This window comes from Paenibacillus sp. J23TS9 (genome assembly GCF_018403225.1).
Classification (GTDB): domain Bacteria; phylum Bacillota; class Bacilli; order Paenibacillales; family Paenibacillaceae; genus Paenibacillus_AQ.
Genome location: NZ_BOSG01000001.1, coordinates 1,956,427 through 2,014,097, shown reverse-complemented (window position 1 = coordinate 2,014,097; position 57,671 = coordinate 1,956,427). Strand labels below are relative to the sequence as shown.

55 protein-coding genes, 1 pseudogene and 1 other annotated feature (2 of these 57 only partly in view) are annotated in these 57,671 nt (G+C 44.1%); of the genes and pseudogenes, 43 read left to right on the top strand and 13 right to left on the bottom strand.

Going from position 1 to position 57,671, the window contains the following annotated elements; all coding sequences use genetic code 11:
• Positions 1-420 carry the 3' portion of a ThuA domain-containing protein gene (locus tag KJS65_RS09495; protein ID WP_213649606.1) on the top strand. It extends 300 nt beyond the left edge of the window, so 420 of the gene's 720 nt are visible here — the last part of the coding sequence; its start codon lies beyond the left edge, outside the window; it ends in the stop codon at positions 418-420.
• Positions 421-447: 27 nt separating this feature from the next.
• Positions 448-1,551: a Gfo/Idh/MocA family protein gene (locus KJS65_RS09490; protein ID WP_213649605.1), complete on the top strand. Its 1,104-nt coding sequence runs from the start codon at positions 448-450 to the stop codon at positions 1,549-1,551.
• Between the two features lie 33 nt (positions 1,552-1,584).
• On the opposite strand, the gene KJS65_RS09485 is transcribed toward KJS65_RS09490, so the two are convergent.
• Entirely contained in the window at positions 1,585-2,475 is an 891-nt protein-coding gene (locus tag KJS65_RS09485; protein WP_213649604.1) for a helix-turn-helix domain-containing protein, read from the bottom strand.
• 190 nt (positions 2,476-2,665) lie between these two features.
• Between KJS65_RS09485 and KJS65_RS09480 the strand changes: the two genes are divergently transcribed.
• On the top strand, positions 2,666-4,609 hold the full coding sequence (locus KJS65_RS09480) for a glycoside hydrolase family 127 protein (protein WP_213649603.1): 1,944 nt from the start codon (positions 2,666-2,668) through the stop codon (positions 4,607-4,609).
• 151 nt (positions 4,610-4,760) lie between these two features.
• On the opposite strand, the gene KJS65_RS09475 is transcribed toward KJS65_RS09480, so the two are convergent.
• A complete protein-coding gene (locus tag KJS65_RS09475) occupies positions 4,761-5,600 on the bottom strand; it encodes a DegV family protein (RefSeq protein ID WP_213649602.1) in 840 nt (279 codons plus the stop codon).
• Between the two features lie 274 nt (positions 5,601-5,874).
• Between KJS65_RS09475 and KJS65_RS09470 the strand changes: the two genes are divergently transcribed.
• From KJS65_RS09470 to KJS65_RS09435, 8 genes are all read left to right on the top strand, one after another.
• Positions 5,875-6,270: an LSm family protein gene (locus KJS65_RS09470; RefSeq protein ID WP_213649601.1), complete on the top strand. Its 396-nt coding sequence runs from the start codon at positions 5,875-5,877 to the stop codon at positions 6,268-6,270.
• Positions 6,271-6,385: 115 nt separating this feature from the next.
• Entirely contained in the window at positions 6,386-6,850 is a 465-nt protein-coding gene (locus KJS65_RS09465) for a DUF5301 domain-containing protein (RefSeq protein ID WP_213649600.1), read from the top strand.
• A gap of 194 nt (positions 6,851-7,044) precedes the next feature.
• Positions 7,045-7,311 (top strand): hypothetical protein, encoded by a 267-nt coding sequence (locus KJS65_RS09460; protein ID WP_213649599.1) that lies wholly within the window; start codon positions 7,045-7,047, stop codon positions 7,309-7,311.
• 154 nt (positions 7,312-7,465) lie between these two features.
• Positions 7,466-8,218: a metallophosphoesterase family protein gene (locus KJS65_RS09455; RefSeq protein ID WP_244864571.1), complete on the top strand. Its 753-nt coding sequence runs from the start codon at positions 7,466-7,468 to the stop codon at positions 8,216-8,218.
• A 175-nt stretch (positions 8,219-8,393) separates the two neighbouring features.
• Positions 8,394-10,397 carry a Na+/H+ antiporter gene (locus tag KJS65_RS09450; RefSeq protein ID WP_213649598.1) on the top strand — a complete coding sequence of 668 codons (2,004 nt, stop codon included), beginning with the start codon at positions 8,394-8,396 and terminating at the stop codon, positions 10,395-10,397.
• The gene (locus KJS65_RS09445) at positions 10,398-11,102 is read left to right on the top strand and encodes a DUF7002 family protein (RefSeq protein WP_213649597.1); all 705 of its coding nucleotides are present in this window, start codon (positions 10,398-10,400) and stop codon (positions 11,100-11,102) included.
• Positions 11,103-11,264: 162 nt separating this feature from the next.
• Entirely contained in the window at positions 11,265-13,010 is a 1,746-nt protein-coding gene (locus tag KJS65_RS09440; RefSeq protein ID WP_213649596.1) for an outer membrane protein assembly factor BamB family protein, read from the top strand.
• A gap of 285 nt (positions 13,011-13,295) precedes the next feature.
• Positions 13,296-14,234 (top strand): carboxypeptidase-like regulatory domain-containing protein, encoded by a 939-nt coding sequence (locus tag KJS65_RS09435; RefSeq protein ID WP_213649595.1) that lies wholly within the window; start codon positions 13,296-13,298, stop codon positions 14,232-14,234.
• Between the two features lie 98 nt (positions 14,235-14,332).
• Here the strand turns inward: KJS65_RS09435 and KJS65_RS09430 are convergent, their stop codons facing one another.
• Positions 14,333-14,776 (bottom strand): WGxxGxxG family protein, encoded by a 444-nt coding sequence (locus tag KJS65_RS09430; RefSeq protein WP_213649594.1) that lies wholly within the window; start codon positions 14,774-14,776, stop codon positions 14,333-14,335.
• Between the two features lie 214 nt (positions 14,777-14,990).
• Here KJS65_RS09430 and pqqA point away from each other — a divergent pair, with 214 nt between their 5' ends.
• From pqqA to KJS65_RS09400, 6 genes are read left to right on the top strand one after another with little or no spacing between them, the layout of a single operon-like run.
• Complete coding sequence (gene pqqA / locus KJS65_RS30255) at positions 14,991-15,062, top strand: pyrroloquinoline quinone precursor peptide PqqA (RefSeq protein WP_136606915.1); 72 nt, start codon at positions 14,991-14,993, stop codon at positions 15,060-15,062.
• Positions 15,063-15,117: 55 nt separating this feature from the next.
• Positions 15,118-16,035 carry a pyrroloquinoline quinone biosynthesis protein PqqB gene (gene pqqB, locus KJS65_RS09420; protein ID WP_213649593.1) on the top strand — a complete coding sequence of 306 codons (918 nt, stop codon included), beginning with the start codon at positions 15,118-15,120 and terminating at the stop codon, positions 16,033-16,035.
• Positions 16,036-16,037: 2 nt separating this feature from the next.
• Positions 16,038-16,748: a pyrroloquinoline-quinone synthase PqqC gene (pqqC, locus tag KJS65_RS09415; RefSeq protein ID WP_306432968.1), complete on the top strand. Its 711-nt coding sequence runs from the start codon at positions 16,038-16,040 to the stop codon at positions 16,746-16,748.
• The gene (gene pqqD, locus KJS65_RS09410; protein WP_213649592.1) at positions 16,745-17,023 is read left to right on the top strand and encodes a pyrroloquinoline quinone biosynthesis peptide chaperone PqqD; all 279 of its coding nucleotides are present in this window, start codon (positions 16,745-16,747) and stop codon (positions 17,021-17,023) included. Before pqqC ends, pqqD begins: the two co-directional genes overlap by 4 nt.
• Positions 17,014-18,123 carry a pyrroloquinoline quinone biosynthesis protein PqqE gene (gene pqqE, locus KJS65_RS09405; protein ID WP_244864454.1) on the top strand — a complete coding sequence of 370 codons (1,110 nt, stop codon included), beginning with the start codon at positions 17,014-17,016 and terminating at the stop codon, positions 18,121-18,123. The genes pqqD and pqqE overlap by 10 nt, the downstream gene beginning before the upstream one ends.
• Positions 18,124-18,152: 29 nt before the next feature.
• Positions 18,153-19,103 (top strand): dipeptidase, encoded by a 951-nt coding sequence (locus KJS65_RS09400; RefSeq protein ID WP_213649591.1) that lies wholly within the window; start codon positions 18,153-18,155, stop codon positions 19,101-19,103.
• A 90-nt stretch (positions 19,104-19,193) separates the two neighbouring features.
• Here KJS65_RS09400 and KJS65_RS09395 read toward each other — a convergent pair whose 3' ends face one another.
• Complete coding sequence (locus KJS65_RS09395) at positions 19,194-19,400, bottom strand: hypothetical protein (RefSeq protein WP_213649590.1); 207 nt, start codon at positions 19,398-19,400, stop codon at positions 19,194-19,196.
• A gap of 257 nt (positions 19,401-19,657) precedes the next feature.
• Positions 19,658-19,918, top strand: a binding site (T-box leader).
• Between the two features lie 69 nt (positions 19,919-19,987).
• On the opposite strand from KJS65_RS09395, the gene KJS65_RS09390 reads away from it, so the two are divergent.
• Positions 19,988-21,670 (top strand): glutamine--tRNA ligase/YqeY domain fusion protein, encoded by a 1,683-nt coding sequence (locus KJS65_RS09390; protein WP_213649589.1) that lies wholly within the window; start codon positions 19,988-19,990, stop codon positions 21,668-21,670.
• Between the two features lie 50 nt (positions 21,671-21,720).
• Here the strand turns inward: KJS65_RS09390 and KJS65_RS09385 are convergent, their stop codons facing one another.
• Both KJS65_RS09385 and KJS65_RS09380 read right to left on the bottom strand, forming a co-directional pair.
• On the bottom strand, positions 21,721-21,948 hold the full coding sequence (locus tag KJS65_RS09385; protein WP_136605211.1) for a sulfurtransferase TusA family protein: 228 nt from the start codon (positions 21,946-21,948) through the stop codon (positions 21,721-21,723).
• Positions 21,949-21,961: 13 nt separating this feature from the next.
• Complete coding sequence (locus KJS65_RS09380) at positions 21,962-23,029, bottom strand: YeeE/YedE family protein (protein ID WP_213649588.1); 1,068 nt, start codon at positions 23,027-23,029, stop codon at positions 21,962-21,964.
• A 256-nt stretch (positions 23,030-23,285) separates the two neighbouring features.
• Here KJS65_RS09380 and KJS65_RS09375 point away from each other — a divergent pair, with 256 nt between their 5' ends.
• Positions 23,286-25,238: an elongation factor G gene (locus KJS65_RS09375; protein ID WP_213649587.1), complete on the top strand. Its 1,953-nt coding sequence runs from the start codon at positions 23,286-23,288 to the stop codon at positions 25,236-25,238.
• A 122-nt stretch (positions 25,239-25,360) separates the two neighbouring features.
• Here KJS65_RS09375 and KJS65_RS09370 read toward each other — a convergent pair whose 3' ends face one another.
• Positions 25,361-26,233 (bottom strand): pentapeptide repeat-containing protein, encoded by an 873-nt coding sequence (locus tag KJS65_RS09370; RefSeq protein ID WP_213649586.1) that lies wholly within the window; start codon positions 26,231-26,233, stop codon positions 25,361-25,363.
• Between the two features lie 416 nt (positions 26,234-26,649).
• On the opposite strand from KJS65_RS09370, the gene KJS65_RS09365 reads away from it, so the two are divergent.
• The 11 genes from KJS65_RS09365 to KJS65_RS09315 all read left to right on the top strand — a co-directional run bounded on the left by KJS65_RS09365 (position 26,650) and on the right by KJS65_RS09315 (position 36,929).
• Positions 26,650-27,741, top strand: a complete 1,092-nt coding sequence (locus tag KJS65_RS09365) for a glycosyltransferase family 2 protein (protein WP_244864570.1) — start codon at positions 26,650-26,652, stop codon at positions 27,739-27,741.
• A gap of 184 nt (positions 27,742-27,925) precedes the next feature.
• Complete coding sequence (locus KJS65_RS09360) at positions 27,926-28,987, top strand: phosphotransferase (protein WP_306432967.1); 1,062 nt, start codon at positions 27,926-27,928, stop codon at positions 28,985-28,987.
• A 219-nt stretch (positions 28,988-29,206) separates the two neighbouring features.
• Positions 29,207-29,650 (top strand): MarR family winged helix-turn-helix transcriptional regulator, encoded by a 444-nt coding sequence (locus KJS65_RS09355; RefSeq protein WP_213649583.1) that lies wholly within the window; start codon positions 29,207-29,209, stop codon positions 29,648-29,650.
• 16 nt (positions 29,651-29,666) lie between these two features.
• Positions 29,667-31,295, top strand: coding sequence for an MDR family MFS transporter (locus KJS65_RS09350; RefSeq protein WP_213649582.1), 1,629 nt, complete (start codon positions 29,667-29,669; stop codon positions 31,293-31,295).
• A 196-nt stretch (positions 31,296-31,491) separates the two neighbouring features.
• Positions 31,492-32,268 (top strand): NUDIX hydrolase, encoded by a 777-nt coding sequence (locus KJS65_RS09345; protein WP_213649581.1) that lies wholly within the window; start codon positions 31,492-31,494, stop codon positions 32,266-32,268.
• A gap of 58 nt (positions 32,269-32,326) precedes the next feature.
• On the top strand, positions 32,327-32,887 hold the full coding sequence (locus KJS65_RS09340; protein WP_213649580.1) for a cysteine hydrolase family protein: 561 nt from the start codon (positions 32,327-32,329) through the stop codon (positions 32,885-32,887).
• Positions 32,888-32,903: 16 nt separating this feature from the next.
• Positions 32,904-34,394, top strand: coding sequence for a nicotinate phosphoribosyltransferase (locus tag KJS65_RS09335; RefSeq protein WP_213649579.1), 1,491 nt, complete (start codon positions 32,904-32,906; stop codon positions 34,392-34,394).
• 10 nt (positions 34,395-34,404) lie between these two features.
• The gene (gene nadD, locus KJS65_RS09330; RefSeq protein ID WP_213649578.1) at positions 34,405-35,019 is read left to right on the top strand and encodes a nicotinate (nicotinamide) nucleotide adenylyltransferase; all 615 of its coding nucleotides are present in this window, start codon (positions 34,405-34,407) and stop codon (positions 35,017-35,019) included.
• Positions 35,020-35,037: 18 nt separating this feature from the next.
• A complete protein-coding gene (gene nadE / locus KJS65_RS09325) occupies positions 35,038-35,856 on the top strand; it encodes an ammonia-dependent NAD(+) synthetase (RefSeq protein WP_213649577.1) in 819 nt (272 codons plus the stop codon).
• A gap of 165 nt (positions 35,857-36,021) precedes the next feature.
• Positions 36,022-36,357 carry a PadR family transcriptional regulator gene (locus KJS65_RS09320; protein WP_244864569.1) on the top strand — a complete coding sequence of 112 codons (336 nt, stop codon included), beginning with the start codon at positions 36,022-36,024 and terminating at the stop codon, positions 36,355-36,357.
• Positions 36,357-36,929 (top strand): DUF1700 domain-containing protein, encoded by a 573-nt coding sequence (locus KJS65_RS09315; protein WP_213649575.1) that lies wholly within the window; start codon positions 36,357-36,359, stop codon positions 36,927-36,929. Before KJS65_RS09320 ends, KJS65_RS09315 begins: the two co-directional genes overlap by 1 nt.
• 105 nt (positions 36,930-37,034) lie before the next feature.
• On the opposite strand, the gene pdxK is transcribed toward KJS65_RS09315, so the two are convergent.
• On the bottom strand, positions 37,035-37,847 hold the full coding sequence (gene pdxK / locus KJS65_RS09310; RefSeq protein ID WP_213649574.1) for a pyridoxine/pyridoxal/pyridoxamine kinase: 813 nt from the start codon (positions 37,845-37,847) through the stop codon (positions 37,035-37,037).
• A 119-nt stretch (positions 37,848-37,966) separates the two neighbouring features.
• Positions 37,967-39,994: a penicillin-binding protein PBP4(5) gene (gene pbp4, locus KJS65_RS09305; protein ID WP_213649573.1), complete on the bottom strand. Its 2,028-nt coding sequence runs from the start codon at positions 39,992-39,994 to the stop codon at positions 37,967-37,969.
• Positions 39,995-40,183: 189 nt separating this feature from the next.
• Here pbp4 and KJS65_RS09300 point away from each other — a divergent pair, with 189 nt between their 5' ends.
• The 9 genes and pseudogenes from KJS65_RS09300 to KJS65_RS09260 all read left to right on the top strand — a co-directional run bounded on the left by KJS65_RS09300 (position 40,184) and on the right by KJS65_RS09260 (position 47,328).
• A complete protein-coding gene (locus tag KJS65_RS09300) occupies positions 40,184-40,855 on the top strand; it encodes an FHA domain-containing protein (RefSeq protein WP_213649572.1) in 672 nt (223 codons plus the stop codon).
• 134 nt (positions 40,856-40,989) lie between these two features.
• Positions 40,990-41,211 carry a glycoside hydrolase N-terminal domain-containing protein gene (locus KJS65_RS09295; protein WP_213649571.1) on the top strand — a complete coding sequence of 74 codons (222 nt, stop codon included), beginning with the start codon at positions 40,990-40,992 and terminating at the stop codon, positions 41,209-41,211.
• Positions 41,174-41,497: pseudogene (locus KJS65_RS09290) on the top strand (transposase); the annotation flags it as partial. The gene KJS65_RS09295 and the pseudogene KJS65_RS09290, both read left to right, overlap by 38 nt.
• A gap of 877 nt (positions 41,498-42,374) precedes the next feature.
• A complete protein-coding gene (locus KJS65_RS09285) occupies positions 42,375-43,379 on the top strand; it encodes a hypothetical protein (protein WP_213649570.1) in 1,005 nt (334 codons plus the stop codon).
• 69 nt (positions 43,380-43,448) lie between these two features.
• Positions 43,449-44,000: a hypothetical protein gene (locus KJS65_RS09280; RefSeq protein WP_213649569.1), complete on the top strand. Its 552-nt coding sequence runs from the start codon at positions 43,449-43,451 to the stop codon at positions 43,998-44,000.
• Positions 44,001-44,477: 477 nt separating this feature from the next.
• Complete coding sequence (locus KJS65_RS09275) at positions 44,478-45,572, top strand: glycosyl hydrolase family 95 catalytic domain-containing protein (protein ID WP_213649568.1); 1,095 nt, start codon at positions 44,478-44,480, stop codon at positions 45,570-45,572.
• 150 nt (positions 45,573-45,722) lie between these two features.
• Positions 45,723-46,346, top strand: a complete 624-nt coding sequence (locus KJS65_RS09270; RefSeq protein ID WP_213649567.1) for a deoxynucleoside kinase — start codon at positions 45,723-45,725, stop codon at positions 46,344-46,346.
• Positions 46,343-46,996, top strand: coding sequence for a deoxynucleoside kinase (locus KJS65_RS09265; RefSeq protein ID WP_213649566.1), 654 nt, complete (start codon positions 46,343-46,345; stop codon positions 46,994-46,996). The genes KJS65_RS09270 and KJS65_RS09265 overlap by 4 nt, the downstream gene beginning before the upstream one ends.
• Before the next feature lie 47 nt (positions 46,997-47,043).
• Positions 47,044-47,328 carry a hypothetical protein gene (locus KJS65_RS09260; RefSeq protein ID WP_213649565.1) on the top strand — a complete coding sequence of 95 codons (285 nt, stop codon included), beginning with the start codon at positions 47,044-47,046 and terminating at the stop codon, positions 47,326-47,328.
• 83 nt (positions 47,329-47,411) lie between these two features.
• On the opposite strand, the gene KJS65_RS09255 is transcribed toward KJS65_RS09260, so the two are convergent.
• Positions 47,412-48,968, bottom strand: coding sequence for a sensor histidine kinase (locus KJS65_RS09255; protein ID WP_213649564.1), 1,557 nt, complete (start codon positions 48,966-48,968; stop codon positions 47,412-47,414).
• Between the two features lie 342 nt (positions 48,969-49,310).
• On the opposite strand from KJS65_RS09255, the gene KJS65_RS09250 reads away from it, so the two are divergent.
• Positions 49,311-50,726, top strand: a complete 1,416-nt coding sequence (locus KJS65_RS09250; RefSeq protein WP_244864453.1) for an LTA synthase family protein — start codon at positions 49,311-49,313, stop codon at positions 50,724-50,726.
• Between the two features lie 91 nt (positions 50,727-50,817).
• Entirely contained in the window at positions 50,818-52,182 is a 1,365-nt protein-coding gene (locus KJS65_RS09245; protein WP_244864568.1) for a ribonuclease J, read from the top strand.
• Positions 52,183-52,231: 49 nt separating this feature from the next.
• Here KJS65_RS09245 and KJS65_RS09240 read toward each other — a convergent pair whose 3' ends face one another.
• Positions 52,232-53,170, bottom strand: coding sequence for an aldo/keto reductase (locus KJS65_RS09240; RefSeq protein WP_213649562.1), 939 nt, complete (start codon positions 53,168-53,170; stop codon positions 52,232-52,234).
• A 26-nt stretch (positions 53,171-53,196) separates the two neighbouring features.
• A complete protein-coding gene (locus KJS65_RS09235; protein WP_213649561.1) occupies positions 53,197-54,192 on the bottom strand; it encodes a Gfo/Idh/MocA family protein in 996 nt (331 codons plus the stop codon).
• Between the two features lie 124 nt (positions 54,193-54,316).
• Here KJS65_RS09235 and KJS65_RS09230 point away from each other — a divergent pair, with 124 nt between their 5' ends.
• A complete protein-coding gene (locus tag KJS65_RS09230; protein WP_213650719.1) occupies positions 54,317-55,162 on the top strand; it encodes a helix-turn-helix transcriptional regulator in 846 nt (281 codons plus the stop codon).
• A gap of 55 nt (positions 55,163-55,217) precedes the next feature.
• Here KJS65_RS09230 and KJS65_RS09225 read toward each other — a convergent pair whose 3' ends face one another.
• Positions 55,218-56,954, bottom strand: coding sequence for an ABC transporter ATP-binding protein (locus KJS65_RS09225; RefSeq protein WP_213649560.1), 1,737 nt, complete (start codon positions 56,952-56,954; stop codon positions 55,218-55,220).
• Positions 56,955-57,325: 371 nt separating this feature from the next.
• Here KJS65_RS09225 and KJS65_RS09220 point away from each other — a divergent pair, with 371 nt between their 5' ends.
• On the top strand, positions 57,326-57,671 hold the 5' portion of the coding sequence (locus KJS65_RS09220; RefSeq protein WP_213649559.1) for a GNAT family N-acetyltransferase. 212 nt of this gene lie beyond the right edge of the window; 346 of the gene's 558 nt are visible here — the first part of the coding sequence; it begins with the start codon at positions 57,326-57,328; its stop codon lies beyond the right edge, outside the window.

The window sequence follows — 57,671 nt, the reverse complement described above, 5'->3', positions numbered from 1 at the left end:
TTTATGACGGGTGGAAATTGGGTGGCTCATCCCGGGAATGACGGAACACCGCATCGCATTAATGTCGTTAATACATCGAGCCCACTAATGGAAGGCATTCAGGATTTTGATGTGTCCACTGAGCAATATTATCTTCATATTGATCCAGCAGTCGAAGTGCTGGCTACGACCCGTTTTCCGGTTGCTGATGGTCCTCATATACTCAATAAAGCCGTTGATATGCCGGTCGTCTGGACGAAGAGGTGGGGCGTTGGTCGGGTGTTCTATTGCTCACTCGGGCATCAGGCGGACGTTATCGAGCTCTCTCCGGTGAAGGAGATCATGCGCAGAGGTCTGCTGTGGGCTGCCGAAGGCAAATCAAAGTCTGTGAATCAGAACTCGGAAGGCGTTTATACCGGAATGCAGGATAGTCAGGTCTAGACTACATAGATTGGAGAGTCCGTGTACATGAGAAAAGTAAATATAGGCATTATCGGTTGTGGGAATATCAGCGGAATTTATTTTGAAAATCTGAGGATGTTTAGTGCAGTCCATGTTACCGCTTGTGCCGACCTGGATCTTAATCGGGCACAGGCAAGAGCTGAAGAGTTCGGGATTCCCAAAGGCTGCACGGTAGCCGAACTGCTCGCGGATCCGCAAATTGAGCTGGTCGTGAATCTTACCATTCCCGCTGCGCATAGTCAGGTTTGCCTTGAAGTATTAGAGGCAGGAAAACATGTCTACGTTGAAAAGCCGCTTGCGGTTACGCGGGAAGAAGGTCAAGCAATCCTTGCCAAAGCGAAGGAGAAGGGTCTGCTTGTGGGCAGCGCTCCGGACACATTTCTCGGCGGTGGAATCCAGACCTGCATCAAACTGATCGAGGACGGGTGGATTGGCACGCCAGTCGCTGCAACCGCCTTTATGATGTCCCGGGGACATGAGCACTGGCATCCGGATCCAGAGTTTTATTATGCCAAGGGCGGGGGACCGCTGTTTGATATGGGGCCGTATTATCTGACTGCTTTAATTGCCATGCTAGGCCCTATTAAGCGCGTGGCGGGTATGGCGAAAATATCCTATCCGGAACGGACGATTACAAGCAAGAAAAAGTTCGGCCAGATCATACCTGTGGATACACCAACCCATGTGGCAGGGGTTCTTGATTTTCACAGCGGCGTCGTGGGAACCATGATCACCTCCTTTGATGTATTTGGTGACAGTCATCTGCCGTGGATTGAGATATATGGAAGCCAGGGAACGATTAATGTTCCGGATCCGAATACCTTTGGAGGCCCTGTGCTGCTTAAGCGTCATGACTCTCCGGACTGGAAGGAGATACCTCTTTCTCACGGGTATACGGCAAACTCTCGGGGGATTGGCGTTCTCGACATGGTTTATGCGCTGAATGGCAGCAGGATCAACCGCGTAAATGGTGAGCTTGGTTATCACGTACTTGAAGCGATGCATGCTTTCCATGACTCTTCCGAGCAAGACCGATATTATATGATGAAGAGCACATGCGAACGGCCGATGCCGATGCCGCAACATTTACCGTTTGGCGTTTTGGATTAAAGTCAAAAACCCATTACCTATGTAATGGGTTTTTTATTGTGATCCATTATGATCTGATGGCATCCGGTACTGCTTCCGGTAATTCTGAGGCGATAAACCGAATTTATGCTTGAAGCATCTCGAAAAATAGCTGACCTTAGAAAAGCCGATGTCTTCCGTAATCCGCTGGACGGAAGCATCCGTTCGGATTAAGAGGCTTCGTCCCTGAACTAGCCGATACTGCAATAAATACTCCAGCGGCGTGCAGTTAAAGGTGGCTTTCATGCATCTCGCCAAATAATTCTCATGCACATGAAAATGAGTGGCCAGATCATGGTTGGTAATCGAGCTGCTAAAATTTTGCCTCAGATAGATTTCAACCTGTTCTGCCAATTGGGTGGGGCTGTCCTTCTGGTTCTGGCCCCATTCAAGACTTTGGATAACCTGCATAAATGTCTGCTGCGTATCCCATAATGCAAGCTTACTAGGCTTTAGTGTGGACGCCATTAATAAGTCTAGGATCCTGAATAACTCATTCGGGTAAGCAACCCGCTGAAATTTGGGCAAATGAACAGTTGTGTTCTCGATATGAAAATGAAGCTTTGGAATAGATGAGTTTCCCGTCATTGAAGTAGGTTCCAACTGAGCCTTCCAACGATTATGTGTTTGAAAATGAAACCAATAAAAGGATGTTTCTTCTGTGCAAGCTTCAATCGAAAAATGATGCTTGTCCGGTTCAAGAATCAACGCATGATTCTCTGATATTTCCCACTGCTGATCCTCTTCGCCTAAAAACAATATCCCCTTTTTAACGATGATTACATCAAAATATCCCAGTTTGAACCGATCCGGGTGAAAGTCGCCATTTTGATATGTTGTGATGTTTCCTTCAATGAAATATGGGAAGGGAGGAACAAGAAATGAAAGATAACCGGATGTTTTCATATTGCATCCCCTTTTGTGTGAAATTGTACAACTATTGGTTTGATAAAGTGATTTCTACTAAAAAAATGATCTGCTAAAATGATCACCATAACAAGGATAATGACCGTCACAGCAAGATTATATTTTACTTTACCGTTAATGGCGAGGAAATGAAAGCGTTATACAAAATTTGAAAGGGATGGTTGCTTTAATGAAAATAATTAAGCCAGTCAAGCATACAATCGTAGAAGATCATTTTTGGAAGAAATATAAGGATATCGTCGCAGAAGAGGTTATTCCATATCAATGGAAGGCATTAAATGATGAATTGCCGTATACCGAACCAAGTCATGCGATTGAAAATTTCAGGATTGCCGCCGGCGAGTCCAGCGGGGGATACTATGGTACCGTGTTTCAGGACAGTGATGTAGCAAAATGGCTGGAAACCGTATCTTACAGCTTAAGGGATCACCCAGATCCATTATTGGAAAAGCAGGCAGATGAGCTGATCGCATTAATCGGCCGTGCCCAAGCGGAGGACGGATACTTAAACACCTATTATTTGTTACAAGAACCGGATAACCGGTGGACGAACCTTCGGGATAACCACGAGCTATACTGCGCAGGTCATTTCATTGAAGCGGCTGTGGCGTATTATGAAACGACCGGCAAATCAGAATTACTGGACATCGTTGAGAAGTATGCAGCTTTAATTGACAGCGTATTTGGCCCAGAAGAGGAAAAGTTAAAAGGATATCCCGGACATGAAGAGATTGAACTTGCTCTCGCTAAATTGTATGAAGTAACCGGAAAAGAACCGTATTTGAAATTGGCCCGGTACTTTATTGATCAACGCGGGCAGCATCCGGTCTATTTTGTGGAAGAAAACGAAAATAGGAAGCAGAGGGTCTCCGCACCAACATGGAATGACGAGAATCATGTGAATTTTGGACTGGGTTTCGAATACCAACAAGCGCATCAACCGGTGAGGGAACAGACAGAAGCCGTAGGGCATGCGGTACGAGCGATGTATTTGTATACTGCTATGGCCGATCTGGCAGCAAAAACCGGAGATCCCGAGCTCCAGAAAACCTGCGAGCTTCTCTGGAATGATGTAACGGAGCATAAAATGTATATTACGGCTGGGATCGGTTCGGCTGTTAACGGGGAGGCTTTCACATGCAATCACGATTTGCCTAATGACAGCATGTACTGCGAGACCTGCGCTACTGTGGGCCTGGCTTTCTGGGCAAGCCGGATGCTGCGTTTGGAGCCGGATCGTCAATATGCGGATGTCCTGGAGCGCGCCCTTTACAATGGCACCTTAAGCGGCATGGATTTGGACGGGAAAAGATTCTTTTACGTCAATCCTTTGGAAGTGAATCCTTATCAAAAGGCCAGAAAAGATCAGGAACATGTCAAAACGGAGCGTCAAAAATGGTTTTTCTGTGCATGCTGCCCGCCTAATCTGGCGCGGATGATTGCTTCCGTCGAAGATCATGTGTACAGCCAAACCGAGGATACCTTGTTTGCGCATTTGTATATCGCAGGGAAAATGAAAACATCCCTCTCCGGTACCGAGATTGAAATTTCCCAGGCTCATCAGTATCCATGGGATGGAAGCATTGAGTTCGGGATCCATACCAAGGACGCTGTGAAGTTTAATCTTGCCTTACGGATTCCTGGCTGGTGCAAGAATGCTAGGGTTAAGATCAATGGGGAAGAGGCTTCGCTTGAACATCTGGAGAAGGGGTATCTGTATATTCACCGGACATGGAATGATGATGATATCGTTTCGATCGAATTGCCCATGCCAGTGGAACGTCTAAGAAGTAATCCGCTGGTGTCCATGAATCAGGGGCAGATCGCCTTACAGCGCGGTCCGATTGTATATTGTGTGGAAGAGGCGGATAACGGAGCCAACTTGGCAGCTCTTCGGCTGCCCCAGGATAGCGATATGAAGGCTGACTATGATGAACATCTCTTGAATGGGATTGTAAAAATCACGACTGAGGGTTATCGGGTGCAGCCTGTAGCTGCATTATATACGACCGATGCGCCCAAGCTGAGTCCACAGACCATCACGGCAATTCCTTATTATGCATGGTGCAACAGGGAAAAGGGAGAAATGCGCGTTTGGCTGCATGAAATATAATACATCATCAAGGTTCGGGATGCTGAGCAGGGAAATATTCATCATTTTTAACGGAATGGCTGCAGCGGGAATGAATTCATCGCGGAACTATAAAAAGCTGATCACGGAATTTACCGCGGTCAGCTTTTTTGATATCAGGGTTGATCGTTATTTAAAAGGCTACTCCGATTCCACCCTCGCCTGCGTACACGCCCATGATTGGACCCATGTTGGAGAAGAGGATCTCTTTAAACGGATGTTTTTCCAGGATTCGCTCCTTGAATTCGAGTGCACGCTTCTCACAGTTACTGTGCACGATCGCAAGGATACCCTTTTCATAGTCATGCTGTTTATCTTCCAGCCGTGCCATAATACTGGATAAAGCTTTTTGGAATCCCCGATTTTTCTCAATGACTTCAACCGTTCCATCTTCACTGATTTTTAGCAACAGTTTAATATTGAGTACGGAAGCAACCGCTCCGGACAGACGGCTTAGACGTCCACCCTTGATTACATTCTCCAATGTATCCAGTGTGAAGAACGCGCTTATATCCTTTACCTGTTTATGAACTTTATCTTTTAATTCATGTATACATGTGCTGGTTTGGGACCACTTAGCGGCCAGGGCTACAAGCAGAGAGAGTCCGCCGGAGAAAGTTTTGGAGTCAACAACCTCAACACGGCCGGCATGACCTTCTTCCTCATACATTTCCTTTGCGATCATGGCCGCCTGATACGTACTGCTTATATTGGACGACATGCTGATGACAAGGATATTAGTTCCTGCTTCAACTTCCTTGAATTTCTCAAGAAACTGCATTGGACTCGGGCTAGCTGTAGTTGGCAGGTCTTTGGATTCTTTCATTTTGGAATAAAACTCGCAGGCTTCCATATCATCATGCATCTTTTCATTGTGAAAATGCACCGCAAGCTTAACGATGGAAATATTGAATTTCTCAATATACTCAAGGGGCAGGTCGGAACCGCTGTCGGTAATAATCTTGATCGGCATAAAGCAGATGCTCCTTTTATGTCCATGATGGACGAATACTCAAAAATCAAGATGTTGTTATACCAAGCAGCTACACCTTGTATATATTGAGTTCTCCTAACTCTACCTTATATTTGATAGGAAGTCTATTTCATAAAACACCATAAAAACAAGGAAAAACGCATGCTGTAGAGAATTAGAACCTACTTGGAATAATATATGGACAAAAGGCACAAGCATATCACTCGTACCAGAATACATTATTATTTATAAAATGAATTCTGAGGTGAAAAGGATGCCTGCGAAAAAGAAGATAAGCAAAAAGAAATCATCAGCGAAGTGGTTGGGACAACCGGTTCTGGTGGTACTGAAAGATGGCAGCTATTATGTAGGGACGATGAGCGGGATAGACCAGCATGGTGTGACTTTATCCGGATTTCGGGCGGACCCAAAGATGACGGATGCAATCATGCGTAGCGGGGACAAAGCTCAAGTCTCTGGCCTGTTAAGTTCGTTATTCTTTGGTGGTTCTTCCCGTGCGGCCCGTCCGGGAGCCGTAAGAGCGGGCGGCAGCAATGGCGGTAATGGGAGAGGGATGTTTGGTTTCATTGGACAAATGATCCCGCATATTCGTATTGGAATGAATGTGATGAGAACGATCATGCCTTTGATGGGAGGATTTTTCAAATAGTTCAAGATAGATTGCTTTTTCAATTTTCAAGTATCGAGCATCCGGAGGAAAGGGGGGTAATCCGTTCCTTCAGGGTGTTTTCTTTTGAGAATTCGGAACATTACAGGAGGTAGATATGAAAAAATACGATAAATACATTCCTTTGTTTGTTATTCTTTACATATTGGCTTTGGTTGGAACGGTTTTTTACATCGTAGGGATCTTTACTTCATTCGAAAGGGAAGTAACGACCGGAATTATTGAAGGTAAAGAAGTTACTTCCATACAAATAAACAGACTGCAATCATCGACTGATCAAGAAATCATCGTAAAAGACAAGAAGGAAATAGCAAAAATTATGGATTCCTTTTCAAAAGTGAAATTAAGAGAAACAAGCTCATCGCATATTCGGTTTAAGCGGTCGTACTGGATGACGATCCATGTCGGCAATGAAAGAAGATTACTATTAACTCTATATGACGATAAATTTCTAACCATTTATAATCCTGAAAAAAGCAAAGATAAAAGCCGCTTTTACAAAATAAGAAATAGATATGATCTGAAAACCATTGAAGACGTGTTTACTAACGGATCATTGTAATTTTGGAAGTCATTTGGGTAAAGACTCAAACATCGATCTATGATTTTGTTTGTCTTTACCTATTTTTTCGTGAAAGCCTTTTCACTTTTGTTTAAATGTGGTATCTTGGAAATAACTTAAATGTGTCTAAATTGTGAATCGATGCGAAATCGGAGCGTATGATAAAGCATCATTGTTATTAGGAGGAGTTATCCATGATCACCACGTTGATTCTTGTATTGTTCACTGCTGCATTAATCGGAGTTTTGATTTTCGGGAAGAAACATGAAATTTTAATTGCAAACCTCATGAATGCGATGTTATTTATCGGACTTGCGGTTGCATTTGGATTGAACATTAACCCGAGCGGACTGTTTTATCTGACGATTGCTTTTTACTTTGTCATCCCCATGTACGGCGTCATTGGACTCTTTGCCGTGATGAAGAAAAGCCGCACGAATAAACCGGATTCTCTCGTTTAAACCGCTGTACACTCGATAATTTATTCATAAAACCGACTCCTCTGAGGGGTTGGTTTTTATTCGTTTTGTTCCCAGATACCCAAAATCCAGGGCCAGACGTTATAATTAAATTATAGGGTTCATAGTAGACGAATGATCGACATGTGAGGGAGAGATTACAATTAGAACATTAGCGATTAGTGATATTCATGGCTGTTACGGGGAGTTTAACCAGCTTTTACAAAAAGTCCATTTTGATCCTGCGGAGGACACATTAGTACTGCTGGGAGATTATGTGGATCGAGGCGCTAATAGTAGAGAAGTTATTGAAAAGGTTAAAGCATTAAAGGAAGATTATGGAGTTATTACCCTCCGAGGCAATCATGACCAGATGATGTATGATGTCTTGATAAAAGATACGGAAGAGATGAATGCGAGATGGATCAGAAACGGTGCTCGCCAAACCATCGAAAGTTACTGTGGGCAAGAATATTTCGGTGAAGAAATGGAAAAGGAAAAATTTGATGAAGCGAAAAAATATATAAAAAGCCAATATATGCATCATTTGGATTTTATCAATAGCCTCGATTTCTATTATGAATCTGCCACACATATTTTTGTCCATGCAGGGATTAACCCGTTATATGAAGACTGGAAGAAGCAGCCTCAAGATGATTTTATATGGATTAGGGATCCTTTTTACAGTAAGCCTACCGGGTTGGATAAAAAGGTGGTTTTTGGTCATACTCCAGCGATTTATCTGCATGATTCGGAGCATATCTGGTTCAGTCCAATAGGGGATAAAATCGGGATCGATGGAGGCTGTGTGTTCGGTAAACAGCTGAATTGCCTGGAAATCAGTGAGAATCATGAGTATACCATGCATTATATAAGAAAGGGAGAGTCCTCCCTTTTTGATGTTGTATAAATTCCAGGGAATAGAATAAATTCACAATTATAAACCCGCTCTTGAGCGGGTTTTCTTTTTGTCTAATCAGCAAATTGCTGGGTAATGGAATATCTGGAATGATCTTGGCTGAAACGGATCAAAATAAATGCAAATAAATCCATCATTAAGCTGATGAAAGGAGATGGATTGGTTAGTGGAAATCTTCTTAATGGTTCTTGTATTGCTTATCCTTATAGGCATTTCCAATGTGGTCAATCACTTCCTGCCCGTAATCCCGGTTCCATTAATACAGATTGCACTGGGCGTTATCGCGACATTTGTGCCGGGGATGCATCATATCCCATTAAATCCGGAATTGTTCTTACTGCTGTTCATTGCGCCGCTGCTCTTTAACGATGGTAAGATTACTCCGCGGGATGAGTTGTGGCAGCTCCGCTCCAGTATTTTGCTGCTGGCACTTGGGCTGGTCTTTGCCACCGTTCTGATCGCAGGCCCGTTTATTCACTGGATGATCCCGGCGTTACCCCTGTCGGCAGCCTTTGCTTTGGCGGCTATTTTATCTCCAACGGATGCGGTAGCCGTCGGCTCTCTCTCAGGGAGGGTGAAGCTTCCGGGTAAAATTATGCGTTTGCTCGAAGGCGAGGCCTTGATGAATGACGCGTCCGGTTTGGTCGCTTTTAATTTTGCCATTGCAGCAACCGTGACCGGATATTTCTCCTTGCCTAAAGCGATAGGCAGCTTCCTTGTCATTGCCGTAGGCGGCATTATTGTGGGCGCATTTCTTGGCTTTCTGGTTATTGGCATCCGAATGCAGCTGCGGAGACTAGGGATGGAGGACGTAACCCTGCATATGCTGATCATCATACTGACACCTTTTATCATCTATTGGATCGCCGAAGAAGTCCATGTATCCGGTATTTTAGCCGTAGTGGCGGCCGGAGTAACGCATGCAATCGAACGGGATAAAATGAGAAGGGGATCGGCACGGCTGCGCATCGTATCAGACAGCACATGGTCGATTATTCTTTTTTCACTTAATGGTCTTGTTTTTATATTGCTCGGTCTGGAAATACCGGGCGTTATATCCGAGGTGTGGAAAGATCCGGCTTATAATAATGGTCAAGTCATCGGATACATCGTCCTGATTACTGCAGTGTTGATTCTTTTGCGATTGCTATGGGTGTGGGCGGCAAACCGACAATTCCGCGCAGCTCTTCTTACAGCCTTATCTGGTGTCCGCGGAGCATTGACGTTATCAGCTGCTTTTTCCATACCGTTGACTCTTGCCGACAGCAGCCCGTTTCCGCAGAGAAGCTTAATTCTATTTATTTGTTCGGGTGTTATTTTGATCACGCTTATTGTTGCGAGCGCCTTGCTGCCAATACTCACGCGCGACACAAAAGCGGATCCGAATGTGTTGGAGGAAATTGAACGCAACGCTCGGGTAAGGGTACTGGAAGCCGGTTTAAATGCAATCCGTGAAGAGATGAATGACGAGAATGCCCAGGAGGGAATGAGCCTGATCTCTTCTTATACCTATAGACTGCAGCTAGCAAAATTGAAAAACAAAACAGAACTCGGAAATGCCTGGAAAGAGGCTTTGAACATCAGATTGGAGGGATTATATGCGGAAAAAAAGGTTGCTGAAAAATGGCTTCGGGAAGAACGGATTTCCCCAATACTGGTAGATAAATTCCAAACCTCTCTCAGCAAGGTTGAGATGCTGCTGACGACCCGGTTCAAGTGGAAAAAGCTGTTGATTTTGGGCTGGGCAACGGTGCAGCGGGTGTTAATCAGGTTCAAACGGAAGGACAAAAAATTCAATAAGTCCCATCCCAAATGGGGTGCCTATAAAGCACTCAAGCTTGAAGCGGTCCGTGCAGCAATCCACCGGGTCAAAGAATTGGAGACAACCGATAATCAGGATACGATTCAAACCATCATTGCTGATTACCAAAGTCTGGAGCTTCAGCTTGTGAATGATTCTTACACGAGTGAATCAGGCAAGAAGCTCAGCGTGGAACGAAGGGAGCTTGAACTTAAAGCAATTCAGGCAGAGCGCAATGAAATCCAGAATTTGTATGAACGAGGCGACATCAGCCGTACTCTCGCCAGCACGCTTCGGGTGGACGTGAATTATCACGAAGGGCATGTTTATGAGTCCCAGACGGTTCATGATGAAGAAGCGGAGCATTAAATGCTTAATCGAGAACAGGTGATAACAACCATCACTTCAGCCGCAAGCAGAAAATCCCTTTACCATTTTACGAGAGTAAGCAATTTGCCGGCATTAGCGCACTTCGATACATTACTGTCCAGTTATTCCCTTCATCCTCATTTGGCAGGAGAGCGGCGCATCGAGCCCAAGGAAGTAATTTATGACCATTATCCAGCTACGATCAATGCTCATCTACGTATTCCGGACAGCATGATGGATGCTGCATGGACCTTGGAGCAATTCCGGGCAGCGCTGGACATGCATGTGTTTTTTTGGCCCACCCTGAAGGATTGTCAGAAAATGCTCGACACCTATACCCGCAGAGAACCGGGAGAAATGTTTGCAGTTCTGGAACTCGGTGCTTATTCTCTGATGCTGGATCATTATCCAGCGGTGAAGTTATCCAAATATGACTCAGGGAGCTCGCCGCGATTCCCGAAGCATTGTACATATAAAAAGAGTCCGGATATGTTTTTGCCTTTGGATGAATTCAAGATCAGAAGAAACCACACGGTGCCTGTAAACCCGTCTGAAATACGCGAGGTGCTCTTTGAGGAGCAGGTGAAGCATATCACGAAATATTTACGCTCCATCTACATTGACGACAGCAAGATGATACCCGAGCGTTGGCAGCTGCTTGCAAAGCCTTTGTCGGAATTGCTTATTGTATCAAACAAACGGTGAGGAAGAGGGGCATCTACGCAATAAAGAAGGCTGGATCATCTCGTTGCGACATTCCAAGATCACGCAAATAAGTAATAAAGGTACATGTTTTGAATTTTTTCTAATTATGATGGACATATTACCTTAAAAAGTGTCTGAATATTACAAAAGGGGATTTCTCCAATGAAAAAAACTCGCATAAAGATTGGGATTGCTATTTTGAGCACAAGTCTAGCATTAAGCGCCTGCAGTACAAGCACGGACAAGAATGCCAATAAAACCGAACCTGCCCCAACTCCTAGTCCTTCTGAGAGCACACCAACACCTGCGGAACCAGGAAAGGTCACGGGAACTACTTTTAAAAACTTTGGTACATATGGCTTTGATTTAAAAAATACACGCCATGTGCCTTATAAAGAAGTCACTGCCGAGAACGTGAAAGATTTGGGCATGATTTGGAGCGCGGATCTTAAGGCTCTGGACAAGGACGTGAAGAACGGAAACCAATGCTACCCTGTTGTCGTTGATGGCGTGGTGTACATTACCACAGCAGGAAATCAGGTTTTCGCCTTCGATGCTGTGACGGGCGGTCCGATTTGGCATTGGAAGCCTTCCGCGGAGCAAGCTGCAAACTTCAGCAAGGCAGGGATCATTGCGAACCGCGGTGTCGCCGTTGGCGAAGGCAAAGTATTCATGCTCACCGTGGATAACCAAATCGTATCCTTGGATCAGAAGACAGGCAAACTCGTCAAAATGGTGCCGATCTCCGACTCCGTCAAAGGAGTAACTTTGGAAAACGGGTATTACGAGACAACGGCTCCCGTGTATTTTAAGGGGAATATCTATATCGGCAGCAGTGGCGGCGATAATGGCATCCGCGGCTTCGTGAATGCTTACAAGGCAAGCGATTTGACGCCGGCATGGGATACGCCATTCTGGACGGTTCCTCCCAAAGGCCAGGACTGGCTGGCAAACAGTAAGTTCCAAGGCGGCGGTGCAGTATGGAATCCCCCGGCCATTGACGAAGAGACGGGAATCATGTACTTTGCGGTCGGCAACCCCGCACCAGATTTTTACGGCGAATCAAGGCCGGGAGACAACCCTTACACAGACTCGGTTGTTGCCGTCAATGCGACAACGGGCAAACTGATCTGGGCGAAGCAGGAAATTAGCCACGACCTCTGGGATTATGATGCTGCTGCTTCGCCGATGATCCTGAATGCAACCGTAAAAGGGAAGAAACAAAAAATCGTTGTTCAGGGCGGGAAGTCGGGACAATGGTTTGCATGGGATGCGAAAACAGGGAAAGTGGTCTGGGATGGCATTCCTTTTGCCAAGATCGATCATCCGAAACCGACGCCGGAAGGCGTAACCGTTTATCCAGGCGTGCTTGGCGGGGAGAACTACGCTCCCGAAACGTATGATCCCAAGACCAATTACGTGCTGATTCCGGGCATTGAACAGGGGGCTCTCCTGAAGTCGGCGAAAAATCAGGATGAAGCGTCTACGCCTGACGCGCCGGGAGCTGCAGCATTTGGTACGACGACTTTGGCGGCCAAAAACGACGTAGCCTTCGGGACAATCACCGCCATGGACGTGAACACAGGGAAAAAGGCGTATCAAGTCAAGACGAAAGACCCGATGCGCGGGGGTTTTACGAGTACAGAAGCCGGATTAGCCTTCTATGGTGAATTAGACGGAAAAATCAACGCACTTGATATCAAATCAGGAAAAGTGATTTGGACGTTTCAAACAACGGGCAACAGTGTTCAAGCCGCACCGGCGATCTTTACGGTGGACGATAAACAATACATTTCTTTCACTACCGGCGGTGTAGCCCCCAAAGCTTTCGTGTTTGGGCTTGGTGGAGACAAAACGCAAGGCAAAGCCGGCACCGCTGAGGACACGAACGCACACCAGACAAAATAGATATGGAAGACAGGGTGAGGCTGTTTCAAGCATTACCCTGTTTACATTTCAGACCGCATTTTGCGAAGCCGTTAGAAAGGGGTAAGAAACGAATCGATGAAGTTCTTTTATCAAGCGTTAATTCTTCTCTTGATGGCCGCATACCTTGCGGGTTGTACGGTGAAACCTCAGCAGTCGGCCTCTCTAACGCCTCCTACATGGCCACCGGGGACGAAACATGTCGTACATTTAGTAATTGAACAACCTCATATACCGCTTAAACAGTGGAAAGCAGACGGATCCCATATGGCCTCTGTGAAGGGAAAGCTGCTTCTAGATAATCAGCCCGTCGTGAATGGCATGCTGCATATAACGAACAGCTCAAATCAGGTCGTAACTGGCCGGGACGGATCATTCCGGTTTAACGTTGACCAGAGCCTTCTGTCTGACATTAAAGTCAAAGTATCTTCACTTGACCAAGCGACAGTTTCCGGAAAGAACCTTACTGAAGTGATGTCCAAGGAAATTCAAGCTGCCTCGGCAGCAGTAAGTGTGTATTATCCTATCCGGGTGACAAGGGTTGAGGACTTTCCTGCGGACGCTTCAAAGGTTCAAGTACACGGGCAGATCATTCCCGCCAAGGGCGATGTGGTATCTTATTTCCAAGTGGATAAATACCGAATAGGCGGGGTTATCAAAGATGCGGACGGCAAACCCGTAGAGCGCGCGGTTGTTTGGTTCGACCGGGATTTGGGGGAGGGATTTGGAAAATCGACTCCCACAGACCGGGAGGGACGCTATTCCATTTACTATTGGCCCGAAGATGAAGAAACGAATTTATCGGTAACGCTCGGAACCAAGCGATACACGCTGCCCAAAGGCAAAGTGTTTAAGATGCCTGAAAATACGAGCGTTGAGATCGACATCACTTTACCACGAACAGGAACGGTACTCGTCGATGCACCTCCGGCCCTGGTCAGCATCACATCAGCGGGAGCTATATACACCGGGGTATTGGTAGGACTGAATGTGCCTAAAGACGTCCCGTACTCCGTTTCTATTCCGGACAAACATGGAAGTTTCATCCTTACGGTCTCGAAAAAAGTATGGGAGCAAAAGCCGGCCTTTTTTGAAACAACAGCCTCTAAATTCGTTGAGGGCAGATTGTTCGGGGGAGACACTCTTCCTCCTAACTATATCGAGGCAGTAGAAGAAGACCCGAAGAATATTACGCCATTAATGTAGCAGAAACCTATGATATGGATACCGTCATCCAAAAGCCCTGACAATAACGCATTGTCAGGGCTTTTCCTACCGTTCAAACATTTAAAATTTTCTATGAGTTAACTGCGTTCGCGATCCGAATTTCTGTTCCGCATTCCCGCAAGCCCGAATAAACCGAGAAGACCGAGCCATCCCCAACTGCCGACACCTCGATTCGTTGTGGTTGAATTCGTGTGCAGCCTACGGTCTGTGGTGTTCGAAAGCATATCCGGACGATTGCCGTTATAGTTGGTTGTTTCCATCCTTCCTGTATTGATCATTCGATTATTCGTATTCAAGTATTGGCTTCCAGTACTTGTTCCATAGACGCTTACATCATAATTTGGTCCTGTTCCCACCTCGTTTACTTTATAGTTAGAACCGTTGTTCGTTTTCGCGGTTCCCATGCCGTTACCCATTCCACCATTGCCGCCATCCTCTGCCGCTGTATGCGCATAGGCTGGAACAGCCAACATCAAGGACAGGCCTGCGACCAATAAACCGCTTTTGATTTGACTTTTCATAGGGTACCTACCTTTTGAGTATGAATTTTATTCCTTGCGTTAGTGTGTGACATCGCTTCAGGTCTTATACAATCCTAACGAATTGGCCTCCTAGTGCAGGTGAAGCGGGTGTTCATTGTTATAGAACGCCAAACAGAAACATAGGATATAACAATGATTCTCAGTTTCTTTCTCCTTATACAAATGGAGAGCAGGATTTCCGGGGGGTGAGGGAATGTGGGTTAAGCCTGAGTTTGAAGTCATTGAAGTATGCGCCGAAGTTACTGCATATGCGTATCAAAAGTAAGTCATCTAACCATATGCCGGAGCAATCCGGCATCTATTTTTTAGGGGGGAAGAACATGTTCTTGAGGGTGCTGGGATCAGCGGCAGGAGGAGGTTTTCCGCAATGGAACTGTGACTGCCCTAACTGCCACCGTGTCCGGTCGAATGACCGTTCTTTTTACAGCCGAATGCATAATTCCCTGGCTCTGAGCGATAATGGAAACGATTGGTATTTATTTAACGCGACCCCGGATGTGCGTTCGCAGATTGAATCCCATTCCGGGCTTCAGCCGGGTTTAAAGATACGAAATACGCCTGTATTGGGAGTGCTGCTTACCGATGCGGAACTGGATCATACAATCGGATTACTTCAATTGAGAGAATCTGCGGAGATGGAGGTTTACGCGGCTCCACCCGTACTCAATGCCCTTCAAGAGCAATTTCCTATTCGGAAAATGCTCGAACCCTATGCAAAATTTCGATGGTTGGCAGCGAGGCCTGATGAATCTTTGCCACTTTTTGGGGGAAGAGTAATTGTATATCCGTTTTATTTAGGCAGCAAGCCTCCGCGGTACGCTTCCTTACATGAGAATAAGGGTGCTGTGCCATGTTCCCCTTGGGTAATCGGATATCGAATCGTGGATCAAAGTACGGGGGGGACAGCCGTATATGCGCCCGGAGTCGAGCAATGGACGGAAGAGCTGGAACAACAATTGGAACATGCGGATTGCGTTTTTATGGACGGAACCTTTTGGCATGCGGATGAGCTTAAGCGTTTAAACATTTCCGAGCTGGTCGCGGCAGATATGGGACATATCCCTATTTCCGGTCCGGGTGGCAGCCTTGAGCGCTTTGCCAAGATATCCGCAGATCGTAAAATTTATATTCACATCAATAACACCAATCCGATACTTGACGAAGACTCTCAGGAGAATCTTCGCCTCAGGCAGCTGGGCATTGAGGTTAGTTATGACGGTTTGGAATTGGAGGTTTAAATTTGAACGCTTTTTTATTGTCTAACGAAGAATTAACAAAAAGGCTAAGGCAGGTCGGGGAATTACGATATCACGATAAACACCCCTTTCACGTAAGGATGCATGAGGGAAAGTTAAGTCCGGAGCAGCTTCGAGCTTGGGTTGCGAATCGATTTTATTATCAAAAGAACATTCCGGTCAAAGATGCTCTCATACTGTCAAAACTTCCGACGAGGGAAGATCGGCGCAAATGGATTCAGCGTATCATGGACCACGATGGGACAACGGGCAATGAGGGTGGAATCGAAGCCTGGATCCGTCTTGGCGAAGCGGTAGGGATCCCTAGAGAGGAAATGCTGGATGAACGTCATGTGCTGCCGGGCGTTCGTTTCGCGGTGGATGCCTACGTGAACTTCTGCCGCAATCAACCGTGGCTCGTAGCGGTGGCTTCCTCTTTAACGGAAATGTTTGCACCTATTCTCATTTCCCATAGAATCGCGGTGTTTGAACAGCTGTATCCATGGATACAACCGGAGGGGCTGGAGTATTTCCAATCCAGGCTGCACCAGGCACCACGCGATGCGGATCACGGACTTGAGCTCGTACTGCGCGAATGCAAAGATCGCGAGGATCAAGATCAAACCATCGCCGCGCTTCATTTCAAATGCGACGTACTGTGGGCCCTTCTTGATGCGTTAAGCTTGGCATTTCCCAATATGGAGGACGAGCGATGATAAAATGGGAGCTATCGGAGCGGCTCCGGCTGCGCAGCCCGGCTCGGATAAAATTCGACAAAACAAGGCAAACCGATTTGCTTCTTCTTCCTGAACGGGTCGTTCATCTGAACCCTACCGCCGGAGCGATTCTTTGGTTGTGCGATGGAGAGCGGACAGTTTCCCAAATCATTGGGGAACTGGAGACCAAATACAATCAATCGGAACTGAAAACGGATATTCTGGACTTTCTGACACAAGCGACTGACAGAGGGTGGGTGGAAATATGGAAATAAGCATACCCTACGCGCTTACGGCGGAGCTTACACATCGGTGTCCCTTGCACTGTGTATATTGCTCGAATCCGATCGAACTCCAAAAAAGGGAACATGAACTTACGACCCGAGAGTGGATCAATGTCTTGGAAGAAGCAAGCGACATGGGGATTGTACAAGTTCATCTAACGGGCGGGGAGCCGCTTTTGCGGCCTGATATAAACCAGCTTATTGAGCGAGCCCGCGAGTTGGGACTTTTCGTAAATTTAATTACGAGCGGTGTTGGAGTCACGGAAAACCGTATTCGGCAGCTGGCATGTGCAGGGATTGACAGTATTCAATTAAGCATGCAAGCCCCAACGGCTGACCTCGCTGATTCGATCGCAGGCTCCAATGCCCACGAATTCAAAAAAAGAACCGCGAAATGGATACGCGCTGCGGGTCTCCCTTTACATATGAATGTCGTACTGCACAGGCAAAATATACATTTGGTAGAGGATATAATCGAGCTTTGCGTGTCATGGGGAGCGGAGCGGCTCGAACTAGCCAATACCCAGTATTATGGCTGGGCTCTTGTAAACCGCCAGCACTTGCTGCCAACAAGGGAGCAGCTCACAGGCGCTGAAGAGGCTTATGCACGAGCAAAAGAACGCTTTAACAACAAGATCGAACTGATCTGGGTGATCCCGGATTATTATGAGGAGTTCCCCAAACCTTGTATGGGGGGATGGGGGGAAATATCCATGACGGTGACGCCTGATGGAAAAGTACTACCCTGTACCGCGGCATCCGGTATCCAAACGATGACATTCGAATCCGTGAAAGAGAAGAGTTTAAAATGGATTTGGGAGAATTCTGCCTCTTTTCGCGCCTATCGCGGACTTGACTGGATGACAGAGCCCTGCCGAAATTGTGAACACCGTTTTCGGGACTTTGGGGGTTGCCGTTGTCAAGCTTATCTATTGACAGGCGACTCCAGCCAAGCAGATCCGGTATGTAAGTTTTCGCCTCATCATCATCTGGTCACCGAATTCGTCGCCTCCATGAATGAAAAAGACGCTTACCTTTCAGGCTCTGATCCTAATCGGCTTTTGCCCTCATACTCTTATCGCAGCAGGTGAGCAAGTAACCATAAACGGAGGACTTGCCCATGAAAATATTTGATGCCCATTGTGATGTGCTGAGCAAACTATTGGAAGATCCCCGGCTTGATTTTATACAGGAAAAGGATCGGTTGGACGTGACGCTGGAACGCATGCTCGAATCCAATATCGGCTTTCAAAATTTCGCGGTTTATTTACCTGCATCATTTGCCGGAGAATTCCGGCATGTCCTTCAAAGCATCGATCTTTTTTACGAACGAATTATCTCAAACCGGCAAATTCATTTGATCCAAACCCAAGACGATTTAAGGCATGCCCATAACAAAGGCCTAATTGGGGCGCTGTTGTCGCTTGAAGGCGTGGATGCGCTTCAGGGGAACTTAACTTATCTGAGAATTTTATATTATTTGGGCGTTCGGAGTATCGGCATTACGTGGAACTACGCGAATTGGGCTGCGGATGGCGTTCTTGAGCAGCGGCAGGGAGGCTTCACGGCACAAGGATTGAACCTGATCACAGAATGCAACCGGCTGGGCCTGATCCTGGACGTATCGCATCTATCCGAGAAGGCCTTCTGGGAGCTGCTGACACAATCCGATAAGCCGTTTATTGCCTCTCACTCCAATTCCAGCAGAATCTGCCCGAAACTCAGAAATCTGAATGATGAGCAGATTACTTCGATCATCCGAACCGGGGGAGTTATGGGGCTAACCTTTGTCCCGCCTTTCGTGCATGCGGAGGAACCGGTAACGATGGATCGTTTATTGTCTCACATCGATCATATTTGTTCGCTGGGCGGCAGCCGGCATATCGGATTCGGCTCTGATTTCGACGGAATCAAAGAGAAAATCGCCGGCTTGGAACATGCAGGGAAATATCATCAACTGATCGAATTGCTACAGAAGAATTACAGCGAAGAAGATGTGGAACATTTCATCTACAAAAATTGGTATCATTTTTATATGGATCATTTGCCGTCCCCTCATCGTATAGAATAACGTGAATAAAAAAGATAAGGAGCTGGTAATCAATCATCAGCACCTTATCTTTTTTTGTTTATTTATAGAGGATAAAATAAGGGTCTCATCCTATGAATGAGATTCGAGGCTGGTCGTACTTTTGGCTTCAGTGGTTTCGATGGCTTCGGTGCCTACTCTTGCGGACTCTTGCTGTTCGAACATTTTGCCGATCTTCCACCCGATCCCTATGTTCAACACGGCCATTGCCGTAAATAAGACCACGTCCCCCCAAGGCTCCGGAAGAAGCAGGTCTGCCAGTAACCAACCACCGGTCATTGCACCTCCCATGATTGCACCTTTTACGGATGACTTTAAGTAATTTTTCCCCATTTTGCACCCCCCAATCATTTGGTTGAACTGTATTACATGGCTACACCATCACATATACGTTCCCGCCCCTAAACGCAATGATGCTTCATGGAAAGAGGCGATTGCTTACCTTCAGAATCGAGTATATGTTGAGGACAACAATGTTTATGCCAACACACTGCAAGTTTACTTTTGCATAAGATGATGATAATATGTACCAAACCATAAACGCGATGAAGAGAAGAGTAAATGAAACGGATTCCGTACAGAGAGCTCCGGCAGCTGAAAAGGAGCAGGATGAAATTCATCGAACCAAGCCTCTGAGCGGTGCATCGGAACTTTTCGAAAAGGGATGATGCAACAGGAGCTCCTGTTACAGAGCTAGGGTATAAGCAATCAACGTGACTGCCGTACCTGAAGAGGCGGAGATAGTGATAGCTCCGCAAACAGGGGTGGTACCGCGAAAACCAAATCTCGTCCCCAAGACTACAGTCTTGGAGGCGGGATTTTTTTGTTTTTCTAAAATTCACAAATATGTTAAGGAGGTTTCACCCATGAATCATGATCGAGAGAAAGAAGAAGTTACGGATTTTTTAACGAAGATAGTGGAGGATGATGTGCATAACGGGGTATATCACAGACCTGTCGCTACAAGATTTCCTCCCGAGCCTAACGGTTATCTGCATATTGGCAGCGCTTATGCGATACATGTCAATCACTCCATCGCGAATAAATTTAATGGGACATTTAACCTGCGTTTTGATGATACGAATCCTTTAAAAGAGGATATGAAGTATGTGGAAGCCATCAGGGAAGATATCGAATGGCTCGGACATAAACCGCCTGTGTATTTTGGTTCGGATTATTCTGAGTCATATTATGAAGCAGCTAAACAATTGATCTGCAATGGAAAGGCATATGTATGCGATCTGACCCCGGAACAAATGACGGAGTATCGAGGCACGTTAACCGAACCAGGGAAGGATAGTCCGTACCGGAAGCGGTCTGTAGAAGAGAATCTGAACTTGTTTGAACACATGAAAAAAGGGAGTTTTCCGACCTCCTCCAAGGTTTTGCGGGCCAAAATCGACATGTCCTCACCAAACATGAATTTACGTGATCCTGTCCTATACCGAATTATTCATGCTGAGCATTACCGCACGCGAAATGAATGGTGTATTTACCCGATGTATGATTTTGCCCATCCGATACAGGATTGGTTGGAAGGAATTACGCATTCGTTATGCTCGTCAGAATTTAGGGATCATCGTCCCCTGTATGATTGGGTGTTGAGTGAGCTTGAGGTTGTGGAGCCTCCCAAACAAAGAGAATTTGGACGGTTAAATATATCTGGCCTAGTCACGAGCAAAAGGTATCTGAGAGAACTGGTCGAAGGGGGATATGTAGACGGTTGGGACGATCCAAGACTTCCAACATTAAAAGGACTACGTCGAAGAGGAGTCACGCCGGAGGCAATCAAGCTATTTCTGAATGAAATCGGGGTGTTCCGCCAAAATACGGCTGTGGATGCTGCAATGCTGGATCATTTCATCCGGCAGGACCTGAAGGAGCGGGCAGTTAGCGTGATGGCTATCCTGGATCCCATCAAAGTCATCATTTCGAACTATCCGGAAAAACAAACCGAAATGCTGAGCATCAAAAATAATGAAATAAATGAAGTGATGGGCACCAGGGAGATCCCTTTTTCAAGAGAACTATATATTGAAAGAGAAGATTTTATGGAAGTGCCTGTAACCGGGTTTCACCGCTTGTTTCCAGGTTCCGAGGTTCGGCTGAAAGGGGCTTATTTTATAAAATGCGAGCATGTGGTAAAGGACTCGTCTACGGGAGACATCACCGAGCTGCACTGCACCTATGATCCATTGACCAAGAGCGGGTCCGGATTCAATGCGCGAAAGGTTAAGTCGACCATCCATTGGGTTTCGGCTGCGCACGGCGTAACAGCAGAGATCCATTTGTATGATAAGCTTCTGAAGGAAAAGTCCATGATCTTGGAATCCGACAACAAGTGGGAAGATATGATGAATCCGGAATCGTTTGTCAAAGTAGAGGAAGCGATCCTGGAGCCCTGCATGAAAAATGTGGGTTTTGGTGAGACTTATCAATTCATTAGACATGGCTATTATTGTCTGGATACCAGATATACAGCAGAGAACAAACAAGTGTTCAATCGAATTGTTTCTTTAAAAGATTCGTGGAAAAAGGCAAAAGGATAAAAAAAGGCGATCTGCTTCCCATCATGCGGAAGAGATCGCCTTTCTCTGCTTTATTTTTTTTGAACAGTTATAGTCCAGGATGCATCGTCAATCTGTTCGAAATTTGTGACTGCATGGCCTGCTTCAGCAGCCCAGCGTGGTATAGCCTCCGTTGCTTGTGTACAATCGAAATCAATGACAAGCTCATCACCGCTGTCGAGTGTTTCGATCGCTTGCTTTGCCTCAATTAAAGGAAATGGACAAACCATTCCGACGACGGCCAGTTTTTGTTGTTTCATGTGAATTACCTCCTTAGGTTGTCGTTGTGCGAAGTGCCGCACCTTGATTATGTTTAGCCTTGCTCCGTGGGCGGACAAAAACGAAGTAAGATGCTGTCCATGTACCGAGAATCATAAATATCAGAGACACCCAGCCCTGCCAAGTCATCATGGCTGTCATGACCAGACCGTTGCCAATGGAGCAACCTCCGGCCCAGCTGGCGCCAAATCCCATCAAAATACCACCGGAAAAGCTCGAGATGGCTGTCTTCGCATCTGGTGCACGGAACCGGAACTCCCGGCTGCCTTTAGCAGCAATAAAGGAACCAAGGAAAATACCAAGAACGAGGAACATGCCCCAGTTTACATATTTATCACTATCTCCAGTGACCAGGTATTGCAGTATATTCGCAGATGGTGTTGTGATTCCGAGACCGGACATCCGGCCCGTCGCTTCGCTGAGCGGCCAAGCAAGCAGAGCAATCAAACCAACCAGAATGGCTGTGAAGAACGGATGCCAGCGCTTCTCGAACAGCAGATGATTCAAGCCCTTCCGTTTGGCTTTCATGGATGGAATCGCAACTTTCGGCTTACGCAATTGACGGATGACAAGTGCAATTGTAATGATGGATAGGACGGCTATAAACGGCCACACCGAGAGTCCAAAGGTCTCCGGAATAGAATTGACAGGAGCATCGTATTTCTTGATTCCGTCATTCACTGGAACCAAAGCGCCCGATTTCATGATTGCGCTCATTGCCATGTAGCCGAAGAGGGCAATCCAGCTGCCTATAAGACCTTCACCAGCACGGTACCATGTCCCGGTCGCACATCCTCCGGCTAGAATAATGCCAATCCCAAAGATAAAGGATCCAAGAATCGTGGCAATCCAGGGGAAAGCTCCGGCACTGAAATCAATAAGTCCAAAATGAATAAGGGCAAAGACTCCGATGCTTTGAATCGAGATCGCAATCAGTAATGCGTAAAACATCCGATTATCCTTGGTCAGATACATATCCCTGAATCCGCCCGTCAGGCAGAATCGTCCACGCTGCATGACGAAGCCAAGCAAGGCGCCGCATAGCAAGCCTGTTAATATCATGAGAACAGCTCCTTTCAAGTTCTGATATTGTATTTTAAATACTAGTAATTAGCTATGAATTATTGGTATTTCCGATTTTAGCAAATTAAGATGAGATGTCAATGGTCATCACTTCCAGATATGTATGATCCGTGCAGCGACATGGGCAGAATGCAGATCGACTGGCATCTCTCTATTTCTGATATACTCAGATAAGATAACAAAAGAATAATTAGAAGAAATCATATCAGACGGACGTGATCGCTTAATGGGGAAAATGAACAAAACAATCGGATTGCTGGCTCATGTCGATGCGGGAAAAACGACGTTCGCGGAGCAGCTTCTCTATCATACAAACAGCATTCGCAGCCGGGGAAGGGTTGATCACAAGGATGCCTTTCTGGACAGTCATGATCTGGAAAGAGCCCGCGGAATTACGATTTTTGCCGATCAGGCAGTGATGTCCTATGGGAGAACGGATTATTATCTGATCGATACTCCCGGTCATGTCGATTTCTCTGCCGAGATGGAGCGGGCATTGCAGGTGATGGACTATGCCGTCATCATTATCAGCGCAGCAGAAGGAGTCGAAGGACATACCGAGACCGTATGGCAGCTTCTTCAGACATATCGTATACCTGTAATGTTTTTTATCAACAAAATTGACCGGGAGGGAGCTGATGTGGCAGCTGTTTTGGAAGAAATCCGGCTTCAATTGACTCCCGATGCTCTTCTCATTCCCGGCAGTTTAACAGAGAAGCTTGCACAAGATCTGATTGAATTTGTCGCTGAGCGTGATGAAAATCTTTTGAACGCTTATTTGGAAGGGCAAGCTGAAGCGTCAATGGTTACTGAAACGATGGGTTCCTTAATGAAAAGCCGTCTGGTTTTTCCGGTGATGTCCGGCTCAGCCCTTCAGGATCAAGGTATAGACGAATTTCTTGCCAATTTGGAATTGTTGACGGAGACAGCTTATGATACCTCCGGTTCCTTTGCTGCGCGGGTATTTAAAATACGGCATGATCAGCAGGGAGTACGCTTAACCTTTATGAAGGTATTACAGGGCAAGCTGAATATAAGGGATGAACTTACATATGTAGACAACCAGGGGGAGCAAAAGTGTGAGAAGATCACTTCCATACGGGTATACAATGGAGAAAAGCATCTATCCACGGATGAGGCAGCAGCTGGGCAATTGATTGCAGTGACGGGAATATCCGGTGCTTCGGCTTCAGACGGCTTGGGTACACTGCAGGAACAGATACCATTTGAGCTTGTTCCGGCACTCCAATCCAAGGTCATGTACGACCCGTCCATTCCGATTCGTGAAGTGCTCCGCTGTTTTCGGATATTGGATGCGGAGGATCCTTCGCTCGGCGTTATTTGGAATGAGGCTTTGCAGGAGCTTCATATTCACGTGATGGGTAAAATCCAACTGGAGGTACTGGCGCAGGTCGTCCTTGAACGTTTTCATCTCTCTGTTACCTTCGGCAAGCCGGAAATTTTGTATAAAGAGACGATAGCCGATGAGACGATCGGATATGGTCACTTCGAGCCGCTGGGGCATTATGCCGAGGTTCACTTACGGATTGAACCGGGTCCTGAGGGAAGTGGAGTAACATTTGTTAACCACTGTCATCCAGATGATCTGAGCATCGGTTTCCAGAATCAGATCGGACAACATGTGACGGAGAAGGATCATCGTGGTCTGCTAACAGGATCTCCTTTGACGGACATCATCGTGACGCTTTTGACGGGCCGCTCCCATAACAAGCACACAACTGGCGGCGACTTCCGGGAAGCGACCATTCGGGCGCTCAGGCAGGGTCTTGAGAAAGCGGATAATAAGCTGTTGGAGCCGTATTACGCATTTAAGCTGAAAGTCGGATCGGATCATATCGGCAGGGTAATGTCGGATATACAGCAAGCTCAGGGCAGCTTTGAAGCTCCGGAAATCCATGGGGATACAGCGACCTTCAGCGGAGAGGCACCTGTGTCTTCATTCATGGATTATGCCGCGGAGCTGGCTTCGTTCACGAAAGGGAAGGGAGCTTTGACGCTGAGACTGAGCGGCTACAAACCGTGCCGTCCATTCGAGAACATTATTGCCTCCAAAAATTACGATAAAAATGCCGATCCGGAATACACATCCTCTTCCATCTTTTGCTCAAAAGGAAAAGCGTTCAGCGTTGCCTGGCATGAGGCGGAGGATTATATGATCAGGAGCTGAGTGTTCTCTATCTCCGGAGCCTCGGCACATCGAAAGTTTATAGTTATTGGATATCAAGAAAGAGAGCGGTTCACCATCATTTGGTGAACCGCTCTTTTTTAATTTTACCATTTTATCCCGATTTATTGGGCTGTAATCCAGTGAGATGGCCGTGTGAGAGAAGATGGCAGTTTAGTGCTGGCATCGCCTTGGGCTGAATTAATCTGGGCTTGGGTAAGAAAAATGCTTCCGGTGAGATCTGCACCTTTGAGGTCCGCGTCCCGAAGATCTGCTCCAATGAGATCAGTCACTCTCAAATCAGCGCCTCTAAGATCGGCGGCAATTAGATAGGCGCCACGGAAGCTTTGATACCGGAGATCAGCACTTCTCAGCTTGGCCCCGATGAGATCTGCTCCGCGAGACTGGATCTTTTTTGTGTGTCCCAAAGATCCTGTATGTTTACTCCGGGCATCCTCCCTTACAAGCTCGCTTGTCCGAAGGAGAAGAGTATTAATTTCAGCGCGGTATACCGATAAATTGATTTCCAAAAGGGATTCAGGATTCATTTGTGTGAGACGATCTGTCTCTTCAAGTGCTAAACGAAGATCATCAAAGATCGGTCGGGCAGGCTGCAATGTTAATGCTTCTGTCAAATACCATAACAACTCGTGAAGCTGCCACATGATCGGAAACACTCCAAACATTTGCTTCGTAGTTTCTGGAGCTTGGCGCCAGTCACGCCCTTCGTAGGTTACTTGCGAAACCTTCTGTCCCGCGCCGAAGCAGTCATAAACCGTACAACCGCGCATCCCTCGTTGTCTGAGACTGTTGTGTACACTGCAGCGGAAATCCGTTTGCAGGTTTTTGCAGGGGGTCCCTGCAGATTTGTCAAAAGCAAAGTCTGACGAGGATGAAAAGGGAAGAGCAGCACAGCATAGACCGAAGCAGTTTTCACAATCGGCAAGCAGATGGCCTCGATCCTGCGGACGATTTGAATATTCATGAATCCTAGACATAAGTTTGTGAAATCTCCTTTGATTCTTGTCGTCTTATGAATGAATGGGATAGATAGTCTAATTTAAAAATAAAAGTTGGCAGTCTCATAGATACTTTTTTTATATAATCATATTTTACAACAAGTATCTGTAAATCATATACTTTTAATTTTTGCGGGTGAAAATGATATCTAGCCTCAATTAATAATGGTATTGTCGATGACAACCTTACATAGTTCGATAAACAAGTATTTGCCAAATATAGAATAATCTCTTAAACTATCATTAGTACGATCGTTCTATATTCCGATTCCCTATTTATTTTTGCAAGGAATCCGTTTTTGTTTATATGGATTAGAACGAACGTTCAAATTATTCGAAAGTGGTGAATGATATTGAATTGGGTGTACTGGATATTAGGTGGACTAAATGTGTTGATGGGGGGGACGATTGCAGTTATTTTTACAGCTAAAGTAAGAGGTATTGGTGCATTACATCAAACGCTGGAGAAAATGGACGGAGAACAACCGATGGTTTCTGTCATCATTGCCGCAAGGAATGAACAGAAAGCGCTGGAGCGCTGTGTTATATCTTTGACTAACCAAACATATTCGCGGCTGGAGGTAATTGTTGTTAATGATCGCTCTGATGATTCCACAGGCGAGATCATAGCAAGGTTGGCAGGAACTTATTCAAACGTAAAGGGTATTGAAATTAGTGAGCTGCCGGAACAATGGATGGGAAAAAGCCATGCGTTACTCCAGGGAACGAAGCAAGCACAAGGGCAGTGGCTGCTCTTTACGGATGCCGATATCCTTTTTCACCCGCACTGTATAGCCAAGGCGGTTACTTATACTGAGCAGCATGGGCTCGATCACCTTACGATGATACCTGATTTTGAAGGACCTCACGTATTCTCCAAATGGTACGCTGCCTTTATTTTCATGAGTGCTTCATCATTCGGCCAGCTATGGAAGATAAAAGATCCCAAATCACCTCAATCACTGGGAGTGGGGGCATTTAATTTCGTTAAAAGGGATGTGTATGAACAGATTGGAACCCATGCCGAGTTTTCTTACATTACAACAGATGACGCAGCACTTGGGAAAAGAGTCAAACAGGCAGGATACCGCCAGGATGCGATCTATGGAACCCGGATGATAGGCGTCTGGAACTGGTATGAGAGCTTGAGGCAGCTCATTGGAAGTGTCGAGAAATCGGTATTTAGCTATAAGAATGCCATCATCACCACCATATCCTGTCTTCTGACGATGATCTATCCTTGGATTGGCTTGTTTATGGGGCCCGTTTCTGCGAGAATTCTGTGCGCTGTAAGCCTTATATCTGTATTCTGGCTTTACTTTATATATTCAAGGCATTCGGGCAGCGGGTTCTGGTATGGAATAGCGCATCCTATCGTTGGCTTGTTTTTGATTATGGGGGGCTTGCGAGGAGCTTTTAACGCTCAACGTAGTGGAGGCATGACATGGCGGGGTACGATATATGATCGTACGAATCTGAAAGCATGATCAAGGACATCAATGCTGACTTCAAATTGTTGATGAAGGAATTGATGCTTTCGTTACGTATATTAATAATTAGAATTTAGCGTTTGAAGTAACATATTCTGAGGTGATCCCAATAGAAAACCTTTTTGAAACAGAAGAAGGCGTACATATTGATTCTGCTTTTCTCCAATCGCTCATTCAGAGAATGTTAGATTCTGATGAAATGCAGCTAACGTCCTGGAATTGCAAACCGATTGGAATAAGCAAAGAAGAAAGCGCGGTATTCAGAGTCTGCTGCTATCTTTCGAATAATGAAAAAACATCCGCATGTACCCTGATACTTAAGATATTAAAGAAGGATTCGTCAAGAGATCAGGAAAGTCATTACTTTTATTGGAAACGGGAAGCCTTGGTATACCGTTCTGGTATTTTGGATCAATTGCCCCGGGTTATCTGCGCTCCTAAATGCTACGCTGTGACAGAGAAGGATGACGGAAGTCAGTGGGTTTGGCTGGAGGACATTGATTTTGAACCAATGCAGCATGACTGGACATTAACCCACCAACGAAAAACGGCCCGATTGCTTGGATCGTTTAACGGGGCTTATTTGGCAGGGACATCCCTTCCGGCTGAAAATTTTTTATGCCATCACTGGATGCGTTCATGGGTAGAGGCTTGCAGTGCTTATTCCAGGCCTTTTGAGGAGCAACAACAGATATGGGAAGCTAACGGAATGGAATGGATCGGCAGGAATGTCATGTGGACAAGCTATGTAAGCAACCTAACCCGGGTGAACGGTTTCCTGGAGAATTTGGAATTACTGCCCCGCGTTTTCGCTCATCAGGATGTGCATTGGGATAACATATTCATGAAGCAAGAAGACGGCATTACTTCACTGATTGCGATTGACTGGCAGTTCGCTAGTGTCTCTGGAATTGGGGAAGACCTCGGCCGCATGTTCGGGTATGCATTAATGAAAAACAAAATTCCGATCAGCAGTTTAGAGGAATATAAGGAATCATTATTTCAAAGTTATATGCAAGGTTTACGCGAAGCGGGATGGCATGGAGATTCTGAGCTGGTCCGCTTCGGGTTTAACGTGTCGGCGGGGCTCCGGTTCGTGTTGGGCATGGATAAGCTGTTTACCGGTCTTGAAAGAGGTGACATCAACCGAAATGTAGAATTGGGTCATCTTATAGAGGTCATCCAAGCGCTGCTTGGGATGGTTGATGAAGCTTGGAAGCTTATAGAAAAGATTAAGCCTTGAGATTTATTTCTCAAGGTTTTTTTGCGACATGATATGTATGCGGTTACATATTTTAATTTATAAAATTCGCTTGACGGGCAAAGTGTTAACCGTTAATATTACTTAAGTATTTAATGATTAAGTAACTTATTAATTAAAAGGTTATTAAATTAAAGATAATCAATTAGTTTCTCAACGTATTAAAAGATATCGTTTTACAAAGCTAAGGAGGTTTACATATTGGCTAAGAGCGAACTGCTGTTTGAAGTTTCGGCAATGTTCCGTACGTTGTTGAAAAATCTATCGCAGGAATGGAACAAAAAAAGTGCAAAAACCTACTGTCTGACGTTTCCTCAATTTCAAGTCCTATATACGCTGAAATTACGTGGCTCTCTAAAAGTATCTGAACTGGCAGAAGCGTTAGCTTTAACGTCGCCTGCCATTACGAACCTTACAGATAAGCTCATTGCTGCGGGCTATGTACAGAGAGAACGTGCCGAAGAAGACCGTAGAGTCGTGTATACCATGATTACGGAAAAAGGGTATGAAATTATCGCAAAGATTGCAGAGGATCAAAAAGAAATGATTCAAGTGTTTTTCAATATGTTATCGGAGGAAGATATACAGCATTTGAGAAGAATATTCTCATCCATGCTTTTGGATATAGATCATAACGACATATAGAGGTGAAGCAGAAAGAATGGAGCATTTAACACTTAAACGCAAAGTAACGATCATGATCGCGGTCATGGCTGCGATGTTTTTTGCCGCAATCAACCAGACGATTACGAGTACGGCAATGCCGCGGATTATCGCGATTCTTGATGGTATGGACTACTATACATGGACCATTAATATTTATTTGCTGACATCCACGATCGCGACCATCCTGGTCGGTAAGCTGTCAGATATGTTTGGACGTAAGCCTTTTATTCTAATAGGTATATTAATCTTTATGTTAGGGGCGTTCTTGACAGGTACGTCCACAGACGTCTACCAGTTTATTATTTACCGTGGTATACAAGGTATCGGCGCAGGTATCATTCAGTCGACAGCCTTCACAGCAGTTGGTGATTTGTTCCCGCCGCGTGAACGTGGTAAGTGGATGGGGCTTATGACGGCCGTGTTCGGCTTCTCAAGCGTGCTTGGGCCAACACTAGGCGGATATTTGGTCGATCATATTGATTGGCACTGGCTGTTCTGGATCTTCCTGCCGTTGGGTATTGTTGCATTCGTGATGATTATGATGCTGTTTCCTAAGGTTGACCGTAAGCGAGGGCAAAGCATTGACTATCTCGGCTCGCTATTCCTGACAACCACGATTGTTCCGCTGCTGCTTGCATTCTCTTGGGCAGGTACAGAACATCCTTGGGGTTCATGGCAAATTCTTAGTCTTCTTGGGGGTTCAGTCGTATCAGCAATCATTTTCATTATCATTGAAAATTTTGTGAAGGAACCTATCCTTCCGCTGCATTTATTTAAAAACAGCGTTGTAACGATCTCGAATATCATCGGCTTTATCATGAACTTTGGACTCATGGGCGCGATGATTTATATCTCTTTCTATGTACAGGGAGTCTTGGCGATTTCACCGACCTATGCAGGTTATGTAACCCTGCCAATGTCAATCTGTATGGTGGTGACCAGTGCCATTACAGGCCAGTTGATCGCAAAAACGGGTAAATATAAGCGCTTTGCGTTGATCGGAATGCCAATCATGATTGTTGGTATGGCGATTATGATCTTTATGAATAATTTAGGGCTCACAATTGTCAGCCTGGTCGTATTTGGTGTGGGTCTTGGCCTCGGGATGCCGGTCTTCTCCCTGGCTACGCAAAATGCCGTATCCCATAAAGAGCTTGGTGTTGTTACGGCATCCTCTCAGCTGTTCCGTAACCTGGGTGGTACGATCGGTATCGCAGTCATGGGTACTGTTATGTCGAACAGCCTGACCAAGAATTTGAAGGAAGCTTTACAATCGCCTAGTGCACCTGACTTCAGCAAATTGGATCCTCAAGTGGCACAGAATATGCTGTCATTTGCCAATCCGCAGACGTTGATGAACAAACCTCTGGTAGATAAGACGGAAGCAAGCCTGCCGGCAGAAGCGAAAACGCTGTTCATCCAGATGATCGACAGTATCCGTGATGCGCTGGGCAGTACACTTTCCACTGTTTTCTTGACGGGAACGGTTGTATTGGTTGTAGCACTTATACTCGTATTTTTCCTCAAAGAATTGCCGCTTCGTTCATCGAATCAGGCACCAGCACCTGAGGGTTCAAATGGTGATGCTAAAGTGAATCAAGGCAAGACATTAACTGCCGAGTAACATCATAGTTAAGCGTTAAATCATGCCCCGGGCAGCACTGCTGCCTGGGTTTTTTTGTGTTATACACGTAAAAATATAAAGCGAGTGGAAGCATTAGTTGGAACAAAATGGTTGACATTCGAATATGGTATATCTATAATACAATTAACAAAACGTTAAATGTTAAATAAAAACGTGAGGAAATGAGCGAGGTCAAATGTCTAACGAACAAGCGTTAAAGCAGTACGATATTAAGAAATATAAAACCCCAGATGGTTATACTTCAGATATCGCTGTATTTACTATCGTGTCAACGAGAATGGAAGCATTCAAACCGCCTGTTATGGATCTGAAAATTATGCTCATCAAGCGCAGCATGGTGGATAGTGAAGGACGTCCCAATATTGAAGCAGGCAAATGGGCATTGCCGGGAGGGTTTGTTGATCCGAATGAATCCGCTTTTCAATCCGCACAAAGAGAATTAAGAGAAGAGACGGGCGTCGATAACATTCATCTCGAGCATTTTGGAGTATATGATACACCCGGTAGAGATCCAAGAGGTTGGATTATCTCTAATGCTCACTTTGCGATCGTACCGGAACATCAAATAGCGAAACGTGAAGCGAGTGATGATGCCAGTGAAGTGGAGCTCTTTTCGGTTGAAAATGTATTGAATTTCGATCTCGCTTTTGATCATGCACAAATTATCCAGGATGCGATCCATGTGATTCGTCAGAAGTTGCTTGAATCCACAGTCGCCAAACAATTTTTACCCGCAGAATTTACGTACTCGGAGCTGCAAGCCGTTTTGCTAACCGTTACAAGCGAGTCCGCGATTGCCTTGGATGCCGCATTTGCCAGAAAAATCAAGTCATTGCCTTTCATTCAAGAAATAATTGGTAAAAAGACAACGAGAACATCGAAAAAGCCGACGCAGTTATACCGTTTTATAGATTTGGAAGTGAATAACTCAATCTACCACGCAAAAAAGTAATTTTTGATTTTATATCTAACAATCAGTTCAATGTTATGTATATTTGGAGGGATTACTCATGAATACGGATAAGGTAAGAGCGCTGATCAACATTGATTACACGAATGATTTTGTCGCAACCGATGGGGCTTTAACTTGCGGGAAACCTGGTCAAGCGATTGAACAACGGATCGTTGACATCACCAACATGTTTGTAGAGAATCAAGAATTTGTCGTCTTTGCTATCGATCTGCATCGAGCTGGGGATACGCTTCACCCTGAAACCAAACTTTTTCCTCCGCATAATATCGAAAATACTCCAGGGCGCAAACTCTACGGTGGATTGGAAGCCGTGTACCAAAATAACAAAAACAATGCGAATGTTTATTGGATGGACAAAACAAGATACAGTGCATTTACAGGGACTGATCTGGAATTAAAGCTTCGGGCGAGAGGGATTACCGAGCTTCATCTGGTAGGCGTTTGTACAGATATCTGTGTTCTTCACACGGCTGTTGATGCTTATAATAAAGGCTTTGATCTGGTCATACACCAGGATGCGGTAGCCAGTTTTGACCAAGAGGGTCATGCATGGGCATTGCGGCATTTTAAAGGCTCGCTGGGTGCGGAAATTCAATAAGAGGAGGCCTAAGACTATGACAAACCGAACGATTCAAATACCAGAGACTCCCTATGCAGATGACAGTCTCGCACTTCATACGGATAAATACCAGATCAACATGACGCAGGCATATTGGAGAGATCAAATTCATGAGCGCAAGGCTGTTTTCGAAGTCTACTTCAGAAAAATTCCATTTCAGAATGGGTATGCGATTTTTGCGGGATTGGAACGGGTTATCCGTTATCTTCATGAATTTCGTTTTACGGGCAGCGACTTGGCATTTTTAAGAGAAGACGGATATGGTGATGACTACCTTGAATATTTGGCATCGCTTCGGTTTACCGGGACGGTCCGCTCCATGCGAGAAGGGGAATTGGTTTTTGCCAATGAACCGATTATGCGAATTGAAGCTCCACTGGCGGAAGCGCAGCTGATTGAAACAGCCATCCTCAATATCGTAAATTATCAAACCCTTATTGCAACCAAAGCTTCCCGGATTAAGCAGGTCGTCGGTCAGGAGACAACGATGGAGTTTGGCACTCGGCGGGCACAAGAAATGGACGCTGCAATTTGGGGCACGAGAGCTGCTTATCTTGCCGGTTTTGATGCAACATCGAACATGCGGGCAGGTAAACTCTTCGGCATTCCTACTGCGGGGACACATGCCCATGCCATGGTTCAGGCTTACCGGGATGAATATACCGCCTTTCATAAATATGCCGAGTGCCACACGGATTGCGTATTCCTGGTGGATACGTATGACACGCTCCGGTCTGGAGTTCCGACTGCTATTGAAGTTGCCAAAGAATTCGGAAATCAAATAAACTTTAAGGGTATTCGTTTGGATAGCGGAGATCTTGCTTATTTATCTAAAGAAGCAAGAAAAATGCTGGATGAGGCAGGTTTTACAAATGCAAAGATATATGCATCGAATGATCTCGATGAACAGACCATTTTGAACCTGAAAGCGCAGGGGGCCAAAATTGATGTCTGGGGTGTAGGTACGAAACTGATTACAGCGTATGATCAACCTGCTCTGGGTGCTGTCTACAAACTGATTTCCATTGAAACTGAGAATGGAGACATGGTGGATACCATTAAGATCAGTTCGAATCCGGAAAAAATATCAACACCTGGACGAAAAAGAGTGTTCCGCATCATCAATAAGACCAATCGGAAATCGGAAGGAGACTACATTGCTTTAGAAAATGAGGAACCGCAGAACCAAGAATGTCTAAAAATGTTCCATCCGGTTCATACGTATATTGCGAAGTTCGTTACTAATTTTGAAGCCAAAGAACTCCACCATACCATTTTTGAGAACGGTGAATTGGTGTATGCGATACCTGCCTTGCAAGAAATTAAAGCATTTGTGAATGAGAACTTGAATGTGCTGTGGGATGAATATAAAAGATTGATGAATCCGGCTGAATATCCGGTAAACTTAAGCCAAGATTGCTGGGATAACAAAATGAAGCTGATCGCGGAAATACAGCAGAAAGTGAATCAGCGGATTCAAGTATAAGGAGGCCAATATGGCTAAAATCGGAATATACGGTTCATCCTTTGATCCAATTACGAACGTTCATCTCTGGACTGCCAGCACGGTTGCGCACCGCTGCAAGCTGAATCAGGTGATCTTCCTGCCTTGCTCCAGCAAAAGACCTGACAAAAACATGAATATTAGTGACGAGCATCGCTGGAACATGATTTTGATGGCCATCGAGGGCAATGATAAGTTCGTTGCTGACGATTATGAAATGAAGCAGGTTGGGTGGGAAATCGCTACGTATTTAACACTCAAGCATTTCAAAGAAAAATTTCCGGAAGATGAAATTAGCTTTATTATGGGAGCCGATTTACTGCTTGATATTGGCGAAGAGAAATGGAAAAAGTCCCAAGAGCTGATTGAGGAAAATAAGTTTATCGTGATGGCGAGGGATGGTATCAATATGCTCTCTGCCATCAGTAAATCACCTATTTTGCGCAATGCGGATGATGGGCACACATTTCATCTGATCGATAAGGGTTTAGCCATGGAAATCAGTTCAAGTTATATCCGTGATGAGTTTAAAAAAGGGGGAGAACCCCGATATTTGGTACCTGACAGATGCTATGAGTATATTCATACAAATCAATTATATAAGTAACAGGGAGAGTGTGCAGAGATGAATACACAAGAACAAAACATAAAAGCTTTGAATGTAAAGCCAGTCATTCATGCAAAGGAGGAAATCCGCAGCCGTATTGACTTTCTAAAAGCTTATTGCAAAAAAGCAGGTGCGAAAGGCTTTGTATTGGGGATTAGCGGCGGGCAGGACTCTACGCTCGCTGGAAGACTGTCGCAGCTTGCTGCTGAAGAACTGCGGGCGGAGGGCTATGAAGCAACGTTCTATGCGGTTCGTCTGCCTTTTGGTATTCAACGGGATGAAGACGATGCTCAGGAGGCTTTGGCTTTTATTAAGCCGGATGAGGCTTTTGATTTCAATATTGAAAACGCCGTAAATGCATTTGCCCAAACCTACATGGATACGACGAAAGGCAAACTACCTGATTATCATAAGGGCAATGTCAAAGCCAGAATGCGCATGATTGCTCAGTATGCCATTGCAGGGGAACGTCAGTGTTTAGTCGTAGGAACAGACCATGCAGCGGAAGCGTTAACAGGCTTTTTCACAAAATTCGGGGATGGGGGAGCAGATATCATTCCACTTACCGGGCTGACCAAAAGACAAGGACGAGAGCTGCTGCAAGAATTAGATGCCGCTGAGCGGTTATATCTGAAAACTCCAACCGCGGATCTCCTGGATAACAAACCGCAACAAGCGGATGAAACCGAGCTGGGCATGGAGTATAACGTGATTGACGAGTATTTGGTTGGAAATAAAGTGGATCCGGAAGATCAAGCGAATATCGAAAAACGCTTTAGGAACACTCAACATAAACGCGAGCTGCCGGTGACACCATTTGATGAATGGTGGAAATAATCAGCAGATCTAAGAAGGAAGCCAGGTTGCGAGACGCATCCAGGCTTCTTTTTTTATGGGAATTTCACACGGATTAATTGAAATGTTGATATATATCACCAAGTACCTTGCATTGCACAGTACTAGGTGGTATTATAATACCGAAAGGGGCTTACCAATGTGGAAATGTCAGAATGGACTTCTCAGGTTCGCAGAGGAATCTTGGAATATTGTATATTGCAGCTTATTGGCAAGGAGCCCAGATATGGATATGAGCTTGTAACTTTGCTTGATCGCTGGGAACCGCTTGCGATAACGGAAGGTACGTTGTATCCGCTGCTTCGCAGACTGCTTAAAGATAATTATATAGAATCGTTCTGGAAGGAATCAGAGTCTGGACCACCACGGAAGTATTACAGCCTGACATCTTCCGGACGTAACTTGATGGAAATGATGTCGGTGGAATGGAATAAAATCAGCAGTGCAGTAGGGCATATTCAGTTATTTGGAGGAGAAAATTAATGATTAGTTCTTATGGAAGGTCGTATTTGGAGAAGTTAAACCAATATTTAGAGAAAATGCCGGATGCAGAAAGAATGGATGCCGTTATGGAAATTGAAAGCCATATTGCGGAGGGAATCGCGAATGGGCAGCCGGAAACCGTAATTCTGTCACGTCTGGGGGATCCACGAAAGTTAGCTAAGGCATATCGAAGTGAGCACATGGCAGGGCTTAATAATGTGAAATCATTTAAAGATGTTCTGTCTATGATTGGATTTTATTGTACCACGGGCCTGCTTAGCATCATGGTTATACCGATATTGGCTACAGTTGCCTATGGCTTTGGTTTTTCTACAATTTTAATTATCCTTGGAGGCATTCTCCGAACATTCGGAGCCACCTGGATCAGTATGAATCTTGGCCCAGGGATGGAAATACCGGCCGAGTACAGCATGGTGTTTTCGGTTGTGTTAGGAGCTATTGTCGGAGGAATTGCTTATTTCAGCTGGAAAGGTTTAAAGAAATACCTTGCATTCCTGTCTGAGCAGTACAGACGTTCATTGCCCGGCAGCCATAAGGTGGGTTATGAATAGATCGGGGTAGCCTATCTTGTACCCAACAGTATAACAAAGCCTCCTTCATGATTGAAGGAGGCTTTGTCGTAATCTGCGCAAAAGACAGATCAATGGTTGATTATATTACTTCTCCAGGCGGTACCCGCCATGAAAGACAGGACCAACATACTCATTAAATTGATAGCCGTTGCGAATCGCTGCCGATACAAAATCCTTTGCCTTGGCAACGGCTTCACTCACCGGCAATCCGTTTGCCAAACCTCCGGTAATGGCTGCGGCGAAAGTGCAGCCAGCGCCATGATTATAGGCTGGCTCGATTTTGGTTGATTCCAACACAGTGAATTCACTGCCGTCATAGAAAACGTCGATTGCTTTCTCGCCATCCAGAGCTTTACCGCCTTTAACGACGACATTTTTGGCTCCAAGCTCATGAATCCGGCTCGCAGCTTTTTTCATATCTTCAATAGAAGTCAGTTTGCCAAGACCGGAAAGTACGCCAGCCTCAAATAAATTTGGTGTTACCACTGTCGCAAGCGGAAGGAGCAAATCACGAATGGCATCAGCGCTATCCGGATTCAATACTTCATCTTCCCCTTTACAGACCATCACCGGATCTATTACCACATTGTTCTGATGGTTATCCTTGATCGCTTTTTCTGCGACACGGACGATCTCAACACTGCCGAGCATACCCGTTTTCATGGCGTCTACAGGACCGCCAGCGAAAATCGTCTTGAGCTGCTCAGCAACGAGGGCGGCATCCACAGGATAGACATTGTGATGCCAGCTGTTGTCCGGATCCATCGTCACAATGGTAGTTAATGCGCTGAAGCCATAAGTGCCGTACTCTTCAAATGTTTTGAGATCGGCTTGAATGCCTGCGCCCCCGCTAGAGTCGCTTCCGGCAATAGTTAAGGTCTTAATGATTTTAGACACGATCGAATTCCTCTTTTCCTGCAATGAATTATGTAACTTTCAAATTGAGTTGATTATACCAGAAAATCGACTTTCAGGTAGTTTTTTTGAAACAAAAATTCATCAAAGCATACAATTACTTAGTATTTTTCTAAAAAAGGACGAAGCTTATTCACGACGTAATGACTGCCGCCTCTGCCGTTAACGTTCTCAACAAGAGCGGTAAGCAGATAGGAAGAGGAATCGAGGTCGAAAGCAACCAAAAATCCGTTTTCCTGCCCGGCTTCACCTTTTTTTGATTTCAGCTCGGCTGTTCCTGTTTTCGCAGCAAGATTCCGTTTTGCAGAGGAAAGGGCATGGGCTGTCCCGCTCGAACGCTTTACTACCTGGGATAGTGAGCTTTTAACGGTGTTCGCGACTTCAGGTGTGATGATTTGCTGAACAGGTACCTTTTCTTTCTGATTTGCAAAAAGTATAGGCATCATCATATTGCCCTCGTTAACAAAAGGAGTAAAAGAAGCTGCCAAATGGATGGGTGACATCAGCATTTCTCCTTGACCATAGGAAGTGTCGGCAAGCAAAACCTCGGAGTCCAGACTCAAGTGATTCTTATTTGCATACTGGCTTGGTTTGAGATAAAGGGGAGCCAGGTTGAAATTTTCCCCAAACCCGAATTTACGGATACCATCAATAAATTTTTGGCTTCCCATTTCCAACGCTTCCTGGGCAAAGTAGATATTATCCGAGTATACAAGGGCATCCACCATGTTTACACTCGCAGCATCTTTGACACGGGTGACATAATAACCGCCCCAGCTGTCATCTTTGCGCCAGTGCAAGCCCTGAATGTGATGCGATTTTTCCGGCGTGGTAACCTTTTCGGTTAAGCCGGCTGCCGCCGTGACTGCTTTAAAAACGGAGCCAGGGGCGTAGCGGTTCGTAAAACGGTTGAAAAAAGGGAGGGTGGGGTCCTGGGAATACGAATCCCATTCAGTCTGGGATAGTCCTCTGACCATTTTATTAGGATTATAGGAAGGCGTACTCACAAGTGCCAAGAGATCTCCATGAACCGGATCCATCATAACGGCTGCCCCGGCGTCGCCGGACAATGTATCGTATAACGCTTGTTGTACTTCCGAACGGATTGTCAGTTTGAGCGTCTGACCATTTACTGCGGGCTTTTGTGCGATGATTGATTTTCTTTTGCCGTGTTCATTGATTACTTCAATGATTCCACCTTTTTGACCCCGGAGCTGGTTTTCCATAGATTGCTCCAACCCCGATTTACCGATCCAGTCATCTGCTTTATAGTAGCCTTCTTTATCTTTTTGCAAATCTTCCTGCGTTACTTGCCTGACATAACCGGTCAGATGAGCTGCAGCCTCGCCAAGCGGGTACGAACGTACTTCTTTGGTATGGATGGATACCCCAGGCAGGTCATCCGGAATCTGGGGGTCGTCTATATTCATGACAGGCACAAAATATTCAGGTTTAACCCATTTCTGGGCAAGCTTCTTTTTTATCACATCTACGGGTATATGAAAATAGTCACTGATTTTTCGGATAGCTACATCAGGATCCCCGCCCAATTTCGAAGGTGTGATTCCCCATTCATAGGCCGTACCTCCAGCAGCAAGAGCATACCCGTCACGATCTGTTATCTCACCTCGTTCAGGCTTCAGTACCTTGACGCTTACTTTATCCCCTGCAGCCATATCGGGGAGGATGAGGGAGGGCATCCACTGTATTTTCCAAGGCTTGCCCTTATCTCTTTTTTCCTGGGTCAGGATTAATTGATACTTCTCGTGGATTTCACCGATCCATGTGTTTAAGACAGCCGAATAGTTCAGCATATAGTTTGATGAATCTTCCAGCCTGATCGGCGTTCCTGCGTTCACTTCAATCTTGGTTACACCCATGCCTTCAAAAATAGATTTGTATTTCTGGATGAACTGTTCACGCGATAATTCTGATTGTTCCAACGATTCCGTGGACATAAGGTCATATAATTGTTCATAATCCTGATTCCGTAAACTGAGCATATATGTCTGTACGGTTTCATTCGGTGATTGCTCATCTAGCCGGCCAAAAAAATACACATATAAAGCCAGAACGCTGGCAGCCAGGAAAGAGAGTACACCGTACATCACCATTTGTTTTGGCTTCACTTTGATAACCTCGCTTTTGAAAGTTAATTCACAAACTGTTAATATAGTTGAAGAGATAACGATCCATTCCATGTATAACTATAAAATCTTGCGTGTAAGCAAACAATGGAATGAATCTGATGAAGTTATCAGTTTTGGCACAGCTATCATCAGAAATTATCAATGTGAAAAGAAAGTGAGAGATTCATAATGCCGGATATCATAAAAATCGTGGTAGATACAGCCGGCCAGAAAGGTCATGGTTCATTTCACTATCTGGAACAGGGGAAGAGCATTACCATCGGCAGACATACAGGTATGGATCATGCTGTTCTGTCCATCTATAATCAGCTTGTATCCAAGCAGCACTGCTGCGTTCACCGTGTACATAATGAAATATATGTAGAGGATCTGGGCAGTAAAAATGGCACAGAGCTTAATGGCCATCGTCTGGTACCACATCAGAAATACCTTTTTGCATTCGAAGACAGTTTGACTCTGGTTAATGGACTCGTGGGTCTTCAGTTAGAGATAAGCAGTGACCTTGAAGAGACACGGGAATATTTGATTTCTGATCTGCTGGTCCGAGAGGTGCGATTGAATGATCATTTGCAGACCATTCTGGTAGACAACGATCATATTACGCTGTCTAAAAAGGAGTATCAGTTGTTTAAGCTGCTGCACAGCCGCCTGGACCATTTTGTTACCAAAGAGGAGATTATGCAGCATGTATGGCCGGAGAGATGTATGGATAATACCGAGCTCGTCGGCATAGATGAAGTCAACTCGCTCATTTACCGGACTAACAAAAAGCTGGGTTCCAGCTTCATTATTAAATCCGTCTACAAAAAAGGCGTATTTATGAAGAGAGATGTGAGTTGAATTCAGCAGCATGAAGAGGACCCTTGAGGGTCCTTTTTTTGGTTTCAGAGGAAAACGTCGTTTGATGACGAAAGCATAATAGGCAATTGCGGCTATTACAAACGGTAAATATACAAATGAGAGGGTGCAGATGAATGGGCGCTAAATTAAAGCTGTGGTATGACCAGCCTTCCACACTTCCAGCAGCAAAAGAGAATTCGGATTGGAACCGGGCACTGCCTGTTGGCAATGGAAGACTAGGAGGTATGGTTTTCGCGAATATTCCGGTAGATCGAATCCAAATTAACGAGGAATCCATCTGGGCAGGCCCACCTGTAGATCTACAAAGCAGCCACCGAGGAAGGAGCTCTGCTTGAGCTAGACCGATTCGAGGAGGTTTGGGGTGCTAAGTATCCGCTTATTATCCGTTCATGGCGTAATAACTGGGGGGAACTCTCAACGTTTTTTAAGTATCCGCCTGAGATTCGCAAGGTGACGAAAGGAAAGAGCATCTTTCCTACCGACGAGTCTCTGCTCAAGATGCTCTACCTAGCTACGATGGATGTCACCCGCAAATGGACAGGCCGTGTCCAGAATTGGGGACAAATGCTGCTCCAGTTTTCCGTCTTCTTTCCGGATCGGATCAGTAACTATTTACGTTGAATTCCAAATCCCCCCTCGGGGGGGTTGCTTGAAAGGAGTTTACACAAAAATATTGACAGACCCAAAACTTATACCGACATGTTGTCGGAGTTAAAACGACACAATATTAATCTAATTTGTTTTGCTACTTCGCTATCATGTAAAAGCATTCCTAATCGGAGCACAGCACCATCAAACTTGATCTAGCAGATAGGTGTACATTTAGTACACGTATTTTTTCCTTATATTCTCTTAGCTCATGACCGCTTTTAAACTTCTATTCCGTCTGATTCTAATTCGTCACGATGCCCTTTAACAGTCATATTAATAACTTCTACATTAACCTCAAAATAGTCAATTACCTTTGATGTCGTCATATGTTTATCATTAGGCAGTAGAAGCAAAATGTCCACACCTACATGATGTTAGTGAGTTAAAAAGAGCGCCAAAACTAACTTTATTAAAATGTAGATCAGTACTTCGACTTGGAACTCTGAAACAATATGCAATCATAGCATGACTTTAGGACATGTTGGGGAAGGCTATTTTGTTGTTCAGTTAATCTATACAGTTGTCCCTGTAAGGATTTGGACTAGTATGAATGTAAATAGTTTAATAGGCACCATATTCATTTACCGACAAAAACAGGAAAAAATTTATATTAAAATACAAACTTTTTAGATTCGCGTGTTATATAAGTATAAGTGTTTTTTGAGAGATTTATATTCTCTAAAAAATTCACTTATATCTATTGAATCAGGGTTGACTATTCTTAGGCCGAGCTCATAAACCTGATTTCAAAAAAGTTAATAGGTGGAGGTGTTACTTATAAGCTCTTAATAGGTGTACATAAAAAGTCCATTCGTATAGGAATATAAATTAAGGGAGGATACAAAAAATGTTAAAGAAACTGTTTTCTCTAACACTGTCGATCATGTTATTATCAAGCTTAAGTTCAGTCGTATCAGCTTCACCAGATCAAAGTTCTGAGATCAAATCAAATCAAGAAATTGAATCAACACTGCAGCAAATTAATCAGATCATGGACGAAATGACATCTATAAAATTGGATGAAATGAATAATAAATCATTAGTGGCAGATGACGGTAGTAAAATGGCTTCATTAGAAAATGAATTAGAATCACTTGGTGTGAAGAAATTGACACCCAATGAAGTTCAAACAAATTATGTTAATGAAAATGTTACTAATCCAAAAGTTGTAGTTCCCCCGAGTAATGGGAATGTAAATTGGTATGAATACAGATATACCTCAGTCCGTAGTGGAGTAACTTACGCGGTACAGAACCTTTACGCTCAAGCTGTCGGGCCAAAAACTAATCTATACATCTCGGGTGATGGTAAACAATTTTATAGCAGTTCAACAGGTGTCTTTCTCAAGGATTTGGGCGTTAATCTTGCAAATATTTACGCTCAAAAATTGGTAGGAGCGGTAATTGCAAAAATTCCTGTCGCAGGTTGGTTGCCTTATGAGCTTTTGTATAATACGAACATATCTAATGCTACTGTAAATAGAAGTACAATGAATTATTCTGGTCTATCAACTTACTGTTACACATATGTTAAAAAAGATGGACAAGCGGATAATTATGCAAACCTAACCTTTGTTTCCAATAAAGTCGATCTGTCCACAACTTATGTTTTTTCTGGTATTCTGAATGCTGGAACTTCTAGTGCAACTACATTCTCAGACGGAACAAGCAAGAAAGTTGTTGATTATGCAGAGAATTATGCTAATATCGAAAAAGCAATTGATGCATATATAAATCCTTCTGCTCAAAAAGAATCGATCATTAGTCAGTATATTTACTATAACCATGATAAAACCCAGAATTATATTGTTGCTACTCCTTATATTACACTCCCAACTCAAGTCATATACTAAGTTATGATATTAGGCAATGTTACGAAGTGCTTCAAAAAACGTAACATTGCCTTCTTTAAAGGAGGTACTATGAAAAAGGTAATCAGTGTTATTTGTGTCTTCATATTAGTTTTTTTTGTTCTTTTCTTTTATTTTACTCGATTTAGTTATTCTGCAATGTTAAACAAAAATGACTTCTCAGCTAGAGATGTTATTGCAAGCGAAGGATATTCGATAGATTCGAATCATTTAACAAAAGTCCTTCTTTGTGTTGATTCTAATAAACTGGGGATTATTGGAGCTGCGAATTACGGTTTTGGTATTTGGAAGGAAACAAATTTCGGATCAATTATTAAGAATCCTGGATCAGGTCAATTTGCTACGTCCACTATGATAATTCCTAAAAATCCTGGTATAAATGGTTATACTGAAAAGCATATTTTTATTGCAGGATTTGTTGATTTTCCTAATAAACCGCGAATAAAAGGAAACTCAGACTTCTATCTTAATATTGACTACTATCCCATTGATAATAAAGTACTATTATTTGCCCATGCTATTGGAGGTAGAGATATGGTGAATTTTGGTTCGTCTCAAATATTACAATATATTACAGAACAGATTAACGTAAATAAAGAATAGTAATTCAATATATTCATATAAAACAATGACTGAACTTCCATTCAATGTATCTTCTTCAGAATTTTTCAGTGCTTATTTATTCACTAAAATAATTGCCGTCATTCGTTATTATTATTAGATTAGATGTAAAACCCTTATAAACAAAGGGTTTTTTGATATGAAATTCTGCATAAAACAGGACTTTATGCACACTTTTTTACATGGATTGGATTATTTATTTTGTTTCTTTTCAAAATAAGTTATACCTTCTTCAATAACAGTGCTGATCAATTTCTTATTCTTGTGGACTTGGTTTTACACCAAACTTATCTAGGATATCATTGACAACTTTAAGAGAGCTTTATCTTTTCATCTTTACTTTGGTCATCTTTTAAACCCCCGATATAATCAACAACTTCTCCATTGCAGTATTTAGTTTAGGTATTTCAATTACAATCTTCATTTTAATTTCCCTTACTAAGAATTTGTAACCAGACGGTGTTAGTTTCCGAACTGGGAAGAAAGACCGCTTCTGAGGTGTATGGCTGCCGCGGTTTTGTTGCGCATTATACGACGGATGCTTGGCTGTTTACAGCACCGCTTGGCAGGATCAGCTATGGCATGTGGCCGATGGGAGCGGGGTGGTGCGTCCGTGACTTTATGGAATACTATCGTTTTACGGGGGATAAAGCCTTCCTGAGAGAGCGAGCATATCCCATTCTGAAGGAAGCGGCACTTTTTTTCCTGGACTGGTTAGTCAGACATCCTGAGTCGGGTTTATGGGTATCCGGGCCTTCTTCTTCACCCGAAAATATGTACTTTTCACCCGAAGGAGCTAAAATCGGCTTATGCATGGCTCCGGCAATGGACCAGCAAATTATTCATGAGGTGTTCGTCAATGTCATCGAAGCGGCTGCGTTATTAAATATAACGGATGACTTTATTGTTCAAGTGTCGGATGTGATGAGAGAATTGGCCATGCCGGGGATCGGGACCGACGGAAGACTTCTGGAATGGTGTGAAAATGTGGAGGAAGTAGAGCCCGGACATCGGCATATTTCGCATTTGTATGGCCTGTATCCTGGATCACAATATACCTTTGAGTCTTCTTCAGAATATATGATAGCAGCACAAAAAACACTGGAGTACCGCTTATCACATGGCGGGGGGCATACGGGATGGAGCAGGGCGTGGATTATCAATTTCTGGTGCCGTCTGAGAAATGGGGCACAAGCTCACATCAATCTGGAAAGCCTGCTGAAGTTCTCCACGCTGCCTAATTTATTTGATAACCATCCTCCGTTTCAAATCGACGGTAATTTTGGAGGTACGGCAGGAATTGCCGAAATGCTGGTGCAAAGCCACACCGGAGTTCTGGAGCTGCTGCCTGCTCTTCCTCCGGAATGGAGGGACGGATTGGTAAAGGGACTGAGAGCGCGCGGAGGTTTCGAAGTCGATCTGCAGTGGAAGGATGGAGAAATAAAAGAATGCAGAATCATATCGCTTCAGGGCAACCTGTGCAAAGTCAAATGGAATGATCAACTGAAAGAATTCGGAACTACTGCGGGAGAAGTTTATTTCCCAATGAAATAAGGTGGATATCACATTCAGCAATAAATGCCCCAGGATGCGCTCCTGAGGGCATTTATTTAATGGAGTGTTTTTTACTATGAGAAAACGAATGCAAGTGATACAATAAGTTAGTCTTTTTTTTAAAAGCATCGGGGGAGGAAATCAGCATCAATGGAACATGTACCATTTATTGCAGTTGAAGGTCCGATCGGAGCAGGGAAAACAACGCTGGCTTCGATGCTCGCGGACCAATTGAAGTTTCCTGTTATCAAGGAAATCGTAGAAGAAAACCCGTTTATCGATAAATTTTATCAGAACATGGATGATTGGAGCTTTCAACTCGAGATGTTCTTTCTCTGCAATCGTTACAAGCAGCTTAAAGAAACGGTAAGCGAGTTTATTGATAAAGGAAAGCCTGTCATCTCGGATTATCACATTTATAAGAATCTAATTTTTAGCGATAGAACCCTGAAGGGGACCGAACGGGAAAAATACCGGGAGATTTTCCATGTCTTGACGGATGATCTGCCGAAGCCGAACATTATATTTTATATTAGAGCAGATCTCGATACACTCTTAAAACGAATTGCCAAACGGGGCCGCTCTTTTGAAGAAGACATCGACCAGAATTATTTACAGCAATTAATCGAAGATTATGAAGCTGCGATGGCATCGCTTGCAATCCGTGAACCAGGCACAAGAATAATAACGATTGACGGGAACACCGTCGATTTTGTAGAGAACAGAGAACATTTTGAAGAGATCGCCTCTCATATAAAGGAGCTTATGGTATGAATCAATATAATATCCCGGATCATGCAATTATTACGGTAGCAGGGACCGTTGGCGTCGGCAAATCGACATTAACTGCCGCGCTGGCAGAGCAATTGGGCTTTAAAACCTCGCTGGAGCAGGTTGACCATAACCCGTATCTGGAAAAGTTTTATCATGATTTTGAGCGCTGGAGCTTTCATTTGCAAATCTATTTTCTAGCAGAGCGGTTTAAAGAGCAAAAGAAGATTTTCGAAATGGGTGGAGGCTTTGTTCAGGACCGTTCGATTTATGAGGATACCGGAATATTTGCTAAAATGCATGCGGATCAAGGAACGATGACCCAAACGGATTATGAAACGTATTCGAGCCTGTTTGAAGCTATGGTTATGACGCCGTACTTTCCTCATCCGGATGTACTCATTTATATTGAAGGCAGTCTGCCATCCATTCTGAACCGAATCAATGAACGCGGGCGTGAAATGGAGATTCAGACAGAGGTATCCTATTGGGAACATATGCACGAGAGGTATTCGGTCTGGATTAATGAATTTAAAGCTTGTCCGGTGCTGCGCTTGAACATTGATGATTATGATGTCCATGACTCCGCGTCTATGTCTAATATTTTGAAGCTGGTAGGACAGAAAATTGGCAGTTCTGCAGCGATAATATAAAGGAAAGCGGATAAGATTAGAATATTTGAAATCATAGGAGATGATTCATGAAGACGTTTATGATTATCAGCCAAATCATTTATTTGCTGTTTGTTTTACCGTGGCTCTTTATTTGGGGGATATCATTTATGGGATTTGACAGTGGGGTCAGCGGCGGGGCTATCGCTCTGGTCACGATTATTGGCGTATATCCACTGGTTGCAATCGCATGTTCGATCATAGCCTGGGTGCTGCATAAGCGGAAGACTCGTACGGCGGTCCTCATAAATTTAATTCCTATGCTATGGGTTGTGGGCATTGGTGGCCCAGTCCTGTACATTAACTTCTTTTAATTAATAAAATCATTTATTTTAAATACTGCAAGTAGTAAAATCCCGCCCGGAACTCCCGGCGGGATTTTTGAATTCGTAATTAGTTAACAATTATTGGGTCTCTCAACCTGAAAATAGGCGTTAAAAGTCGTGCTCTCTTCACTAGAGTCACAAGTCAAATAGCCATTATTTTTATCTAGGATCATGTTTACGATGGATAATCCTAATCCAGAGCCTTTGCTTTTGGATGTATATCCCGGTTTCATGATTAGCTCTAGCTTATGATCCGGAATTTGGTCACCATTGTTTCTCACGGTGAAGATTAAAAAAGCTCCTTCCAGATAACCAATCACGGAAATCTGAGGAACAAAATCATCCGATGAATTGCTCGCTCTCAAAACCGCATCAAACGAGTTGTCAATGAGATTACTCAAAACCCTCACCAAATCATTGGTCTTATACTTAAAATTCGGTATTGAATTAAAATCTAAAATCTCGTAGTAAAAATCGACACCTTTCTGATGGGCGAATCTGTGTTTGGTGTGTAAAAGTGCCATTAAAGGAGGACAATTAATAAGGAGAAGTTCATTGAGCTCCAGCGTGTCATCCATTAATTCCTCAGTGTATTTATGCAAACCCTCGTATTGCTTCATCGTCACTAAAGCTCGGATCGTGGCTATGGTGTTGTTATAGTCATGCCTTTGCTGCTTCAGCGTTAAGTTGATTGTTTCCATGCTGTTTTCATAACTATCATGTACGAATGCAATTTCCTGCGCTTTATTCTTATTAAATACCTTTAGGATAAGTGTACATAAGACCAAGAATACTGCTGATCCTATAGCGATCGCATACACATAGTAAACAACCTGATCCATGAGCACCTTTTTCATAATTTGATAATCAGATATCAAGCACATCATATACACTTGTTGATCTATTTTAATGGGCATGAAGTATTTTTCCAGCTTCATATTTCCTACTTTAACAATATAACTAACATATTCTTTATCTACAGCCTTATTCAGGGCGGGAATATCGTTATCATTCAAATATTGATAAGTGCCATAGCCCTCCGTGTCCTGTATGGTGACGAAGTTTTTTTCCGGCTTTTGAAGCAATGATATCTCCAGGGTAATTCGTTTGCCTTGATAAAGGTTAACATGATTATCCCGCAGCTCTTCCAAATGCTCATTGACGTAAGCGTATTTATCTTTCGATATGTTTACCTGGGTAAAATCTAAAACATAATCCATTTGTGATGTGGAATATTGATAACGATATTCATGGTTGCCGATCTCGAAAGCATTCACGTTCATCCGATCTTTCTTCGGTATCATTTCTAATGACTTTATTCCAAAATCAGTGACCAGATTACCTATTTTCGTCTGATCAAAATCAGAGTAGTTTGGTCCAATGTCTTTTACAATGAGAGAAGAGGTTGTCTTCATTTGCTGCGAGACGATATGAATCTCATTTTCATGGTTAGCCTTCACTTGGCCAAGGTATTGTTTAACATATTCAGCAGTCGTATCCAGCCGTTTATCACCTTCAGCAATCAATGCCCTTTGTGTAAAAAAATAATAGGCTACATTCGTAACTACAAATATAAAAATAATGATAAATATCACTGAGATTGAAACCGTCCTGCCTTGTTTCTTCATCCTGTGTTCTCCTTAGTTGTCTACTCATATATTTATCTGCCAAAGAAAATTGAACGGAATGAAAGGTGTGTAAACCGAAAATCATGATACCAATAATGGTTATGTTGAAAAATACCAGTCATAATATGTATTCATAGCTTTAAATACACTATATCTGATTATTAATAATTTATCACTTACATTGTGTCTCACAAGGATGTAGAAGGGTAATGGCTCTGAACTGCGCTGATTGATTGAATCCTTCAAATTGGGTTATTGGAAATCATCTTTGGGCATCCTGTAACGGAAATAATGACGGATATGACCCTCATAATCCTAATCAGGGGAGCGATAGGAAAGATCATGCGTAGCATTAAAGTTCAAATTACTGCCGGTATTCTTCTCATACTTATAACCGCCATATGTGTAGTAGCCTATTTTCAACGTCACGATAATGAACAGAGTCACAATTCTCCTCAAAAACAGCTTGCCATTAAGAAATTGAAAGAAAAAGAAATCATCTTGAAGACACATAATCATCTCAATCAAGCTTATCCCTATCAACAAAATCAGGCTGCTGGCAGGAAGACCTATTTTGGAGTGGGGAGAGGTTACAATCTGATTATGGTTCAGTTTGAATCCATTCAAAATTTTGTACTGCATTCATCGATTCAGGGTCAAGAAGTGACTCCGGTTATGAATAAGCTCGCTACGGAGAGCTTGTATTTTCCTTATATATTTCAGCAAATCGGCATAGGGAATACCTCGGATGCAGAGTTTATAAGCAATACCTCCATCTATCCGATCGGGTCGAATCCCATGTCAACCAAATTCGGCAACCGGAAGCTTTCGAGCATGGCAAGACTGATGAAAACCAGAAATTATACAACGAGCACATTTCACGTCAATGATGTGAGCTTTTGGAATCGGAATCAATTATACCCGGCATTGGGATTTGATACGTATTATGATCGACCGTATTTTCAACAAGAAAAATTCAATAAATTTGGAGCTTCGGATGAGGAGTTGTACCGGGTAGGTGTCAGCAAGCTAAAGGCTTTGGGTACGCAACGAAAAAAATTCTATAGTCAGTTCATCACCGTTTCGAGTCATTCTCCTTTTGTGATACCAAAAGACAGAAGGAAGCTGCAGCTTCCTCAGAAATTGAGTGATAGTCGGCTGGAGAACTATCTTGTCGCAATAAACTATGCAGACTATGCCCTTGGGACTTTTATTGACGGACTTAAAAAGGAGGGGCTGTGGGATAAGAGTGTATTTATCGTTTATGGTGACCATTTTGGCCTCCATAAAAAGTATCATGATCCGAAGGAGATTAATAAGGCACTTGGGATTCCCTACCATAAACAGATCAGTACCTTCAATGTACCTGTTATTATTCATCTGCCTGAGCAGCTCAGCGGAAAAGTAATTAATCGGACTGGAGGACAAGTCGATATTCTCCCGACAGTTGCCAATATTATGGGGATTGATCTCAAGGGTGAAGGATTTACAGCATTTGGTCATGATCTATTGAATGTGGGTCATAATATTGTTGGTATGCGTTATTATTTGCCGACAGGGTCATTTTTTAATGATGATGTCCTTTTTGTACCCGGTAAAAATGGTTTTATGGATGGTAAAGCAACATCAATCAAAACGTTCCAATCAATAAAAGACATTGCGCGCTACAGGCTGGAATACGACTATATCATTCAGTGGATGAATCTGTCGGATAAATATACAAAGCAGCTACCCTACCGGGAGGATTACAAACAATAGGATTTTCAAAAATATTCATGGGCTTTTAGGATGTACAAATACAATATTGTATAAGTTTCTCGGTAAACTAAATAATAATAAAAACAGAGGAATATTTGAACATCCAAGGAGGCTGCATGCGGTTGAAGCTAAGCTTCATATTATCGATGCGGAATCAACGGTCCAAGTGGGATCGATCAAAGCATCCTTTTTCACCACGATTCATAGCATACCTGACTGCCTGGGTGTATTAATGCAGACACCTGAAGGAAACGTGGTTCATACAGGAGATTTTAAATTTGACATGTCACCGGTGAAGGGGCCATTTCCTGATTTGCACCGGATGGCTGAAATCGGTATGAAAGGAGTTAAAGTGCTGTTATCTGAGAGTACCAATGCTGAAAGGCCGGGATTTACTCCCTCTGAACACATGGTAGGGGAGCATATCTTTGATGCTTTCGCCAGAGCAAAACAGCAGGTATTTATCTCTACGTTTGCGTCCAATGTCAACCGCGTTCAGCAAATTATTGACGCATCGATTAAGACTGAACGCAAGCTTGTTCTTCTTGGTCGCAGTATGGTTAATGTCGTCACGATGGCCAAGGAGCTAGGCTATTTGAATTTTGCAGATGACTTACTAATAGGTCCAGATGAGACAGAACGGTTTCCTCCCGAAAAAATTGCCGTCTTATGTACAGGGAGTCAGGGAGAGCCTATGGCAGCTCTTTCCCGGCTCGCCTCTTCACGGCATCCCCATATCGAAATCTTGCCTGGTGATACAGTCATCATTGCCGCAGGGGCGATTCCAGGAAATGAGCGAAATCTTGCCCAGCTTATTGATAATTTGTATGTTCTGGGGGCACGCGTGATCTATGGATCCGGCAACGCTTCAGGGATGCATGTTTCTGGTCATGGCAGCCAGGAGGAATTAAAACTGATGCTGACTTTGATGAAACCGGAATATTTGATTCCAATTCATGGAGAATTCCGAATGCTGTATCAGCACCGGATGCTGGCGGATTCAGTCGGGATCATGCCCGAGAATGTATTTATCATTCAAAATGGTGACACCGTTCAAATCAAAGAGGGAAGAGCCTCCCTTGGGCCAAAGGTTCCTTCAGGCAATAGTCTTGTAGATGGTCTGATGATCGGGGATGTAGGTAATATTGTGCTGCGTGACCGCAGACAATTGTCTTCAGACGGGATGTTAATTATTGTAACCACACTCAGCAAAATGGAAAAGCATATGGTCGCATCACCGGAGGTGATCTCCAGAGGTTTTGTATTTGTGAAGGATTCTGAAGAATTGATGAGCCAAATACAGGACCTTGTAAAGTCTACGATGAGGGATTTATCAGAGTCCGAAACAACACAGTGGAATCTGATCAAGCAGACTTTGAAGGATCATATTGGCCAATTTGTTTACAAAAAAACCAAAAGAAGACCAATGATTTTACCCATTATTATTGAGGTATAATTCAATCGTTAAAGCACCCTCAATCTCAGATTGAGGGTGCTTATTTTGTTCACAGTTTATCTTTCGAAAGATCAAGCCAATCGAGTTCATCTTTTGTGAGATGAATGAGCGAGCCTTCGTCACAGGAACGAAGCTCCTCAGCTGACTGAGCTCCGATCAGAGCGCAGGTCGGATAAGGCTGATTCAATACATAGGCAAGGGCAATTTGAATGGCCGTGACCTGTTTGGTCTCTGCCAATTGCTTGGCACGCTCCAGTCTCTCCCAGTTATCATCGTTGTAGAAGACACGGACCAGGTCTGCGTTATCACGAATGTCGGGCGTGAACCTTCCTGTGAAAAATCCCCGGGCTTGTGAAGACCATGAGAATAGAGGTAATTGTTCCTTCTCATGCCAAGCACAAGTCTCCGCGTCTGCTGAAACACATCCGGTCCAGAATGGTTCATTGGGTTTGGCAAGGCTGAGATTAGGACTGCTGAATGAAAATCCCGCAAGTTGATGCGCCGCGGCGTATTCATTCGCTTCCTGTATACGCTGCCAAGTCCAGTTGGACACACCGATTGCTCCAACGGTGCCGGCCTTCACATATTCATTGAGGGCTTCAATAACCTCACCCGCCGGAACATTAGGGTCATCGCGGTGCAGCGCGTAAAGATCGATAAAATCCGTCTGCAGCCGCTCGAAGCTTTTCATAATATCCGCACGGATATGCTGCTCGCTCACACGCGGACCGTTCTGGTCATGATGGGCTCCTTTGGTCAGGATAACAAGCTGATCCCGGTTGCCTCTTTCCTGCATATAGCGTCCGATTACTTCCTCACTTTGGCCACCGCAGTATATGTTGGCTGTATCGATCGAGTTGCCGCCAATCGCCATAAAAGAATCCAGATTGGCTGCAGCTTTATCATAGGAATCGTGAAAAAAGTAATCTGAACCCTTCATTAGCCGCGAGATAGGCTTCTGTAAACCTTTAACAGAAATATATTCCATAGTGACTCCTCCTTGTCGGATGGTTTTTATAGAGCAACCCTGATATGCTCACGGGCAGACATAAGACACGCATCAATGACCTTCATGTTATGTATGGCATCCTGCGTATCGAAGCGCAGAGGTGTTCGATCATGAATTGCACGGGCAAGATGATCGGCCTGCTCTGTGTATGCATTGATATCCTGGACATGGATTTCTTTGCGTTCTCCTCCGGTAGATATGAAGAAATTACCACTGCCCGGGGATGGGGTAACAAATGCAGAAGGAACCTCAATGATTCCTTCGGTTCCAAGAACCTCAAGCGGATTGCGGGATGCTGCCCACATACCGCAATCAAAGGAGAGGGACACATCACCGAATTCAATCAATCCCGAAGCCATCATATCCACGTCGCCATGGTCAGGAGAGAAGAGGGCATTTACCGTAACAGCATCCGGTTCCTTGCCCAAGAGCAGTCTTGCGGCATTGATGGGATAACAGCCGACATCATAGATGGAGCCTCCGCCCCAATCCTTCCGGAACCTGACATTGCCTGTATTTCCAGAACTGTTAAAAGTAAAAGCGCTGCGTATTCCCCGTAGTTCTCCAATTGCTCCCGAATCTATCAGATCCTTTATTGCATCGTACCGGGGATGATAACGATACATGAAAGCTTCAGACAAATAGACACCGGCTCTCTCAGCGGCTTCGGCCATTTCAACGGCTTCGGCTTCTGTCAAAGCAAGCGGCTTCTCACACAGTATATGCTTACCCGCTTGAGCGGCCCGGATGGTCCATTCCTTGTGAAGGTGATTGGGGAGAGGTATATAAACAACATCAATGGATGGGTCTTCCAGTAGGGCTTCGTAGCTGCCATATGCATTAGGAATGTGGAGCTCTTCTGCCGTTTGCTTGGCTTTGTCTAAATCTCTGCTTGCGATCGCTGCAACCTCATTCAGTTCGGATAAATGCACACCGGGAATGACTGCTCTTTTTGCGATGCTGGCACAGCCAAGAATACCCCATTTCAATTTTCGGTTCATTATTTCCATCAACTCCTTAGCTGATTTATATGATGATATTGCGATTATAAAAGATTGAATTTAAAATTAAAATGATATTATTTTGCATTCCAATAAAACAATATTGTCATTCAAAGGAGAAATGATGAAGAGACAGATCCATCTGCTGACACTACCACAAATGCCCTTCTTCTGTTTTCCTGAGTCTGTGGGCATTTATCAGAATGACCCGGAACACAGCGTATCCCGGAAGGCAGGAGCGATGAATAACTTCAACATTCATTATGTAGCTGCAGGCAAGGGATATATTGAGATCGACAACATCGTTCATGAGCTGCGCGCAGGCGAAGCGGTGCTGTATTTTCCCATGCAGCAGCAGAGGTATTACAGCAGTGAAGATGATCCGTGGGATATCCGGTGGTTCCATTTCTATGGAAATGGACTGCAGCATTATTTGGTGGAGAGAGGGTTTCACACGAGTGCGTTGTGGACGATACGTCAGACAGACCTGTATGAGCAGGCTCATGAAGATCTACTTCAAGAGGCCGAAAAGCATCGGATGCTGCATCCGGTCTATTTGTCCACGCTTACCTATGCATTAATCAGTGCATTTGTAGAACAGGCCGTTGCATTAACAGGCAGCAAATCCAATACCTCTAACAGCCGTATTTTAGAGCTCCTTCCATTGATGCAGCAGGAAGCTGTGAAGCCCTTCAGTCTGGAGGACTGGTCTGGAAGGCTGGGAGTTAGCAGCTATTATTTTTGCAAATTGTTTCGCAGTGTGATGGAGATGACTCCAATGGAATTTATCACTCGCTGCCGGCTTCAGGCGGCTAAGCAGTGGCTTCTGGAACGAAAGGAGACGACCGTAGGGCAAATCGCGGAGGAGGCAGGATACCCGAGCGTCAGTTATTTCAATAAAAGGTTTATGGAGCATGAAGGGATGACTCCCACCGCTTATCGCCGGCTATACGGGATTCATAAAAATTAGACGTATAAAAAGCACATTCTGCCTCAAGCAGAGTGTGCTTTTAATCCATCTGTATTTATATTTTCAACTGCATGTTGTACAGGTTCGCATAAGTACCGCCTAAAGCAAGCAATTCTTCATGAGTTCCTTGCTCATCAATCCCGTTATCCGTTAATACGAGAATCTTTTGCGCATTTCTGACCGTTGACAAGCGATGCGCGATGACCAAAGTCGTGCGGTTGTCGGTTAGCTTTTCCAGTGAGTCTTGAACCGCTTTTTCACTTTCGTTATCCAGAGCACTGGTTGCTTCGTCAAAAATGATCATAGGAGGATTTTTCAAGAAAACACGGGCAATACTCAGTCTTTGCTTCTGACCTCCGGACAGTTTCACGCCGCGTTGTCCAATATCTGTCTCATATCCATCCGGTAGCTCCATGATAAAATCATGTGCATTGGCCTTTTTGGCTGCCTCAGTAATTTCTTCTGTAGTTGCATCCATTTTCCCATATCTTATGTTATCCATAATGTTTCCCGCAAACAAATATACATCCTGCTGGACGACGCCAATATGTCTCCTTAAAGAGCTTAAACGGATATCCCGAATGTTCATGCCATCAAGAAGTATTTCCCCGTCATTCACTTCATAAAAACGGGGGATTAATGAACAAAGGGTTGATTTACCTGCACCGGAAGGCCCCACTAAGGCAACATATTCTCCGACTTTAATATCCAGAGATACATTTCGCAGGACAAAATCATAGTCTTCTTTATATTTGAAGCTGACATCCTTGAACTCCACTTTTCCCTGAACATGGGTAAGTTCGAGCGCGTCTGAAGAATCCTGGATATCAGGTTCAACCTCCAATATTTCCATAAACCGATCGAACCCGGTAATTCCTTCTTGATAAAGCCTCGCAAAATTGACCAATCTCTGAATCGGCTCAATGAGAATACCTATACACAGAAAAAAGGTAAGCAAATCAGCGAGCTTAAGCGAAGCATTTGCTATGGCAGCTCCGCCGAAGACGATAACGGCAACCGTAATCAGATTTGTGAAAGCAGACATTCCTTCAGCGAAGAGGGTTTCACTTTTATATCCTTCTTTACGGCTATACACAAATCGTTCGTTCTCGTATGCGAACTTGTCTTTTTCAACATGCTCATTCGCAAAAGACTGTACAACTCTGATGCCTGATAGGGTATCTTCAACCTGGGCATTGATGTCACCAATCCGGTCCTTGCTTCTTCGTAATGCAGCATTCATTTTTTTATTGAAATAAAATGCATGCACCGCCATCAGAGGTAAGAAGAGAAAAACGATTAAGGTAAGTCTCACGTCAATGCTGATGAGGATGATAAAAGCACCGGCAAACTTCAGAAATGAAATGACTATATCTTCAGGACCATGGTGATATAATTCAGTAAGCGACAGAATATCATTGGTGGTCCGGGTCATTAACTGGCCTGTTTTCTGTTCATCGTAAAAACAAAATGACAATTTCTGGTAATGATCGAATAGCTCACTTCTCATGTCGCTTTCCATCATGGCGCCCATCACATGGCCCTTATAGCCAATAAACATGTCACAAACGGTATGAATGATGACTAACGCCAACATGACTGCACCCATCATATAAATTTGATGCAGAGCATCCGGCCGATCGCCTTCTAACACATTGATGGTGATGTAACGGATGCATAATGGGAGAATGAGCGTAATGGCAGAGACGATAAACGCACATGCCATGTCTGCAAAAAGCAAACCCATGTAGGGTTTATAATAAGATAAAAATTTTCTGGTTCTTGAATTCAATGATTTCTCCTCCATATTTTTGGAGGGTTAGAGTATAGTCACCCTCCAATGATTACTCATTTTTGCGTTCGTTTTTTTTCTCATCTTCAACACCCGTTTCTGTTATTTTTTTTTTGAGATCGCAGCCAAAACGATGGAATGTGTTTTAAGCAGGATCCTAATAACCTTATATTACGGTTAATCCATTTAAATACCTTTAATCGGCTGCGAAAATTTTTAACGGTTTCTGTATCCAATAATGTACCGTGCGATATTTATCTCGTTGACAGCACAAAGCATCCATGGATACGATAGTGGTGTGCAGGTATCCTGTATTTTAGATCTATGAAGAAGGATTTAATACTTTTTAAAGACGTGTAGGGGGTTATTCATTGAGCGAGTCCAATTTGCCTCAATTAGTCATGATTCACGAACAGTTATCTTTATTACCTGAAATTTCAATTTCAGAACCGTATCACATTGCCGCTTATCAACCTGGTGAAGAGGCAGCATGGGAAGCCATTATAGGCGAATCTTTCCAATCTGCATTTTCCTTTGAGGAATTTATGAAGAAGGATGTGGAATTCAGACCCGAACGGATCATTATTCTGTGGAAAGGTGATCAACCGGTGGCGACCGCTTCCGCCTGGCATCAAGCAAAACTCGGCAGCGATATGGGATATCTTCATATGGTAGGCATCATGAATGCTTATGCAGGACAAGGTCTTGGACAGAAAA

Coding starts and splice junctions, on each gene's coding strand:
- pqqD (WP_213649592.1), top strand. CDS start 16,745: ATGATAAAATGGGAGCTATCGGAGCGGCTCCGGCTGCGCAGCCCGGCT.
- KJS65_RS09365 (WP_244864570.1), top strand. CDS start 26,650: ATGGGGGGGACGATTGCAGTTATTTTTACAGCTAAAGTAAGAGGTATT.
- pqqB (WP_213649593.1), top strand. CDS start 15,118: ATGTTCTTGAGGGTGCTGGGATCAGCGGCAGGAGGAGGTTTTCCGCAA.
- KJS65_RS09270 (WP_213649567.1), top strand. CDS start 45,723: ATGGAACATGTACCATTTATTGCAGTTGAAGGTCCGATCGGAGCAGGG.
- nadD (WP_213649578.1), top strand. CDS start 34,405: ATGGCTAAAATCGGAATATACGGTTCATCCTTTGATCCAATTACGAAC.
- nadE (WP_213649577.1), top strand. CDS start 35,038: ATGAATACACAAGAACAAAACATAAAAGCTTTGAATGTAAAGCCAGTC.
- KJS65_RS09480 (WP_213649603.1), top strand. CDS start 2,666: ATGAAAATAATTAAGCCAGTCAAGCATACAATCGTAGAAGATCATTTT.
- KJS65_RS09260 (WP_213649565.1), top strand. CDS start 47,044: ATGAAGACGTTTATGATTATCAGCCAAATCATTTATTTGCTGTTTGTT.
- KJS65_RS09475 (WP_213649602.1), bottom strand. CDS start 5,600: ATGCCGATCAAGATTATTACCGACAGCGGTTCCGACCTGCCCCTTGAG.
- KJS65_RS09340 (WP_213649580.1), top strand. CDS start 32,327: ATGAATACGGATAAGGTAAGAGCGCTGATCAACATTGATTACACGAAT.
- KJS65_RS09335 (WP_213649579.1), top strand. CDS start 32,904: ATGACAAACCGAACGATTCAAATACCAGAGACTCCCTATGCAGATGAC.
- KJS65_RS09490 (WP_213649605.1), top strand. CDS start 448: ATGAGAAAAGTAAATATAGGCATTATCGGTTGTGGGAATATCAGCGGA.
- KJS65_RS09240 (WP_213649562.1), bottom strand. CDS start 53,170: ATGGAATATATTTCTGTTAAAGGTTTACAGAAGCCTATCTCGCGGCTA.
- KJS65_RS09440 (WP_213649596.1), top strand. CDS start 11,265: ATGAAAAAAACTCGCATAAAGATTGGGATTGCTATTTTGAGCACAAGT.
- KJS65_RS09485 (WP_213649604.1), bottom strand. CDS start 2,475: ATGAAAACATCCGGTTATCTTTCATTTCTTGTTCCTCCCTTCCCATAT.
- KJS65_RS09255 (WP_213649564.1), bottom strand. CDS start 48,968: ATGAAGAAACAAGGCAGGACGGTTTCAATCTCAGTGATATTTATCATT.
- KJS65_RS09360 (WP_306432967.1), top strand. CDS start 27,926: ATGTTAGATTCTGATGAAATGCAGCTAACGTCCTGGAATTGCAAACCG.
- KJS65_RS09390 (WP_213649589.1), top strand. CDS start 19,988: ATGAATCATGATCGAGAGAAAGAAGAAGTTACGGATTTTTTAACGAAG.
- KJS65_RS09370 (WP_213649586.1), bottom strand. CDS start 26,233: ATGTCTAGGATTCATGAATATTCAAATCGTCCGCAGGATCGAGGCCAT.
- KJS65_RS09250 (WP_244864453.1), top strand. CDS start 49,311: ATGCGTAGCATTAAAGTTCAAATTACTGCCGGTATTCTTCTCATACTT.
- KJS65_RS09430 (WP_213649594.1), bottom strand. CDS start 14,776: ATGAAAAGTCAAATCAAAAGCGGTTTATTGGTCGCAGGCCTGTCCTTG.
- KJS65_RS09465 (WP_213649600.1), top strand. CDS start 6,386: ATGAAAAAATACGATAAATACATTCCTTTGTTTGTTATTCTTTACATA.
- KJS65_RS09300 (WP_213649572.1), top strand. CDS start 40,184: ATGCCGGATATCATAAAAATCGTGGTAGATACAGCCGGCCAGAAAGGT.
- KJS65_RS09285 (WP_213649570.1), top strand. CDS start 42,375: ATGTTAAAGAAACTGTTTTCTCTAACACTGTCGATCATGTTATTATCA.
- KJS65_RS09395 (WP_213649590.1), bottom strand. CDS start 19,400: ATGACCGGTGGTTGGTTACTGGCAGACCTGCTTCTTCCGGAGCCTTGG.
- KJS65_RS09295 (WP_213649571.1), top strand. CDS start 40,990: ATGGGCGCTAAATTAAAGCTGTGGTATGACCAGCCTTCCACACTTCCA.
- pqqE (WP_244864454.1), top strand. CDS start 17,014: ATGGAAATAAGCATACCCTACGCGCTTACGGCGGAGCTTACACATCGG.
- KJS65_RS09385 (WP_136605211.1), bottom strand. CDS start 21,948: ATGAAACAACAAAAACTGGCCGTCGTCGGAATGGTTTGTCCATTTCCT.
- KJS65_RS09380 (WP_213649588.1), bottom strand. CDS start 23,029: ATGATATTAACAGGCTTGCTATGCGGCGCCTTGCTTGGCTTCGTCATG.
- KJS65_RS09460 (WP_213649599.1), top strand. CDS start 7,045: ATGATCACCACGTTGATTCTTGTATTGTTCACTGCTGCATTAATCGGA.
- KJS65_RS09470 (WP_213649601.1), top strand. CDS start 5,875: ATGCCTGCGAAAAAGAAGATAAGCAAAAAGAAATCATCAGCGAAGTGG.
- KJS65_RS09445 (WP_213649597.1), top strand. CDS start 10,398: ATGCTTAATCGAGAACAGGTGATAACAACCATCACTTCAGCCGCAAGC.
- KJS65_RS09230 (WP_213650719.1), top strand. CDS start 54,317: ATGAAGAGACAGATCCATCTGCTGACACTACCACAAATGCCCTTCTTC.
- KJS65_RS09400 (WP_213649591.1), top strand. CDS start 18,153: ATGAAAATATTTGATGCCCATTGTGATGTGCTGAGCAAACTATTGGAA.
- KJS65_RS09315 (WP_213649575.1), top strand. CDS start 36,357: ATGATTAGTTCTTATGGAAGGTCGTATTTGGAGAAGTTAAACCAATAT.
- KJS65_RS09375 (WP_213649587.1), top strand. CDS start 23,286: ATGAACAAAACAATCGGATTGCTGGCTCATGTCGATGCGGGAAAAACG.
- KJS65_RS09265 (WP_213649566.1), top strand. CDS start 46,343: ATGAATCAATATAATATCCCGGATCATGCAATTATTACGGTAGCAGGG.
- KJS65_RS09235 (WP_213649561.1), bottom strand. CDS start 54,192: ATGAACCGAAAATTGAAATGGGGTATTCTTGGCTGTGCCAGCATCGCA.
- KJS65_RS09350 (WP_213649582.1), top strand. CDS start 29,667: ATGGAGCATTTAACACTTAAACGCAAAGTAACGATCATGATCGCGGTC.
- KJS65_RS09280 (WP_213649569.1), top strand. CDS start 43,449: ATGAAAAAGGTAATCAGTGTTATTTGTGTCTTCATATTAGTTTTTTTT.
- KJS65_RS09320 (WP_244864569.1), top strand. CDS start 36,022: ATGTCAGAATGGACTTCTCAGGTTCGCAGAGGAATCTTGGAATATTGT.
- KJS65_RS09435 (WP_213649595.1), top strand. CDS start 13,296: ATGGCCTCTGTGAAGGGAAAGCTGCTTCTAGATAATCAGCCCGTCGTG.
- KJS65_RS09345 (WP_213649581.1), top strand. CDS start 31,492: ATGTCTAACGAACAAGCGTTAAAGCAGTACGATATTAAGAAATATAAA.